The sequence below is a fragment of the Limnohabitans sp. genome (genome assembly GCF_038134685.1).
Lineage (GTDB): Bacteria > Pseudomonadota > Gammaproteobacteria > Burkholderiales > Burkholderiaceae_C > Limnohabitans_A.
This window is the reverse complement of the sequence record NZ_JAYPVP010000010.1, coordinates 10258-66422: the sequence shown is the minus strand read 5'-3', so window position 1 is coordinate 66422 and position 56165 is coordinate 10258. Positions and strand designations below refer to the sequence as shown.

The window sequence follows — 56165 nt, the reverse complement described above, 5'->3', positions numbered from 1 at the left end:
GCGGGCGCGCCCACCATGCCGGTACCGACGTCTTCGTCGCCCTTGTCGAAGGAGCCGACGTTGCGGGGGTTTTCGTAGTGGTCAACCACTTTTTCTGAATAAGCCATGATCTTCTCCTTAGCTGTCAGTGGGCAGCCCACTGGATGGTCGACAGGTCGATACCGTCCTTGTACATCTCCCACAGCGGGCTGAGTTCGCGCAGCTTGGCGACGTTCTCGCGGATGGTCTGGATGGCAAAGTCAATTTCTTCTTCGGTGGTCCAGCGGCCAATCGTCATGCGCAGGCTGCTGTGGGCCAGTTCGTCGCTGCGGCCCAAGGCGCGCAGCACATAGCTGGGCTCCAGGCTGGCCGAGGTGCAGGCCGAGCCTGACGACACCGCCAGACCCTTGATGCCCATGATCAGCGACTCGCCTTCGACAAAGTTGAAACTCATGTTGATGTTCTGTGCCACGCGCTGGGTGGCGTGGCCGTTCAGGAACACCTGCTCCAGATCGGACAGGCCGTCGATCAGCCGCTTGTGCAGCGCGGCGGCCTTGGCATTGTCCTGGTCCATCTCAAGACGGGCCAAACGGAAAGCCTCGCCCATGCCGACGACCTGGTGCGTGGGCAGCGTGCCCGAGCGCATGCCGCGCTCGTGGCCACCGCCGTGCATCTGCGCTTCCAGGCGCACACGCGGCTTACGACGCACGTACAGGGCGCCAATGCCTTTAGGGCCATAGGTTTTGTGCGAGGCCAGGCTCATCAGGTCCACTGGCAGGGAGTTCAGGTCGATCTTGACCTTGCCCGTGGCCTGCGCCGCGTCGACATGGAAAACGATGCCCTTCTCGCGACACAGGGCGCCGATGCCCGCAATGTCCTGCACCACGCCAATTTCGTTGTTCACGAACATGACGCTGATCAGGATGGTGTCGGGACGGATGGCAGCCTTGAGCGCGTCCATGCTCAGCAAGCCGTCTTCCTGGACATCCAAATAGGTCGCCTCAAAACCCTGACGCTCGAGTTCGCGCATGGTGTCGAGCACAGCTTTGTGCTCGGTCTTGACGGTAATCAGGTGCTTGCCGCGCGACTTGTAGAACTGCGCCGCACCCTTGAGGGCCAGGTTGTTGGACTCGGTCGCGCCGCTGGTCCAGACGATTTCGCGCGAGTCAGCGCCGATCAGGTCGGCCACGTCCTTGCGGGCTTTTTCAACCGCTTCTTCGGCTTCCCAGCCCCAAGCGTGGCTGCGCGACGCCGGATTGCCGAAATGCTCGCGCAACCAGGGAATCATGGCGTCGACCACGCGCGGGTCGCACGGCGTGGTCGCGCCGTAGTCCATGTAAACGGGAAAATGAGGTGTTGTGTCCATGGTAATGCTTGTAACTTCTTCAGGATTTGGACAAGACCTTGCCCAGGTCAAAAACGGAATTGGGGCCGGTCACGCGTATAGGCTTGACGACCGGAGTACTTGAGATGGCGCGCTTGATCATGGGTTTGTGCTCCACCACCACGCCTTTTGCAACTTGGTCATCCACCAGCTTTTTGAGCGAGACGGATTGCAAAAATTCAACCATCTTGGCATTCAGGGCTGCCCACAAATCGTGTGTCATGCAGGGGCCATCACCATCGCCTTGACAGTTTTCCTTGCCACCGCAGTGGGTGGCGTCCAGCGGCTCATCGACCGCCAAAATGATGTCAGCCACCGAAATGTCGACGGCTTTCTTGCCCAGCGTGTAGCCACCGCCAGGGCCTCGGGTGGACTCCACCAGCTCCTGACGACGCAGCTTTCCAAACAACTGTTCCAGATAAGACAGGGAAATGTGCTGGCGCTGGCTGATGGCGGCAAGCGTCACCGGGCCCGCCTGCTCGCGCAAAGCCAAATCGATCATGGCTGTGACGGCAAACCGTCCTTTCGTCGTTAATCGCATGGCAGGCTCCTTGGAAAGTTGATAACCCGACTAAACGACTCAAGTATACCTTAAACCCGAGTAACGCGCTGGGTTATCCAACAAGGCGGTCTGCACCAACAGCGCCAAAAGCCTGTTCTTTGAGGATGGCCAACTGGTCGCGTGCCTGGGCGGCTTTTTCGAACTCCAGGTTGCGGGCATGCTCCATCATCTGCTTTTCAAGCTGCTTGATGGCCTTGGCGATGTCTTTTTCGCTCATGTCCTCGACCTTGGCCCTTTGCAGTGCGGCCTGCTCCAGGCGTTCGGCCTCCTGGCCGGACTTCTCGCTGTAGACCCCGTCGATCAGGTCCTTGACCTGCTTGATGATGGTGCGCGGCGTGATGCCGTGCGCCTCGTTCCAGGCGATCTGCTTTTCACGGCGGCGCAAGGTCTCGTCCATGGCTTTCTTCATGGACTTGGTGATCACATCGGCGTACAAAATGGCCTTGCCCGAGGCATTGCGGGCGGCACGGCCAATGGTCTGGATCAGACTGCGCTCGGCACGCAAGAAGCCTTCCTTGTCCGCGTCCAGAATCGCCACCAGCGACACCTCGGGAATGTCCAGGCCCTCGCGCAGCAGGTTGATGCCCACCAGCACATCGAAGGCGCCCAGACGCAGGTCGCGGATGATCTCCACGCGTTCGACCGTGTCCACATCGCTGTGCAGGTAGCGCACCTTCACGCCGTTGTCACTCAGGTAGTCGGTCAGCTGCTCGGCCATGCGCTTGGTCAGCGTGGTGATCAAGACCCGCTCCTGTTTTTCAACACGGATGCGGATTTCCTGCAGCACATCGTCCACCTGGTGGGTGGCCGGGCGCACCTCCACCTCGGGGTCCACCAGGCCGGTGGGACGCACCACCTGTTCGGCCACCTGCCCGGCGTGCTGAATCTCGTAGTCGGCCGGGGTGGCCGAGACGAAGATGCACTGGCGCATGCGCTTTTCAAACTCTTCGAACTTCAGCGGGCGGTTGTCCAGGGCACTGGGCAGGCGAAAGCCGTATTCCACCAGCGTGGTCTTGCGCGAGCGATCGCCGTTGTACATGGCGCTCAGCTGGCCAATCATCTGGTGGCTCTCGTCCAGGAACATGATCGCGTCGGGCGGCATGTAGTCGGTCAGCGTGCTGGGCGGCTCGCCCGGCGCCGCGCCCGAGAGGTGCCGGGTGTAGTTCTCAATGCCCTTGCAGTGGCCCACTTCCTGCAGCATTTCCAGGTCAAAGCGGGTGCGTTGCTCCAGCCGCTGTGCCTCGACCAGCTTGCCCATGCCCACCAGTTCCTTGAGGCGCTGGTCCAGCTCGATCTTGATGGTTTCGATGGCGGCCAGCACCTGGTCACGCGGCGTGACGTAGTGGCTCGACGGGTACACCGTGAAGCGCGGGATCTTCTGGCGGATGCGGCCAGTGAGTGGGTCGAACAACTGCAGGCTCTCGATCTCGTCGTCAAACAGTTCGATGCGGATGGCCAGCTCGGAGTGTTCCGCCGGAAAGACATCGATCGTATCGCCGCGTACCCGGAACTTGCCGCGGCTGAAGTCCTGGTCGTTGCGCTGGTACTGCATGCGGATCAGCTGCGCGATCACATCACGCTGGCCCATCTGGTCACCCACCCGCAGCGTCATGATCATGCGGTGGTAACTCTCGGGCTTACCGATGCCGTAAATGGCCGACACCGTGGCCACGATCACCACATCGCGCCGCTCCAGAATGCTCTTGGTGCACGACAGGCGCATCTGCTCGATGTGCTCGTTGATCGCGCTGTCTTTTTCGATGAACAGGTCGCGCTGCGGCACATAGGCCTCGGGCTGGTAGTAGTCGTAGTAGCTGACGAAGTACTCGACCGCGTTCTTCGGAAAGAACTCGCGGAATTCGCTGTACAGCTGCGCCGCCAGCGTCTTGTTGGGCGCAAACACGATGGCCGGGCGCCCCAGCTGGGCAATCACATTGGCCATGGTGAAGGTCTTGCCCGAGCCAGTCACACCCAGCAGCGTCTGGAACACCTCGCCGTCCTGAACGCCTTCGACCAGCTTGGCAATCGCCGTGGGCTGGTCGCCCGCGGGTGGATAGGGCTGGAACAGCTCGAAGGGCGAATTCGGGTATTGGACGAATTGCCCCTCAGGGGTGGGGGTAGCAACAGCAACGAGCTCGGTCATGGACGGAAATCAGTTCAGGGGCCGCTAAAATTGCGACCAACGGGCAAGCGTAACCCAGCTTGACCTGCTCTGCCACCCACCCACTCTTGATTCAAGGACTTTTTCATGTCTCTGTTTTCCGCCGTCGAAATGGCCCCCCGCGACCCGATCCTGGGTCTGAACGAGCAATTTGCTGCCGACACCAACCCCAACAAGGTCAACCTGGGCGTGGGCGTGTACTTCGACGATAACGGTAAGCTGCCTTTGTTGCAGTGCGTACAGGCCGCTGAAAAAGCCATGATGGATAAGCCTGCGCCCCGTGGCTATCTGCCCATCGACGGCATCGTGGCCTATGACAATGCGGTCAAGGGCCTGGTCTTTGGCGCCGACTCCGATGTGGTCAAGTCCGGCCGCGTGTCCACCGTGCAGGCCATTGGCGGCACAGGCGGCCTGAAAATCGGCGCTGACTTCCTGAAAAAGGTCACGCCCAACGCCAAAGTGCTGATTTCCGACCCCAGCTGGGAAAACCACCGCGCCATCTTCGTGAACGCCGGTTTTGAAGTCGGCACCTACGCCTACTACGACGCGGCCAAGCGCGGTGTCAATTTCGAAGGCATGCTGGCCGACCTGAACGCCGCTGCCGCTGGCACCATCGTCGTGTTGCATGCCTGCTGCCATAACCCGACCGGCTACGACATCACCGCCGCCCAGTGGGACCAGGTGATTGCAGTGGTCAAGGCCAAGGGCCTGACCGCTTTCCTGGACATGGCCTACCAGGGCTTTGGCCATGGCATTGCCGAAGACGGCGCTGTGATCGGCAAGTTTGTGGCCGCCGGCCTGAACATCTTCGTGTCCACCTCGTTCTCCAAGAGCTTCAGCCTGTATGGCGAGCGCGTGGGCGCCCTGTCGGTGGTCGCTTCCGACAAGGAAGAAGCCAGCCGCGTGCTCAGCCAGCTCAAGATCGCCATCCGCACCAACTATTCCAACCCGCCCATCCACGGCGGCGCGGTGGTGGCTGCCGTGCTGGGCAACCCCGAGCTGCGCGCCCAGTGGGAAGAAGAACTGGCCGAAATGCGCGTGCGCATCAAGGCCATGCGCCAGAAGCTGGTCGACGGCCTCAAAGCAGCTGGCGTGCAGCAGGACATGTCCTTCATCACCAGCCAGATCGGCATGTTCAGCTACTCGGGCTTGACCAAGGACCAGATGGTGCGCCTGCGCTCCGAATTCGGCGTGTACGGCACCGACACCGGGCGCATGTGCGTAGCCGCTCTGAACAGCAAGAACATCGATTACGTCTGCCAGGCGATTGCCAAAGTCTGCTGATTCATAGCTGCCCTAGACAAAACGCTCCCTTGGGAGCGTTTTTTAATGCCTCCGTCCACTGTGCGACACTTAATTAGGGTCAACTCTCAATAAAAAACTGGTGATGTCTTGTAATATTGTTGCAGCGCAATATTTTCGGGAAGAGGTTTTCAGATGCTGTACCAGATCTATGAAACGCAACGCTCCATCATGGAGCCCTTTGCTGAGTTGGCTCAGGCCGCGTCCAAGCTTTACAGCAACCCCCTGAACCCGCTGGCTCAAGTCCCGATGGCACAGCGCATGTCCGCTGGCTACGCACTCATGCACCGCTTGGGCAAGGACTACGTCAAGCCTGAATTCGGCATCCGCACTGTCAGCGTCAAAGGCGTCGATGTTGCGATCTACGAACGTGTCGAAATCGACAAGCCGTTTTGCGAACTGCGTCGCTTCAAGCGCTTTTCGGATGACCCAGACACCCTCACCACACTGAAGAAACAGCCTGTTGTCCTGATCGTGGCGCCACTGTCTGGGCACTACGCCACCTTGCTGCGCGATACCGTTCGCACCATGCTGCAAGACCACAAGGTCTACATCACCGATTGGAAAAACGCCCGCTTGGTGCCCATGGAAGAAGGCGAGTTCCACTTGGACGACTATGTCAACTACGTGCAGGAATTCATTCGTCACCTGCAAGCGCAATACGGCAACTGCCATGTGATGAGCGTGTGCCAGCCCACGGTGCCAGTGCTCGCAGCTGTGTCGCTGATGGCCAGCCGCGGCGAGAAAAGCCCGCTGTCCATGACCATGATGGGTGGCCCGATTGATGCCCGTAAATCGCCCACCGCCGTGAACAACCTGGCTGTGCAAAAGAGCCACGAATGGTTTGAGAACAACGTCATCTACCGCGTCCCGCCCAACTTCCCCGGCGCGGGTCGTCGCGTGTACCCCGGTTTCTTGCAACACACCGGCTTTGTGGCCATGAACCCCGATCGCCACGCGACCAGCCACTATGACTACTTCAAGGACCTGATCAAGGGTGACGACGCCAGTGCCGAGGCACACCGCAAGTTCTACGACGAGTACAACGCCGTACTGGATATGGACGCCGATTACTATCTGGAAACGATCAACACCGTTTTCCAGGAGTTCAAACTGGTTCACGGCACCTGGGACGTCAAGGGCGTGGATGGACGCATTGAGCGCGTCAAACCCCAGGACATCAAGAACACGGCTTTGCTCACCGTTGAGGGTGAGCTCGACGATATTTCGGGCTCCGGCCAAACCCAAGCCGCGCACGATCTGTGCACGGGTATTGCCCAAAACCAGCGCCAACACCTTGAAGTCGAAGGCGCCGGTCACTATGGCATTTTCAGCGGCAGACGCTGGCGCGAGCGGGTGTATCCGCAGGTGGTCCAGTTCATCCTGAGTCATCAGCCTGCACAAGCAAGCAAAGCGGCCGCTCCTGCCACCTCAAAGCCCACAGCCGCAAAAAAAGCAGCGACCAAGAGCAAGTCTGTGGTGACCAAGAAAGCGTCTGGTGTCAAGGCACCTGCCCGTAAAGGGGTCACAGCCAAAGCCAAGCCCGCAGTGAAAACCCAATGGGTATCCAAAAAGTCTGCCTGAGGCGCGCACACCATGAACCCGAAAACAGCGCCTGAGACCCAGGCGCTTTTTCTTCGCCTGAACGATGCGTTACCCCAGACGCAATGCACCCGTTGCGGCTACCCGGATTGCGCTGCTTATGCATTGGCCATGGCGCAAGGACAAGCTGCCATCAACCAATGCCCACCCGGCGGCCAAGCGGGCGTGCAGCGGCTGGCAACCATCACCGGTCAGACCGAACTGCCCCTGAACCCGGAAAATGGCATAGAAGGTCCGCGCCATGTGGCCATCATCGACGAGGGCTGGTGCATTGGCTGCACCTTGTGCATCAAGGCTTGTCCTACTGACGCGATTGTGGGCAGCAACAAACGCATGCATACCGTGATTGAGCCCTGGTGCACGGGTTGCGAGCTGTGCATTCCGGTCTGTCCGGTCGACTGCATTGCTTTGGAAAACGTGACTGGCTCGAAAACAGGCTGGTCGGCCTGGTCACCGCAGCAAGCCAGCATGGCACTGCACCGCTACGAGCAGCACAAGGTACGCATGGAACGCGAAGTCGTTGAGCACGACGCGGCTCTGGCGCTCAAAGCCCAACACAAGCTTGAGCACCTGCAGGATCTGACCAAGGTTCCCGACCAGCCCGACGCTGCCCGTGCCGAGCTGGATCGCAAACGCGCGGTGATTGAAGCCGTGTTGGCCAAAGTCAAAGCGCGCCAAACAGACCACTGAAACCGGTCATTGCGAGCGAAGTGCGGCAGTCCATCGACTGCCGCGGCGCTACACACCTCGCAGTAACGAAACGCCTTTTTAGGCGCCCGCCAGCTTTTCGAAAGCGTTGACCACTTCAGCCGGCGCCTGCACCAACTCGATCAACACGCCTTCTCCACCGATAGGGAACTCATCGTTGCCCTTGGGGTGCAGGAAACAAATGTCAAAGCCAGCAGCGCCCTTACGAATACCGCCCGGCGCAAAGCGCACGCCATTGGCCGTGAGCCAATCTACAGCCTCGGGCAGCTTGTCGATCCACAGGCCCACATGGTTCAGCGGTGTCGTGTGAACGGCTGGCTTTTTCTCGGGATCCAGCGGCTGCATCAAATCGACTTCAACCTTGAAAGGGCCAGTACCCATGGCGCAGATGTCCTCGTCCACGTTCTCGCGTTCGCTTTTGAACGTGCCGGTGACCTCCAGGCCGAACATGTCGACCCAGAGTTTCTGCAAACGGGTCTTGTCAGGCCCGCCAATGGCGATCTGCTGGATGCCCAGCACCTTGAAAGGTCGCTGCATGGCCATCACTCAAACTCCACAATCATCTGGTCGACCGTCAAGGACTCGCCCTTGTTGGCCACAACCTTTTTGACCACGCCGTCTTGCGCCGCAAAGAGGATGTTTTCCATCTTCATGGCTTCGATCACAGCTACGCGTTCGCCAGCCTGAACCTTCTGGCCAGGCTGCACAGCCACATCCACCAGCAAACCAGGCATCGGCGAGAGGACGTATTTGCTCATGTCCGGCGGCGCTTTGTAAGGCATGCGCTTGTGCAGCTCAGCCATGCGTGGGGACATGATGAGCGCCTCAATACGGGTGCCGTTGTGCTGCACTTGCAAGGCCAGCGGGTTCTTGACCGTGCCGCGCTCGACCTGTGCCACAAAGGGTTGGCCATTGACGGTACCCGCAATCTTCACATCATTCAGGCGCGAATGGCTCACGATGTCATAGAACTTGCCATTGACGCGGATCGTGGCAGCACCCGTACGTCCACGCGCCTCGTCCACATGCGCTTGTACATGGACGTTTTTGCCTTCGGCCCCCAGAATGACCACGGTGTAGTCCGAACCGATCTTGACATCGTAGCCAGGCAGCTGGCCGCTCAGGCCCGCTGCACGCTCACGCGATTTGCGGCGCACAAAGGCCGCCAGCGCAGCCAGGAAGTCCTGGTCATCGTGCGGCACATCTTCGGCCTTGAAGCCCTTGGCGTAATGCTCGGCGATGAAACCGGTGTTGAACTCGCCAGTGACAAACTTGGGGTGCGCCAGCAATGCCGCCTGGAACGGAATGTTGGAGCTGATGCCACGGATCACGAAACCATTGAGGGCTTCGCGCATCTTGGCAATGGCATCGTTGCGGTCCTTGCCGTGCACGATGAGCTTGGCGATCATCGAGTCGTAGAACATCGGGATCTCGCCGCCCTCTTGCACCCCCGTGTCCACACGCACGCCAAACAGCGCATCGGTATTGCCCTGCTCCATGCTGGTTTCGGGCGTTGAAAAACGCACCAGGCGCCCCGTGGAAGGCAGGAAGTTGCGGAAGGGGTCTTCGGCGTTGATACGGCACTCGATGGCCCAGCCATCACGCTTGACGTCAGCCTGGGTGATGGCGAGTTTTTCGCCAGCGGCTACGCGAATCATCTGCTCGACCAGGTCCAGACCGGTGATGCATTCGGTCACCGGGTGCTCCACCTGCAGGCGGGTGTTCATTTCGAGGAAGTAAAAGTCCTGGTCCTTGCCGACCACGAATTCCACGGTACCGGCGCTCTGGTACTTCACAGCCTTGGCGAGAGCCACAGCCTGCTCACCCATGGCCTTGCGGGTCGCATCAGAAATGAAGGGGGAAGGCGCCTCTTCAATCACTTTCTGGTGGCGACGCTGAATGGAGCACTCGCGCTCATTCAGGTAGACCACATTGCCATGAGAGTCGCCCAGAATCTGGATCTCGATGTGACGGGGTTCCTGCACGTATTTTTCGATGAACACGCGGTCGTCGCCAAAGCTGTTACGCGCTTCGTTGCGACAAGAGCTGAAGCCTTCAAAGGCTTCCTTGTCGTTGAAAGCCACGCGCAGGCCCTTGCCACCACCGCCAGCAGAGGCTTTGATCATGACGGGGTAGCCAATGCCTTTGGCAATCTCGACGGCTTTTTCGGGCGTCTCGATGGCGTCGTTGTAGCCGGGGATCGTGTTGACCTTGGCTTCATTGGCCAGCTTCTTGGAAGCGATCTTGTCGCCCATGGCCGCGATCGAGTGGGCCTTGGGACCAATAAAGGCGATGCCTTCTTTTTCGCAGCGGGCTGCAAACTCTTCGTTCTCGGACAGGAAGCCGTAGCCGGGGTGAATGGCTTGTGCGCCGGTTTGCTTGGCCGCGGCGATGATCTTGTCAGCGACCAGGTAGGACTCACGGCTTGGTGCCGGGCCCAACAGGACGGACTCGTCAGCCAGCAGCACATGGCGTGCGTCCTTATCGGCTTCGGAATACACGGCCACGGTGGCAATGCCCATTTTGCGGGCGGTGGCAATGACGCGGCAGGCGATTTCGCCACGGTTGGCGATCAGGATTTTCTTGAACATGTTCTTTTTCTCCTAGGCGATCACAGAGGAATATTCCCGTGCTTGCGCCACGGATTCTCGATTTGCTTGTCCTTGAGCATGACCAGGGAGCGGCCAATGCGCTTGCGGGTGTTGTGGGGCATGATCACATCGTCGATATAGCCACGGTTAGCTGCCACAAAGGGGTTCGCAAAACGGGCCTTGTACTCGGCTTCGCGAGCAGCGAGTTTTTCGGGGTCGTTCTTGTCTTCACGGAAGATGATCTCGACAGCGCCCTTGGCACCCATCACTGCAATTTCTGCATTGGGCCAGGCAAAGTTCACGTCACCGCGCAGATGCTTGGAAGCCATCACGTCGTAGGCACCACCATAGGCCTTGCGGGTGATGACGGTAATCTTGGGCACGGTGCACTCGGCATAGGCATACAGAAGCTTCGCCCCATGCTTGATGATGCCGCCATATTCCTGGCTGGTACCGGGCATGAAGCCGGGCACGTCTACGAAAGTGATGACAGGAATGTTGAAGGCATCACAGAAACGCACAAAGCGCGCGGCCTTGATGGAACTCTTGATGTCCAGGCAGCCAGCCAGCACCAGCGGCTGGTTGGCCACGATGCCTACAGTCTGGCCATCCATGCGTGCAAAACCGATGATGATGTTTTTGGCGTAGTCTGGCTGCAGTTCGAAGAAGTCGCCATCGTCCACGGTTTTGACGATCAGCTCCTTCATGTCGTAGGGCTTGTTCGGGTTGTCGGGCACCAGGGTGTCCAGGCTCATGTCCACACGGTCAATCGGGTCACCGCTTTGACGGACAGGCGCCTTTTCCTTGTTGTTGAGCGGCAGGTAGTTGAACAGGCGGCGCAGCATCAGCAGCGCTTCCACATCGTTCTCGAAAGCCATATCGGCTACACCGCTCTTGGTGGTGTGCGTCAATGCACCGCCCAGCTCTTCAGATGTCACTTCTTCGTGGGTCACGGTCTTGACCACATCGGGGCCGGTCACGAACATGTAGGAGGTGTCCTTGACCATGAAGATGAAGTCAGTCAGGGCCGGCGAATACACCGCGACACCGGCTGAAGGCCCCATGATCAGGCTGATCTGCTGCACCACACCTGAAGACATCACATTGCGCTGGAACACCTCGGCATAACCGCCAAGAGCAGCAACGCCTTCCTGAATACGTGCACCACCCGAATCGTTCAGACCGATCACGGGAGCACCGACCTTCATGGCCTGGTCCATCACCTTGCAAATTTTCTCGGCATGCGTCTCGGACAGCGAGCCCCCCAGAACCGTGAAATCCTGACTGAACACGAACACCAGACGGCCGTTGATCATGCCGTAGCCAGTGACCACGCCGTCGCCGGGGATCTTGTCGCCTTCCATACCGAAGTCAGTGCAACGGTGCTCAACAAACATGTCCCACTCTTCGAAAGTACCTTCATCGAGCAGAACTTCGATGCGCTCACGCGCGGTGAGCTTGCCTTTGCTGTGCTGGGCGTCGATGCGCTTTTGCCCACCGCCCAAGCGTGCCGCAACACGCTTTTTTTCCAGTTGTTCAATGATGTCATGCATGGTGGTTCTCTCTTTTCTCCATGGAAAATATTGCAGCCCAGCGCCTTAGAGGTCTCTATAGGCGCCAAGCAACTGGCGGGCAGCGGTGGACGCAGCCACATACCCTTGACTGACTTGCTCGCTGAGTTTTGGCAACAACTCTTTGACTTGAGCCTGAGCCCGAAAGCTCTGGCGCAGCCCGGCTTCGATGCGTTCCCACATCCAGGCCAGGGCCTGTTTTTCTCGACGCAGCGCAAACTTGCCATTTGCGGTCTGCAGTGTCCTGAATTCGGTGACAGCTTCCCAGAAGGCATCTACGCCCTGACCCAGCAAGGCGCTGATCTTGACGACTTTGGGATGCCAAAGCTTTTCATCAAAGTGCGCGTGATCCGGGTTGCCGTGCAGTCCCAGCAGGCGCAAGGCACTGGTGATCTGGGCTTCGGCGCGTGTCGCGGCATTGGCATCGATGTCGGCCTTGTTGATCACAACCAAGTCGGCGATTTCCATCACACCCTTCTTGATGGCCTGCAGGTCGTCGCCCGCGTTGGGCAGTTGCAGCAGGCAGAACATGTCAGTCATGTTGGCCACAGCCGTTTCACTCTGGCCCACGCCCACGGTCTCGACGATCACCACGTCGTAGCCTGCGGCTTCGCAGACCAGCATGGCTTCGCGGGTTTTCTCGGCCACACCGCCCAGCGTGCCGCTCGATGGGCTGGGGCGAATGTAGGCGTCAGCGTGTACCGACAGGTGCTCCATGCGGGTCTTGTCGCCCAGGATCGAGCCGCCCGAGACGGTGCTTGACGGATCAACCGCCAGCACCGCCACCCGGTGCCCCTGCCCGATCAGGTACAGGCCCAAGGCTTCGATGAAGGTGGACTTGCCCACGCCCGGCACACCGCTGATACCTAGTCGGAATGACTTGCCCGTGTGCGGCAATAGGGCTGTGAGCAATTCATCGGCCAGGGCGCGGTGGTCCAGCCGGGTCGATTCGAGCAGCGTGATCGCTTTGGCCATGGCGCGGCGCTGCAACGGCGCGGTGCCGTGCAGCAAGCCTTGCAACAATTGGTCAGGGGTCACGCCTTCGTCCCGAGCGCTGGCAAAAATCAGCCCTGCGCCTTCTTGATCTGCTCCAGCACGTCCTTGGCGCTGGCCGGGATCGGGGTACCGGGGCCGTAGATGCCCTTCACGCCCGACTCGTAAAGCATCTCGTAGTCCTGGCGCGGGATCACGCCGCCCACGAACACGATGATGTCGTCGGCACCCTGCTTTTTCAGCTCGGCAATGATGGCGGGCACCAGGGTCTTGTGACCCGCAGCCAGCGTGGACACGCCCACGGCATGAACGTCGTTTTCAATCGCCTGGCGGGCGCACTCTTCGGGGGTTTGGAACAGCGGCCCCATGTCCACGTCAAAGCCCAGGTCGGCGTAGGCCGTGGCCACCACCTTGGCGCCACGGTCGTGGCCGTCCTGGCCCAGCTTGGCGATCATCACGCGGGGGCGACGGCCATGCTGGTCGGCGAACTCGGCGATTTCCTTTTGCAGTTGGGCCCAGCCTTCGGCGGAGTCGTAAGCGGCAGCGTACACACCAGTCACCTTTTGCGTGTCGGCGCGGTGGCGCCCGTAAACCTTTTCCAGCGCGTCGGACACTTCACCCACTGTGGCGCGCAGACGGATCGCCTGGATCGAGAGATCGAGCAGGTTGCCTTGGCCCGATTCGGCAGCAGCGGTCAGCGCGTCCAGAGCGACCTGCACGGCGGCGTTGTCGCGTTTGGCCTTGATGTCTTGCAGGCGGGCGATCTGACCGTCGCGCACCTTGACGTTGTCCACGTCCAGGATCTCGATCGGGTCTTCCTTGGCCAGCTTGTACTTGTTGACGCCGACGATCACGTCCTTGCCGGAGTCGATGCGGGCCTGCTTTTCAGCCGCCGCCGCTTCGATCTTGAGCTTGGCCCAGCCACTGTCCACGGCCTTGGTCATGCCGCCCATGGCGTCGACTTCTTCGATGATCGCCCAGGCCTTGTCGGCCATTTCTTGCGTCAGGCTCTCCATCATGTAGGAGCCAGCCCAGGGGTCGATCACGTTGGTGATGTGGGTCTCTTCCTGGATGATCAGCTGCGTGTTGCGCGCGATGCGGGCACTGAATTCGGTGGGCAGCGCAATCGCTTCGTCCAGCGAGTTGGTGTGCAGCGACTGGGTGCCGCCAAACACGGCCGCCATGGCTTCAATCGTCGTGCGCACCACGTTGTTGTAGGGGTCCTGCTCGGTGAGCGACCAGCCCGACGTTTGCGAGTGCGTGCGCAGCATCAGACTCTTGGGATTCTTGGCATTGAAGCCCTTCATGATGCGGCACCACAACAGGCGGGCGGCGCGCATCTTGGCAATTTCCAGGTAGAAGTTCATGCCCACGGCCCAGAAGAAGGACAGGCGACCGGCAAAGTCGTCCACATCCATGCCTTTGGCGATGGCGGTCTTCACATATTCCTTGCCGTCGGCGAGCGTGAAGGCCATTTCCAGCGCCTGGTTGGCGCCGGCTTCCTGCATGTGGTAGCCCGAGATCGAGATCGAGTTGAACTTGGGCATGTTCTTGCTCGTGTACTCGATGATGTCGCCGATGATCTTCATCGACGGCTCGGGCGGGTAGATGTAGGTGTTGCGCACCATGAACTCTTTCAGAATGTCGTTCTGAATCGTTCCGGAGAGCTGGTCCTGCGACACGCCCTGCTCTTCGGCGGCCACCACATAGCCCGCCAGCACCGGCAGCACCGCGCCGTTCATCGTCATCGACACACTGACCTTGTCCAGCGGGATCTCGTTGAACAGGATCTTCATGTCCTCGACCGAGTCGATCGCCACACCGGCCTTGCCCACGTCGCCCGTCACGCGCGGGTGGTCGGAATCGTAACCGCGGTGGGTGGCCAGGTCAAAAGCCACCGACACACCCTGGCCGCCTGCAGCCAGCGCTTTGCGGTAGAACGCGTTGGACTCTTCGGCGGTGGAGAAACCCGCGTATTGGCGGATCGTCCAGGGGCGCACCGCGTACATGGTGGCCTGCGGGCCGCGCAAGAAAGGCTCGAAGCCCGGCAGCGTGTTGGCGTAGGGCAAGTTGGCCGTGTCTTCAGCGGTGTAAAGCGGCTTGACCGAAATGCCATCGGGCGTGAGCCAGTTCAGACTCTCCAGCGGCTTGTCCTTGAGGGACTTGGCGGCTGCTTTTTGCCAAGCCTCGATGTTGGAAGCGTTGAATTCAAAGGACTTGTTAGACATGGTCTGACCTTTTGTTTTGATCGGGCACGGGGCCCCATTTTGACAGTATTAACCCTGAACCATGACACATGGACACGTCATGATTCATAATTATTGATGCAAAATATTCTAACCTGCTTACAATCACGCCATGTCAGCCTTGTCCCTCGCTCCTCGCGCCCTGTATGAAGAAGTTGCCGAATTGCTGCGGCAAAAGATCTTTACCCGTGAGCTTGAGCCCGGCAGCTGGATTGATGAGCTCAAGATTGCAGAGCAGCTGGGCATCAGCCGTACGCCCATGCGCGAAGCCCTGAAGGTTCTGGCCGCGGAAGGCCTGGTCACCATGAAAGTACGCCGCGGTGCCTACGTCACCGAAGTCAGTGACAAGGACCTGCGTGACGTTTACCACCTGCTCGCTCTGCTGGAATCGGACGGTGCCGGCACGGTGGCCAAACATGCCAGCGATGAACAGCTTGAGGCCTTACAAGACTTGCACCAGCAGCTGTGCGCCGCTGTTAACGACCGTGAGCGGTTTTTTGACATCAATGAGCAGTTTCATGTCCAACTGCTTTCGGCAGCAGACAACCGCTGGCGCCAGCAAATGGTGACAGACCTGCGCAAGGTCATGAAACTCAACCGCCACCACTCCTTGTTCAAAACGGGACGGGTACAGGAGTCATTGCATGAACACCAGGCCCTGATGGACGCCCTGCTCGCTCATGATGGACAACTGAGTGCTCAGCGCATGCGGGAACATTTTGCCAACGGCCTCGAGGCCGCAAGCTGAAAATCAGTCTGTTCGAGTCTTGCTGATCATCACCAAGGCCACCCCCGACAAAATCAGCAGACCGCCCACCAGGTGGAAGCCGCCCAAAGGCTCGTTGAGTACACCCCACGCCACCACCGCCGTATACAGCGGCCCCAAATACAAAGTCACAGCCACACGACTTGCACCCAGCACTTTTTGGGCCCAGCCATAAATCCAATAGGCCATCACGCCAGGCAGCAGAGCTGTTAGCACCATCAAACCAAGAGCGTTTGCGCCGATGCTGGGGGTGTGCGCAGAAGCCAACTCCCACAAGGCAAACGGAAGAATCACGAGCACGCCCCCTAAGCAAATAGCCGCCAGCTGTGCTGTAGAACTCATGACACTGGGCCATCGGCGCTGTAGCAAGGCATATGCCGCCCATGCGACGGCCGCCCCCACAATCCACAAGTCGCCAGGCACCAAGTTCACAGCCGACAGATTGGCCCACTGCCCTTGCACGATCACGTGAACGACGCCCGACATCGCCAACACCACGCCCCAAAGCTGACGCATGGAGAAATGTTCCTTGAGCCACAAAACCGAACCCATCGCGATCAGCACGGGCGATGATGCATAGATGAGCGAGATGTTCATGCTCACGGTGCTCTCACCTGCCAGATACACCCAGGCTCCGCAAATCCACATCCCGCAGCCGCCGAGCAAAAGGTAACGCCAACGCTGCTGCCACAAAACGCAACGGTGCTGCCAAAGCTCTCGGGCACTGAACACGGTCAGAATACTGCCCGCCAACGCCCACCGCCCCAAGGCCAGAACATTGGGCGACACCACACCCGGCGCTTGGCGTGAAGCCACAATGTTGACAGTCCATAAAAAGGGCACCAGCCAAATCAAGACCATGGCCCAACGCTGGGCACGAACGCTGTACACCTTATGCGGCATGAGAGTCCTGATCTGCAGGCTTTTCGGCCCCTCGCGCCAATGCCTCGCGCGCCAGCTGCCATACCTGGCGCGGCGGTAAAGGCTTGAGCTTGTGGTTGCTCCAGACCTGGCGCCACAAACGCCCGCCACGTTGACCGTGGTACAGCCCCAGCATATGCCGTGCGATAGCGTACCAAGGGCACCCATCTTCGGCGTGGGCGCGCTCCATGTAAGCCACCATCGCTTCTTCTATGGCCTCGCGGGTGGGGGTTTCGTGTGCGTCGTCGAAAAACTGCGCATCCCAAGTGGTCAGCAACCAGGGGTTGTAATACGCTTCGCGCCCAATCATCACGCCATCAAGGTGTTGCAGGTGCTGCGAGATTTCGTCATTGGTTTTGATACCCCCGTTGACGGCAAACGTCAGCTGCGGAAAGTCTTTTTTCAGCTGATACGCCAATTCGTAGCGCAACGGTGGAATCTCCCGGTTTTCCTTGGGCGAGAGTCCGTCGAGCCAGGCATTTCGGGCATGGACGATGAACACCTCGCACCCAGCCTCACTGACGGCGCCCACAAAATCGCGCACAAAGCCATAGCTCTCGATGCGGTCGATACCAATGCGGTGCTTCACCGTTACCGGAATGTCGACCACATCACGCATGGCCATGACACCATCGGCCACGGTTTGTGGCACATTCATCAGGCAAGCGCCAAACGCCCCGCGCTGCACCCGGTCTGAAGGACAGCCACAGTTGAGGTTGATCTCGTCATACCCCCACTGTTGGCCCAACTTTGCGGCCTTTGCCAAGTCAGCAGGATCACTTCCTCCTAGCTGCAAGGCTACAGGATGCTCCTCGGCATTGAAGCGCAAGTGGCGCTCCACAAAGCCGTGCGTCAACGCACCCGTGGTCACCATCTCGGTGTACATACGGGTATGGCGCGTCAGCAAGCGGTGAAAGTATCGACAATGGCGGTCAGTCCAGTCGAGCATCGGTGCCACCGACAGGCGCCAAGGATTGAACACGGAAGAATTTTCAGACATGGCTGGATTATCCCTGTCTGAAAAACAAAAACCCCGCCGAGGCGGGGTTCAAGACGAGCACGCAGGATCAACCCATGTGCAGACCGCCGTTGACGGAGAAGTCGGCACCGGTGGCGTAACCGCCCTCTTCGCTGGCCAGCCAGGCGATGATGGAGGCGATTTCGCTGGGCTTGCCCAGGCGTTTGACCGGCACGGTAGCAACGATCTTTTCGAGCACATCGGGGCGAATGGCGTTGACCATGTCAGTACCGATGTAACCTGGGCTCACAGTGTTGACGGTCACGCCTTTGGTGGCCAGCTCCTGGGCCAGGGCCATCGAGAAACCGTGCATGCCCGCTTTGGCAGCGGAGTAGTTGGTCTGGCCGGCCTGGCCTTTTTCACCGTTGACCGAGCTGATGTTGATGATGCGACCCCAGCCACGCTCGACCATGTCGGGCACGACCTGCTTGGTCACATTGAACATGGAGTCCAGGTTGGTGCTCATCACCGCATCCCAGTCTTCCTTGCTCATCTTCAGGAACATGCGGTCCTTGGTGATGCCGGCGTTGTTGACCAGCACATCGATGGGGCCGTGCTCAGCCTTGGCTTTGGAGAAGGCCTCCACCGTCGAATCCCATTCGGCCACGTTGCCCACCGAGGCGTAGAAGGTGTAGCCCAGGGCTTTTTGTTCGTCCAGCCACTTGTTGTAGTCGCGGGTCGGGCCGCAACCAGCGATCACCTTGAAACCTTCCTGGTGAAGGCGCTGGCAAATGGCAGTACCGATACCGCCCATGCCACCGGTGACGTAAGCAACTTTTTGACTCATGTTTGTCTCCTTGTAATGAGTTTTGTGAAATGGAAAATGATCAAACGCGCTCGATGGCCAGGGATACACCCATGCCACCACCGATACACAAAGCAGCAACGCCCTTCTTGGCTTGGCTGCGCTGCATTTCGTGCAGCAGCGTCACCAAAATACGGCAACCCGAAGCACCAATGGGGTGACCGATGGCAATGGCACCACCGTTGAGGTTGACTTTGGCGGGATCAATATCGAGCACCTTGTTGACGGCGCAGGCCTGCGCTGCAAAAGCTTCGTTGAGTTCGAACACATCCACGTCCTGCACATTCCAGCCAGCACGGGCCAGAGCTTTTTGGGTTGCAGGCACCGGGCCCATGCCCATGGTGGCAGGATCCAGACCGGAGGTACCGAAAGCGGCAATGCGGGCCATGGGCTTGAGGCCCAAGGCAGCGGCCTTCTTGGCCGTCATGACGACCACCGCAGCAGCACCATCGTTGATGCCCGAGGCATTGCCTGCCGTCACGGAACCGGCCTTGTCGAAGGCGGGGCGCAGGCCAGCCAAAGCTTCAGCATTGGTTTCCTTGTTGATGAATTCGTCGGTATTGAACACCAGCGGATCGCCTTTGCGCTGAGGGATCAGCACATCGACAATTTCATCCTTGAACTTGCCAGCATCCTGAGCCGCAGCGGCTTTACGCTGGCTGTTCAGTGCCAGCTCATCTTGCATGTCGCGGGTGATGCCGTGCAACTTGGCCACATTCTCGGCGGTGATGCCCATGTGGTACTGGTTGTACACATCCCACAGGCCATCGACAATCATGGAGTCCACCATGTTCCAGTTGCCCATGCGCTGGCCGTCGCGGCTGCCCATCAATACGTGCGGCGAGGCGCTCATGTTTTCCTGACCACCGGCAACCACAATTTCGCTGTCGCCCCAAGCCACGGCCTGAGCAGCCAACATGACCGACTTCAAACCCGAACCACACACGGCGTTGATGGTCAGCGCCGGAGTTTCCTTGGCGATACCGGCTTTGAGCAGGGATTGACGCGCGGGATTCTGACCGCTGCCAGCGGCCAGCACCTGACCCATGATGACTTCCCCAATCTGGTCAGGCTGCAGGCCTGCTCGGGCCATGGCCTCGCGAATGACGATGCTGCCCAGCTCGGGGGCGGCCACCTTGGCCAGCGAACCACCAAACTTGCCGACTGCCGTGCGAGCGGCCGAAACGATGACGATGTCTTCCATCTTGAGAGTCTCCTGCTAAATAAAGAATCAGGCTTTCGCCTTCACATAACGGCCAGGTGCCGGCTCGATGGCCTTGTATTTGGCACCTTTGCCATAAGTTTTGGGGGCTGCAATTTGCTTGCCCGCGTGTGTCTTGAGCCAACCCGACCAATCGTCCCACCAGCTGCCGGGAAGCTCGGTCGAGCCGGCGATCCAGTCATTGACGTCGGCCGGAAACTTGCCATCCTCACGCACCCAGTGGCTGCGTTTTTTCGACGCGGGCGGATTGATCACCCCTGCAATGTGCCCCGAGGCGCCCATCACAAAACGCTTTTTGCCTGGCAGCACCTGCGTGCTGGCGTAAGCGCCGCCGATCGGCACGATATGGTCTTCACGCGAGCCATACAGATACACAGGCAAATCCACCTTGCGCAGATCAATGCCCTCGCCACACACTTGCACCTTGCAAGGCTTGACAAGGTTGTTTTCAAGATAGGTGTTGCGCAAGTACCAGGCATAGAAAGGCCCTGGCAGGTTGGTCGAATCGCTGTTCCAGTACAGCAGATCAAACGGAGGTGGTGTTTCGCCCTTGAGGTAGTTGCCCACCACATAGTTCCACACCAGGTCATTGGGCCGCAGGAAGCTGAAGGTAGAGGCCAAGTCCTGACCCTTGAGCAGTCCGCCCTTGCCCATTTGCATTTCACGGAACTTGACAAAGTTCTCATCAATGAACACGTCAAGCACACCGGTATCGGTGAAATCGATCAATGTGGTCAGGAAGGTCGCGCTGGCCACCGAGTCGTCGTCGCGCGCTGCCAAGACCGCCAACGCATTGGACAAGATGGTGCCGCCCACGCAAAAACCCAAGGCATTGATCTTCGGGGCCCCAGTAATGGCTTTGACTGTATGAATAGCCTCGATTGCAGCATTGCCGATGTAGTCATCCCAGGTCTTACCGGACATGGAATCGTCGGGGTTACGCCAACTCACCACAAAAGTGCGATGGCCTTTGCTGACGGCATAGCGGATGAAGGAGTTTTCGGGCTGCAGGTCCAGGATATAGAACTTATTGATGCACGGTGGAATCAACAGAAAGGGGCGCTCGTACACCTTGGCCGTCAAGGGCTTGTATTCGATCAGCTGGAAGAATTCGTTTTCAAACACCACCGCGCCTTCGGTGGTGGCCACGTTCTTGCCGACTTCAAAAAGGCTTTCATCCGTCATGGACACATGGCCCTGCTCCATGTCGTGCACCAGATTCTGAATACCTTTGGCAATGCTCTCGCCTTTGGTCTCCACTGCTTTTTGCTGTGCCTCGGCGTTCATGGCCAGGTAGTTGCTGGGCGCTGATGCTGCCACCCATTGCTCCACCGCAAAACGAACCCTCGCGCGGGTTTTGGCATCGGCATCTACCGCATCGGCCAGCGACATCAAGGTGCGGGCGTTGAGCAAATAGGCAGCGGCATTGAAGCTCGCCAAAGGATTGGCAGACCAGGCCTGCGAAGAAAAACGACGGTCCTTGACCTGAAGACTGTTGTGCAGACTCTGGTTCCAGAGCTCAGCTGCATCCTTGAAGTAGTCCGTCTGGATTTTCTGGATTTTTTGGGGATCAAGTTTCAACTGAGGAGCCGGGTGTTTAGGCAATGCCCCTGCTCCGCCAAGATCCATGCTCTGAAAATTCTGCATGGCCTGGCCCCAGCCCTTTGTCAGATTTTGTTGAAATTGTTCAGTCATCTGAGACCAGAACTCGGGCATATTCGTATTCATTACATCGTCTCCGAACAATCTTGACCCTTATGAATAAATTCAGGTCAGAATCAGTATCAATCCCAAAGTTGTCACCGAAATTACAAATTTCACAAATGATCTATCTTGTTGTTATCGCATGGTTATATGTCGCTTTGATGATGAGCTTGGCTGAAGCATTCAGCACACAAGGCAGCATCCTTGGAGCCATTGTGACCTTGTTTTTGTATGGAATCGCTCCCATCACTCTAGTGGTTTACCTCATGGGTACCCCCGCCAGACGCAAAGCGAGGCGCGCCAAGGAGGAACTCGAAACCGCATCAAGCTCAGCCCAGCCAGATGCTGGCAGCCATTCGCCCGGAGTTTCCGAACAAGCGAGCGTCCCTTCGGTGGGAGAAAAAAACCGATGACTGCGTAAAGGTACACCAACCCTGCCCGCCGTCATTGCCATCAATGGACAGCACACCCGATTGATGCAGTCGTAGACGGGCCAAGCCCGCCAGATCGGCCAACCATTTGCCCGAATGGGCGGCCTCTACAAAGCAGGCTCTGGCGTCCTGACTCTGCGCCACAAAAAGCAACCGAACCTCATCTCCCACTTCGAAGACAGAAGGTCCGATGCAAGGGCCCAGCCAGACACGCAGATCCTGGGCTGCAATCCCTCGGGCGATGGCTGCACGCACCATGACCTCAAGCACACCTTGTCCGTCATGGCCTGCAAGCCCCCGCCATCCGGCATGACCTGCAGCCACCCACTGCCCTTGAGCATCACTCATGAGCACGGGCATACAGTCCGCGATCATGATGGTGGCCGCTACTGAGGCGTCCGTACACTCACACGCATCAGCCTGCAAACCATCAGGACTGTCTTGAGACAACACCACACTCTGGGTACCATGGACTTGTGTCAAATACACGGGCCTGCGTCCCAGCGTATGCTGCCAACGCACTCTGTTTTCTCGTACGTGCTCGGGAGCATCACCCACATGATCACCCAGATTCAAGCTGTCCCATGGGGCTCTGGAAACACCTCCGACTCGTGTGGACATGCAAGCTTTCACATGGGCAGGCACCGCCCAGCGTGGCACGAGGATACGAGTACCGCCGGGCAGGGTTTCGAAATCAGGCCCGCTGGAAATATCTGTGTTCATCGTAAGAGCATAACCCCTGGCTAGCGTGACTTGTCGCGACTTGCGTTCTAATCACCTTATGTCGACATCCGAGTCCCCTCTGCCATGGATTGAAGCTGGTCAAGCCTTGCCTGCGGCAGATCTCGCCTGGTCCCAGGAGACTTCCGCGCCTGGCCTGTTGGCAGTCAGCCCAGACTTGACAGCTGTGCAAGTGGCACAAGCTTATGCACAAGGAACCTTCCCTTGGTACAGCCGTGGCCAACCCGTTTTGTGGTGGTCACCCGACCCACGTATGGTGCTCGAGCCCAAAGCCTTTCGCTTTCATCGCTCGCTCCAGCAAAGCCTGAAAAAGCAGCTGCAGATGCCTGGCGTTCGCCTGTGCTTTGACCAAGCGTTCGTGCAAGTCATGCAACGCTGTGCCGACAGCCCGCGACAGAGACAAAACGGGACATGGATTGTTCCGAGGATGATCGAGGTCTATACCGAACTCCACCAGATGGGCCTGGCCCATAGCGCAGAGCTTTGGCAAGATGACAGACTGATGGCGGGGCTGTATTTTGTGAGTCTGGGACATGCCGTGTTTGGCGAATCCATGTTCACTTCCGTGCGTGATGGATCCAAAATGGCTCTGAGTTTGCTGGTCAGCACCTGTTTGCGCCATAAGATTCCTGTGATTGACTGTCAGCAAAACACGTCCCACCTTGCGAGCCTGGGTGCCCATGAAATCAGCCGCTGTCAATTCCTTCATATCATCTCGCAAGCTCAGCGTGAAAGCACCATCCCTTGGCCTGAGCAACACCTATACTGGGATGAACTCTTGAACCTTTGACCGTGAGCAGCATTCAGGAACTCCCCTTCAAGGCCCTGCAGTTTTATGCGACAGCGCCCTATCCATGCAGTTACCTGCCTGACAGGATGGCACGCTCGCAAGTGGCCAGCCCCAGCCACCTGATCGACAACGAGGTTTACTCGGATCTGGTGACACAGGGATTTCGCCGCAGCGGTTTATTCACTTATCGCCCTTATTGCGACGGCTGCCAGCAATGCATAGCGCTACGGATTCCGGTTGATCGCTTCAAGCCCAGCCGTAGCCAGCGTCGCTGCTGGCAAGCCCATCAGCATTTACAGGTGCGGATCATGAGGCTGCACTTCAATCCAGAACATTACGAGCTGTACCTGAACTACCAACGTTCACGTCACCCTGGCGGCGGCATGGACGATGACAATGTGGAGCAATACCAGCAGTTTCTGCTCCAGAGCCGGGTCAACTCACGGCTGGTCGAATTCAGGACACCCGAATCCGGTCAGCTTCTGATGATCAGCCTGATCGATGTGCTCAATGATGGCTTGTCAGCGGTCTATACTTTTTTCGATCCCGGTCAAAAGCAGGGCCTGGGCACTTTCAATGTACTGTGGCAAATTGAGCAGGCACGCCAACTGCAGGCAGCTCATGTCTATCTGGGTTACTGGATCAGCGAGAGCCCGAAAATGGCTTACAAAAGCAAATTTCAACCCTGTCAGATTTTGAAACACGGCCTGTGGCAAGACAATCCAATCTGAATTTCGCAGTATAAAATTCAAGCTTGCTTTGTGAGAGGTTGACCATGAAAAAAGCAGACGCTGCAGCTGCGGCCACACCCACGATCCAGGTCCTGGAACGCATGTTCACCCTGATAGATGTGCTGTCCTCGCGCGAAGAGGCCATCACCCTCAAGGAAATAAGTGAAAAGACCGGTTTGCACCCCTCCACGGCTCACCGCATCCTCAACGACCTGACACTGGGCCGCTTTGTGGATCGTCCCGAAGCGGGCAGTTACCGGCTTGGCATGCGACTGCTGGAGTTGGGCAACATGGTCAAAGGTCGCCTGAATGTGCGCGACGCTGCCATGGAACCCATGAAGGCCTTGCACAAACTCATTCAGCAACCCGTCAACCTCAGCGTGCGTCAGGGTGACGAGATTGTGTATGTCGAGCGTGCCTACAGCGAGCGCTCGGGCATGCAAGTGGTTCGAGCCATAGGCGGTCGCGCACCCTTGCACCTGACATCGGTGGGCAAGCTTTTTCTGGCGCAGGACGACCCTCTGCGCGTGCGTGGCTATGCGACACGCACGGGATTGACGGGTCACACCCGAAACAGCATCACACAACTACCCGTTCTGGAACGCGAGCTCTCCAGGGTCAAGCAAAGCGGCGTAGCGCGTGACAACGAAGAGCTGGAACTGGGGGTCCGCTGCATTGCTGCGGGCATCTACGATGACCAGGGCAAACTGCTGGCGGGGTTGTCTATTTCAGCCCCTGCCGATCGGATGGACGATGAATGGCTAGCCAAACTGCAAAGCACAGCAGACACGATCTCGCAAGAGCTGGGTTATCACCCGCACTCGCAAGGCTAGGCTTTCAAATCAGCTGCTGCGCTCGTTGACAAAAGTCTTCAAGGCTGCCGAGCGGCCGCCTTGTGATTCGATCCAGCGACGCACACGCTCGGCATCTGCAATGCGGCTGAGCTTGCCTGCCGAATCGAGGAATACCATGATCAGGTTACGGCCCGATACTTCCGCCCTCATGACCAGGCAACGTCCTGCCTCACGGATATAACCCGTTTTTTGCAGACTGATGTCCCAGTTAGGGCTCTTGACCAAGGGGTTGGTGTTGTGGAACTGCAAGGTACGCCTACCGACAGCCACCTCATACCCGTGGGACGTGGACAACTCGCGCATCAGAGGCTGTCGCGACGAGGCCGCCACCAAGCGGGTCAAATCATGAGCGCTGGACTGGTTCTGGCTTGACAGGCCTGTGGGTTCCACATAACGGCTGTCGCTCATTCCCAACTCTCGGGCTTTGGCATTCATTTTCTGGACAAACACATCCAGGCCACCGGGGTAAGTACGTCCCAAAGCGTGCGCAGCCCTGTTCTCGCTGGACATCAAGGCCAGATGCAGCAAGTCCCCACGACTCAGGCGTGCACCCACGACCAGTCGCGAAGAGCTGCCTTTTTCCGTGTCCACATCATCCTGGGTGATGGTGATCATCTCGTCCATCGGCAATTGAGCCTCGGACACGAGCAAGCCCGTCATGAGCTTGGTCAAAGACGCAATCGGCAGCACGGCATGGTCGTTTTTACTGAGCAGGACTTCACGGGTATCCTGGTCGATCACCAAAGCCACGCTGGAGCGCAGTGACAAAGGATCTCGAGCCGAATGCAAACCTGCCTGTTGTCCAAAAGAGGCGGGGTCTACAGGCGCCGCCTTCAGGGAGCGCTTGGCTGCATGGTTTTTCTGACTGACCTTGCGGGCGACTGATTTGGCAACGCGCTTCTTCTTGATTTGAGTGGTTTTTTCTGCAGCATGCACAGAAGGCGTCATGCCGACCATACCCACAGACAGAGCGAAAGCCAGCAATACTCCATTCCAGCGGCTCATCCGCGGGGTATTGGCCAAAACTGCTGCCAAAGATGGAGTTTTTGTGAATTTCATCAAAAAATACTGAAAACAGGAATACAACAGACTCTAGTTTATCTGAATAAAAAAAGCCATGCAAGATCAAACACTTGCATGGCTTTGTTGAAGCGCATCTTTTTTTGTAAAGTTCAGCCTTGTGCAGCGACTCTTTCAGCTTTGCTACTCAATTTGTTCAAAGCGCTCAAGTAGGCTTTGGCGGAAGCGACCACGATATCTGGATCTGCACCCACACCGTTGACCACACGACCACTGTTTTGCAGACGTACCGTTACCTCGCCTTGGCTTTCGGTCGAGCCACTGATGGCGTTGACCGAGTAGAGCACCATTTCAGCACCGCTCTTGACATGGGCTTCAATGGCTTTCATGGACGCATCGACCGGGCCGTTCCCAGTGGACTCGCTCCTGACTTCCTTGCCCTGCACCGTGAACACGATGGTGGCTTGCGGTTGCTCGCCGGTTTCACTGCGCTGGGACAAGGACACAAAACCGTATTGGTCCTGCTCGGCTGCGGCACCTTCGCTGTTGACCAAGGCCAGAATGTCTTCGTCAAAAATCTCGCTCTTGCGATCGGCCAATTCCTTGAACTTGGTGAAAGCGTTGTTGATTTCGGTTTCGCTATCCAGCTCCACGCCCAATTCCTGCAAACGCTGCTTGAAGGCGTTGCGACCCGACAGCTTGCCCAGCACAATTTTGTTGGCGCTCCAGCCCACATCTTCGGCGCGCATGATCTCGTAGGTATCGCGGGCTTTGAGCACGCCATCCTGGTGAATCCCCGATGCGTGGGCAAACGCATTCGCGCCCACCACCGCTTTGTTGGGCTGCACCACAAAACCGGTGGTCTGACTGACCATGCGGCTGGCGGCCACGATGTGCTGGGTGTCGATGTTCACATCCAGACCAAAATAATCACGCCGCGTCTTGACTGCCATCACCACTTCTTCAAGCGAGCAGTTGCCGGCGCGCTCACCCAGACCGTTGATGGTGCACTCCACCTGGCGAGCACCGCCGATCTTCACACCGGCCAGCGAGTTGGCCACGGCCATACCCAGGTCGTTGTGGCAATGCACTGACCAGATGGCTTTGTCTGCATTGGGCACTTTCTCACGCAGGGTCTTGATGAAGTTGCCGTACAGCTCGGGGATGGCGTAGCCCACGGTATCGGGAATGTTGATGGTGGTGGCGCCTTCGGCAATCACGGCTTCGACCACGCGGGCCAGAAAGTCGATCTCGCTGCGGTAACCGTCCTCGGCGCTGAACTCGACATCGCCACACAGGTTGCGCGCAAAACGCACCGCCTGTTTGGCCTGCTCGAGCACTTGCTCTGGCGTCATGCGCAACTTTTTCTCCATGTGAAGAGGAGATGTGGCAATAAAGGTATGAATACGACCACTGTTGGCTCCTTTGAGCGCCTCAGCTGCACGAGAAATGTCACGATCATTGGCTCGGGACAAGGAACACACCGTCGAATCCTTGATCGCATTGGCAATCGTCTGCACCGCTTCGAAATCACCGTTGGAGCTGGCAGCGAAGCCGGCTTCGATCACATCTACACGCAGTCGCTCCAGCTGGCGCGCAATGCGCAGCTTTTCGTCACGCGTCATCGACGCACCAGGAGACTGCTCACCATCACGCAAGGTGGTGTCAAAAATGATCAACTTGTCTGCCATGTTCACTCCAGTATCGAAATCACCGCAGGGTTTGGAAACAAAGCAAAAGGCCCGCTGCGGGTTGCATGCGGGCCTTTTGGGTTTTGTTGGCTTGCGCTACATATCCCGCCCGCAGGGCGTTAGCAGTAGAGCAAGCAAAAACAAATTCATGTCAATGAATGTAGCACAGTTTAAAAAGCGCCGCTCAGTCGTCTACATGCAAGCCGCGTTCATCGGGCTCATCGGTAGAAGTACTGATCAAACTGACCGGTTCGCCCCTGAATTTGCGCAAAAGATACATCACATAGCCACTCACTCCGTAAGCCATGAAAAGACCAAACAACACCGAAGGCGGATGAATATTGATGACGGCAATCAACAACACCAACAGTACCAGCCCTACGAAAGGCACGCTCTTCTTGATCTGCAAGTCCTTGAAGCTGTAGAACGGCACATTGGTCACCATGGTCAGGCCAGCGTAGAGCGCCAGGGCAAACATGGGCCAGGCCAGATCGGACGGATTCATTTCCAGATCTGTCATGATCCAGATAAAGCCCACCACCAGGGCCGCTGCCGCCGGTGAAGGCAAGCCCTGGAAGTAGCGCTTGTCCACCACAGCCGTATTCACGTTAAAGCGCGCCAGCCGCAAAGCCGCGCAGGCGCAATACACAAACGCAGCAATCCAGCCCCAGCGACCCAGGCCTCGAAAGGCCCACTCGTAGGCAATCAAGGCGGGCGCTGCGCCAAAGGAAACCATGTCAGCCAAGGAGTCCATTTGTTCACCAAATGCGCTTTGGGTGTTGGTCATTCGCGCGACACGCCCATCAAGGCTATCGAGCACCATGGCACAAAACACACCGATGCACGACAGGTCGTAGCGTCCATTCATGGCCATCACAATGGCGTAGAAACCGCCAAAAAGCGCCGCCAATGTGAACAGGTTGGGCAACACATAAATGCCTTTGGAAGGCTTGCGACGAACCGGTTGCGAATCCATGAATATCCTTGTGTCAAAAGGCACGACTACTGGCCTGCCTTGGGGCTCCAAGTGTAAGCCAGAGTTCAGCCAAAGAAAAAGGCCACACAAGGTGGCCTTATCGTTCAGGCAGATCAGTCTGATCAGTTGCGGCTCTGGTCCACCAGTTTGTTTTTGGCGATCCAGGGCATCATGGCGCGCAGCTGGGCACCGACTTGCTCGATCGAGTGGTCAGCGTTCAGACGGCGGCGAGCGGTCATGCTTGGGTAGTTGGTACGGCCTTCCAGGATGAACATCTTGGCGTATTCACCGGTCTGGATGCGCTTGAGGGCGTTGCGCATGGCTTCGCGCGACTTCTCGTTGATGACTTCAGGGCCGGTCACATACTCACCATACTCGGCATTGTTCGAGATGGAGTAGTTCATGTTGGCGATACCGCCTTCATACATCAGGTCCACGATCAATTTCAGCTCGTGCAGGCACTCGAAGTAGGCCATTTCAGGAGCGTAGCCCGCTTCGGTCAGGGTTTCGAAGCCCATCTTCACCAGCTCAACAGCGCCGCCGCACAACACAGCTTGCTCGCCGAACAGGTCGGTTTCGGTCTCTTCCTTGAAGTTGGTTTCGATGATGCCGCCTTTGCCGCCGCCGTTGGCCATGGCATAAGACAGGGCCACGTCACGGGCCTTGCCAGACATGTCCTGGTACACAGCGATCAGGGAAGGCACGCCGCCGCCCTTGAGGTATTCGGAGCGCACGGTGTGACCCGGGCCCTTGGGGGCGACCATGATCACGTCCAGATCGGCGCGGGGCACCACCTGGTTGTAGTGGACATTGAAGCCGTGAGCAAAAGCCAGGGTCGCACCCTGCTTCATGTTGGGGGCCACGTTGTTGTTGTACACCTCGGGGATGTTTTCGTCGGGCAACAAAATCATGACCACGTCAGCAGCCTTGACAGCGTCATTGACTTCCATGACGGTGAGGCCAGCTTTGGCCACTTTGTCCCAGGAAGCGCCACCCTTGCGCAGGCCGACCACGACTTTCACGCCGCTGTCGTTCAGATTCTGGGCATGGGCGTGGCCCTGGCTGCCGTAGCCGATGATGGCCACGGTCTTGCCCTTGATCAGGCTCAGGTCACAGTCTTTGTCGTAAAAAACTTTCACGGGTTTCTCCTTTGGAATAAGTTCAATGTGAGGTCAAAAATCAGACACGCAGAATGCGCTCACCGCGGCCAATGCCGCAAGCGCCTGTGCGTACGGTTTCCAGGATGGCGCTGCGATCAATCGCCTCCAGGAAAGCATCGTTCTTGGATGCGTCACCGGTAAGCTCGATGGTGTAGCTCTTGTCGGTCACGTCGATCACACGGCCACGGAAAATGTCGGCCATGCGTTTCATTTCTTCACGCTCCTTGCCCACGGCGCGCACCTTTACGAGCATCAGCTCGCGCTCGGTGTAGGCGCCTTCGGTCAGGTCCACCACCTTGACCACTTCGATCAGGCGGTTGAGGTGTTTGGTGATCTGCTCGATCACCTCGTCAGAACCGGTGGTTTGAATGGTCATGCGCGACAGGCTCGGGTCTTCGGTGGGGGCCACCGTCAGGGACTCGATGTTATAGCCACGTGCAGAAAACAGCCCTACTACGCGCGACAGCGCGCCAGCTTCGTTTTCAATCAGAACAGCAATGATGTGTTTCATTTTTCAGCTTCCTCTTTTCGCTGCCCTCCCCTGTGCACGGTAATGCACAGGCTTGGCAGGCAATAGATTCAACAGTTGTTGGGTTTAGAGATCTTCAGACCCCAGCAGCATTTCGGTGATGCCTTTGCCGGCCTGCACCATCGGGAACACGTTCTCGGTGGGGTCAGTCTGGAAGTCAATGAAGACGGTGCGGTCCTTGAGCTTACGGGCTTCGATGAGCGCGCCTTCGACGTCTTGTGGACGTTCAATGCGCATACCCACATGGCCATAGGCCTCGGCCAACTTCACGAAGTCGGGCAACGCGTCCATGTAGCTGTGGCTGTAGCGGCCGGAATATTCAATTTCCTGCCATTGGCGCACCATACCCAGGTAACGGTTGTTGAGCGACAGGATCTTGATCGGGGTGTTGTACTGCAAGCAGGTAGAGAGCTCCTGAATGCACATCTGCACCGAGCCTTCGCCGGTGATACAGAACACCTCGCTCTCGGGCTTGGCCAGCTTGATCCCCATGGCGTAGGGAATGCCCACGCCCATGGTGCCCAGGCCACCAGAGTTGATCCAGCGGCGCGGCTCGTCAAACTTGTAGTACTGGGCGGCGAACATCTGGTGCTGGCCCACATCGGAGGTGATGTAGGCGTCAGCGTCCTTGGTCATGTTCCACAAGGTCTCGACCACCATCTGGGGCTTGATGACTGTCGTATTGGCGCGGTCGTACTTCATGCAATCGCGCGAGCGCCAGCCTTCAACGGTGTTCCACCAGCTCTTGAGCGCTTCCGCATCGAGCTTGAGGTTGGACTCGCGGATCATGGCGATCAGCTCGGTCAGCACATCCTTGACATCGCCCACGATCGGCACATCCACCTTGACGCGCTTGGAGATGCTCGACGGATCAATGTCGATGTGGATGATCTTGCGCTCGACCGAAGCAAAGTGCTTGGGGTTGCCAATCACGCGATCGTCAAAACGAGCACCCACAGCCAGCAGCACGTCGCAGTTTTGCATGGCATTGTTGGCTTCAAGCGTACCGTGCATGCCCAGCATGCCCAGGAAACGGCGGTCAGTCGCCGGGAAAGCGCCCAAGCCCATCAGGGTGTTGGTGACCGGCACATTGAGCATGTCTACCAGGGTACGCAGCTCGGCACTGGCATTGCTCAGCAGCACACCGCCACCGGTGTAGATGTAGGGGCGCTTGGCCGACATCAGCAGCTGCAAGGCCTTGCGAATCTGTCCACTGTGACCCTTGCGCACCGGGTTATACGAGCGCATTTCGACGGACTCTGGATAACCAGTGTAAAGAGCTTTGTTGAAGGACACATCCTTCGGAATGTCCACTACCACCGGGCCGGGGCGGCCGCTGCGTGCGATGTGGAAAGCTTTTTTCATCACGGTGGCCATGTCGCGCGCATCCTTGACCAGGAAGTTGTGCTTGACGATGGGACGGGTGATACCGACAGTGTCGCACTCCTGGAAGGCATCCAGACCGATGGCAGCCGTGGGCACCTGGCCGGACACGATCACCATGGGAATGCTGTCCATGTAGGCTGTGGCAATGCCGGTGACCGCATTGGTCAGGCCGGGGCCGGAGGTGACCAGGGCCACGCCCACATCGCCGGTGGCACGTGCGTAGCCGTCGGCGGCATGCACAGCGGCCTGCTCATGACGTACCAACACGTGCTGGATGGTGTCTTGTTTGTAGAAGGCATCGTAAATATGCAAGACGGCGCCGCCTGGGTAGCCCCAGATGTACTTGACGTTTTCGGCTTGCAGTGCCTTGACCAGAATTTCTGCGCCACGCAATTCCTGCCCTTGGGCGGCGTGTGCTGCGGAGGCCATTTCGGCTTTGGACATTTCCATTTTCAACCTTTGTGAATTTCTCTGACGAAAAACCTTGGGTGCCCCTTGGCATCGACCCTCGTGAGGTGGCTTCGGGACTTGAGACCAACACCATGGACCCACAATTCGTGACCGGGCCGGATGTTGATCCGTTTGCTCGTTTTCAGTTGCAATCGCGCATTATCGCACCAATTGGCCCGACGACGCCAACCCTCAAGCGGGGTGCGATAATGCCAGCCGATTGCCCCCTCTGCAGCAGCATGAACACCAGCCCCCCAACCTCTTTGCAAGCGCCCGGACTGCGCCGCCGCATGGCCTGCTGGCTTTACGAAGGCATGCTGTTGTTTGGTGTGGTTTTCATTGCTGGCTACCTGTTTGGAACCCTGAGCCAGACCCGCAACGCCATGGACAACCGCCACCCACTGCAGTTTTTCGTATTTCTCGTACTGGGCATTTACTTCACCTGGTTCTGGTCCAAGGGCCAGACCCTGGCCATGAAAACCTGGCACATCCGCATCACGGACACTCAAGGTCAACCCTTGAGCCAGCCTCATGCCCTGGCACGCTATCTGCTGAGCTGGGTTTGGTTCTTGCCCCCCTTGTCCATGCAATGGCTGTTTGAGCTGCCTGCCGTCCAGGTTCTGGTTCTCAGTACAGGCTGGGTTGCCGTTTGGGCTTTGCTCAGCCGTTTTCACCCCCAACAGCAGTTCTGGCACGACCAACTTGCGGGTACCCGCCTGATCTCGGTCAAGCCATTACCCAAGAACAAATCATGAATACCCCCCCAAGCCCCCATCACAATGTACAGAAAGAGCGCCGCGGCTTGAACCGACTGATCCATGCCGCGGGCTACTCCTGGGCGGGCTTGCAGGCGGGCTGGCATGAAGCGGCTTTTCGCCAGGAGGTGCTCGCATCCATCGTGATGTTGCCCCTGTCTTTCTGGCTTGGCCAGAGTTGGGTAGAGGTCGCCCTCCTGGCGGGCTCCGTCCTGCTGGTCATGATGGTGGAGCTGCTCAACACCGCCATCGAATCGGTGGTGGACCGGGTCGGCCCCGAGTGGCACGACCTGTCCAAACGCGCCAAGGACATGGGCAGTGCTGCGGTGCTGCTGGCCATGCTGTTTTGCGGCGGCATCTGGATCACGGCCATTTGGCAATTCGCTCACACCCACTGAATGCTCATGCCTTCGAAAAAACCTGCTTTTTCACTTTGTGTGTACTGCGGCTCGCGGCACGGTAACAACCCTGTGTTCACACAAGTGGCACGAGAAGTCGGCCATTGGATTGGCACTCACGGAGGCCAACTGGTCTATGGGGGCGGGCGAAATGGACTCATGGGAGAAGTTGCAGAAGCCTCGCTGGAGGCTGGTGGCACAGTGGTGGGCATCATTCCCAAAGCCTTGCAAGAGCGCGAGTGGGCGCACGATGGGTGCACCGAGCTTCACATCGTGGACACCATGCACGAGCGCAAGCGCATGATGATGGAGCGCGCCGATGCCTTTGTCGCCCTGCCCGGCGGCATTGGCACGTTTGAGGAATTTTTTGAAGTGTGGACCTGGCGCCAGCTGGGCTACCACGACAAGCCTGTGGGCTTGCTCAACACAAAGGGCTACTACGACAGCCTGCTGGACTTTACCCGCCAAAGCACGCAGGCGGGCTTCATGGGCGAATGGCAAAACGAACTCATTCGAAGCGCCCCCAAGGCAAGCGAACTATTGCCCTTGTTGATCAACGAGGCGGGATTGTCCACCGCCCCACGTGCCGATCAACTTTAAAACGATCAAATCGCGGTTTCGTCCTGTTCGCCAGTGCGGATGCGCACGACGCGTTCGACGGAGGTGACAAAAATCTTGCCATCGCCGATCTTTCCCGTGCGAGCGGCCTTGACGATGGCGTCCACACAGCGCTCCACATCGTCGTCCTTGACGACCACTTCCACCTTCACCTTGGGCAGGAAATCCACCACATACTCGGCGCCACGGTACAGCTCAGTGTGGCCCTTTTGACGACCAAAGCCCTTGACCTCGGTCACGGTCAACCCGGTCACGCCACACTCGGCCAGGCTCTCGCGGACTTCTTCGAGTTTGAAGGGCTTGATGACGGCAGTGATTTGTTTCATGTGCAATACCTCTGGGTAAATCAGGATCGAAAACGGTTGGTAATAGGATAACGCCAATCCTTGCCAAAACTGCGATGGGTCACCCGTATGCCCACTGGCGACTGTCGACGTTTGTACTCGTTGAGACGAATCAGGCGCACCACTTTTTCGACATCGGCGCGCTCAAAACCATCGGCCATCAGGGCTTGCAGGCCCTCATCGTTTTCCATGTAACGGCTGATGATGGCATCCAAGACTTCGTATTCGGGCAGGCTGTCCTGGTCTTTCTGGTCCGGTCGCAGTTCAGCACTGGGTGGACGGGTGATGATGCGCTCAGGGATCGGTGCAGTACCCGTACTATAGGGGTCATGCGCATTGCGCCAGCGTGCCAGGCGAAACACCCGTGTTTTGAGTACATCCTTGATGACTGCAAAGCCTCCAGCCATATCCCCGTAAAGCGTGCAATAGCCCGTGGCCATTTCGCTTTTGTTGCCGGTCGTCAGCACCAACGAGCCCGTTTTATTGGACAGCGCCATAAGCAAGGTGCCTCTAATACGCGCTTGCAGGTTTTCTTCGGTGGTGTCTTCGGCCAGACCCGCAAATTGCGCAGCCAGCGCGGTGCGAAACTGAGCAAACAATTCGGCAATCGGAATTTCGTCGTAGCGCACCTTCAGGCGAGCCACCATATCGCGCGAATCGATCCAGCTGATGTCTTGCGTGTAGGGCGAGGCCATCATCACTGCCCGCACTTTGTCAGCGCCCAGCGCATCGACGGCCAGCGCCAAGACCAGGGCAGAGTCGATGCCGCCCGACAAACCCAAAATGACGCCAGGAAAACCGTTTTTGCCAATGTAGTCGCGAATGCCCAGCACCAGGGCGTGCCACAGCTGCGCGTCTTCGTCATCATGCGGGCACACCTCACCTTGCAGCCGTTGGCCATCACTCTCCAATGTGACAGAAAGCGCCGCTTCGACAAAGCCGGGGGCGCGTGCAGCAACCTGACCTTGTGCATCCAAAGCAAACGAGCGCCCTTCAAACACAACTTCGTCCTGCCCACCTACCAGGTGAGCGTAAACCAGGGGCAGCCCCGTTTCCTGTACGCGTTCGCGCATCTGTGCTTCGCGTTCGTGCCCTTTGTCCACATGGAATGGTGAAGCATTGAGCACAGCCAACACCTGAGCACCCGCCTCGCAGGCTTGCCGTGCGGGATGAGCAAACCAGGCGTCCTCGCAAATCAGCAGGCCGACACGGGTGCCCTGCACCTCGAACACACAGGCCTTGTTTCCGGGTGTGAAATAGCGTCGTTCGTCAAACACCTGGTAATTGGGCAACTCCTGCTTGTCATAACTGACCACAACGCGTCCTTCGGACAGCACAGAAGCCCTGTTGTAGCGTTGCACCTGGCTCACGCTGCGACTGCGCAAGCCGCCTCCTACCGGGTGACCCACCACCACATGCAAGCCCGGCAAACCAGCCAGAGCCTGCGCGAGTACGGTCACAGCTTCGTCACAAGCCTGGATAAAAGCCGGGCGCAACAACAAATCCTCAGCGGCATAGCCACAAATGGACAGTTCAGGCGTGAGCACCAGTCGCGCGCCACTGGCGTAGGCTGCACGGGCTGCTTCAATGATTTTTTGGGCATTGCCCATCATGTCGCCCACCACCAAATTGAGCTGGGCCACACTGATTTTCAGAGTCATACGATGCAATCGAGTGGATGGATTCATTATCTCATCGCCTCTGTCCTGGCAAAAAAAAGCCTGCTGCAGCCAAGCTGCAACAGGCTTTGGTCAGGACCGAAAGAATCAGGCCTTGCTGTAGGCGGCGATGCCGTCAGTGATTTCTTTTTTGGCTTCGTCCACGCCTTCCCAACCCAGCACCTTGACCCACTTGCCTTTTTCCAGGTCCTTGTAGTGCTCGAAGAAATGAGCGATCTGCTTGAGCTGCAACTCATGCAGGTCAGCGGTCGTCTTGATGTTGGCGTAGATAGGCAGCAGCTTGTCCACCGGCACAGCCAGCACCTTGCCGTCCACACCGCCTTCGTCTTCCATTTTCAAAATGCCAATGGCACGGCAGGTGATCACGACACCAGCGGGCAGCGGGAAAGGCGTCATGACCAGCACGTCAACCGGGTCGCCATCACCAGCGATGGTCTGAGGCACGTAGCCATAGTTGGTGGGGTAGTGCATGGCGGTGCCCATGAAACGGTCCACAAAAATGGCACCACTTTCCTTATCCACCTCGTATTTGATGGGGTCGGAATTCATCGGGATTTCGATGATCACGTTGAAGGCTTCAGGGGCTTTGCTGCCAGGGGTCACTTTATCGAGGGCCATGTTCGCGTCTCTGCTATGAAATGAAAAGAAAGGGGTACAACATTGGGATTACCCCTGATTTTACTTTCACCGGGCTTGCGGACTTCCGATCAAGTGGCCCCGCTGGGGCAAAATAGACGCATGTCGGAAAGCGTTTACCCCCTGATAGACCTCAGAGCAGCTGCCCTGCCCTTGCCTCAGCCATCCGAAGCATCGCTGCTTGGCACTGCGCTGCATGATGTCCATGCCAGGCCACTGCATGACTTGCGCATCAGCGTCACAGACCGCTGCAACTTTCGCTGCAGCTACTGCATGCCCAAAGAGGTATTCAACAACGACTACGCCTATCTTCCGCACAAGGACTTGCTCAGCTTCGAAGAAATCACCCGGGTGGCCAAGAACTTTGTGGCACTGGGCGTGCGAAAAATTCGCCTGACCGGCGGCGAGCCACTGCTGCGTAAAAACATCGAAATCCTGGTCGAGCAACTGGCCAGCCTGAGCACACCTGACGGCACGCCACTTGACCTGACGCTGACCACCAACGGTTCTTTGCTGGAACGCAAGGCACAAAGCCTCAAGGACGCTGGGTTGCAGCGCGTCACCGTGAGCCTGGATGGCCTGGATGACGCCGTGTTTCGCCGCATGAACGATGTGGACTTCCCTGTGCGTGATGTGCTCCGAGGTATCGAGCGCGCCCAGCACGTGGGCCTGGGACCGGTCAAGGTCAATATGGTGGTCAAGAAAGGCACCAACGAGCAGGAAATCGTGCCCATGGCGCGCCATTTCCGTGGCAGTGGTGTGCGTTTGCGCTTCATTGAATACATGGATGTCGGCGCCACCAACGGCTGGCGCATGGACGAGGTGCTGCCCAGCGCCGAGGTGCTTGAACTGCTGCAACAGGAATGGCTCATGGTGGCGCTGGAACACAGTGCCTCGGGCGAGACCGCCCAGCGCTGGGGATATGCCAACGCAGCGGGCCTGCACGACAAAGAGGCCGGAGAAATTGGCCTGATCAGCAGCGTCACGCAAGCCTTTTGCGGCGACTGCAACCGTGCCCGCCTCTCCACCGAAGGCCGCTTGTACCTGTGCTTGTTCGCTGGACAAGGCTACGACCTGCGACAACTTTTGCGTGAACAATCCCTCAATGACGAACAGTTGCGCGCACAGGTGGACGCCATCTGGCGCCAACGCAGCGACCGCTACTCCCAAATGCGCAGCCAGGCCCCGGCGGGCAGCGCCCCTGCGCGCCGGGTTGAGATGAGCTACATCGGTGGGTGACGCACTGCCAGCTTACACCGCGATCGTCCTCGCGGGGGGTCAAGGCTCCCGGATGCAGGGCCAGGACAAAGGCCTGGTCCAAGCAGGCAAAAAACGGTTGATCGACCATGCGCTGGCACGACTACAAGCTCAAACACTGGCACCACAAACAATCTTGATCAGCGCTAATCGAAATGTATCGACCTATGCCAAGCTAGGGTTACCCGTGCTGACCGATAGCATGCAGGACTACCCTGGGCCACTGGCCGGTTTTCTGACGGGCATGCAGCATTGCCAAACCTCTTGGCTGCTGAGCGTGCCGTGCGACAGCCCCAATTTTCCACAAGACTTGGCCGAGCGTTTGCTGGCGCAAGCCATGCGCGATAGCACCGACATCGTGATTGCCGCAGACCGCAGCAGCCAAGGCGAACAACGCAAGCAGGCCGTGTTTTGCCTGATGCGCGCCAGGTTGGCGCAAGATCTGTCAGCTTTTATGCTGGCTGGCGAACGCAAGATTGGCGCCTGGGTTGCAGGCCACCCTCACAGCGTGGTGTGTTTCGACCAGTCGGGCGACAACCCCATGGCTTTTTTCAACGTCAATTCAGCTGACGAATTGAGCCAACTGGCTTCGCCTTGAGCATTTGCGCCGTTCAGCGCAAAACCTGCGCCACGCCCATATTGGCCAACTCGTCAGCACGCTCGTTTCCAGGATCGCCCGCGTGCCCCTTGACCCAATGCCACTCTATTTGATGCTGGGAACCATGCACCAGGGTGTCCAGGGTCTGCCAGAGTTCAGCATTCTTGACAGGTTGTTTGGCCGCCGTTTTCCAGCCTCTGGCCTTCCAGCCATGAATCCACTCCGTGATGCCTTTGCGCACGTACTCACTGTCCAGATAGAGGCTGACCCGACAAGGACGCTTGAGTGCTCGCAACGCCTCGATGACCGCCATCAACTCCATTCGGTTATTAGTGGTCTGAGCTTCGCCGCCATGCAACTCTTTGACATTGGTACCTGACTGCAGGCGAACCCCCCAACCGCCGGGACCAGGGTTACCCTTGCACGCTCCATCGGTATGAATCTGAACATGGTTAAGCATCTTGCGCGCTTTCCTTTTGGTAGTTTGAAGCAGGATCCGTGCTGACGGACACGCGAGCCATGGGCACTGCAGCCACCTGCCCGGCAGCTGCAGGCCTCCAGCTGGCACCCTTGATCAGCCTCATGCCCTGCACCTTCTTGATCGCCACCATGCAGTACACACTGCCCAACGGCTCGGCCAGGCTCGCCATTCGCCGATCCAGCCAGCGCGTCACCCGATGGGCTGACTGATGACCGGCGCCAGTCAACCACAAGCCATAGCTGCATCGCTCAATTTCAAAACCCAGCAAGCGCAACCAGTCCTTCAGTCGCCCAGCGCTCAACAACTGCACCGGCGTGCCATCTACACCCGCCGTGTACTGCCTGCGCCAATTTTTGTACTTCCCCCCCCAGACGCTCCAGGGGTTGATCGCCGTCAACACCAGCCGCCCTTCGGGCATCAAGACCCGGTGCGCCTCACGCAAGGTGGCATGCGGGTTGTGTGAACGCTCCAGGACATGAGGCATACACACCAAGTCCAGGCTGTCCTGAGCCCAAGGCCAAGCCATCGTATCTACACAGGCCTGCGCATCAGCAGACCCCGACGAAGTTTCGAACTCGGTAGACACTACCCAACGGTGAGGCATACGGTTGACGCGCAAAGCCTCCAAATCGAGACCGGCCAATTGCAGAGCATGGAAACCAAAAGCGTCCACCACTGCAGCATCCAGCTCGGACTGCTCCCATTGTTGCAAAACCTTACGTTGCGACACGGTCAGCCACGGCAACCAAGGCATCAATGGAGGCACATTTTCTATAATAGAAGTCTTCATGAAACTTGTTGCTTTACCCGCATTCACCGACAACTACATCTGGCTGCTGCACGACGATCAGCACGCTTTGGTGGTCGACCCAGGCAGCGCCCATGAGGTGCTCGAGTGGCTGGCGCAACACCCCGGCATCGCTCTTGACCATATTCTGGTGACCCATCACCATGGCGATCATACTGGCGGGATCAAACAACTGCTGAACGCCACAGCAGCAAAAGTCCATGCTCCGGCGTCCGAACCTGCAAATTACGCCCACCATGCTGTTCGTGACAATGACGAGCTGCTTTGGCAGGGCGTGCGTTTGCACGTGTTGCAAGTGCCTGGCCATACCGCTGGGCATATAGCGTGGATCGCCAACATCCCAGGCCAAGACCCGATCTTGTTTTGCGGCGACACCCTGTTCAGCGCGGGCTGTGGTCGACTGTTCGAAGGCACCGCAGCGCAAATGCACGCGTCTTTACAAAAACTGGCCCACTTGCCTTCACAAACACGGGTCTGTCCCGCTCACGAGTACACCCTATCGAATCTGCGCTTTGCGCAAACCGTGGAACCGGAAAACACAGATATTGCACGCCACACGATCCATTGCCAGTCCTTGCGTGCAAACGATCGACCGACTCTGCCCTCCACGATTGGGCTTGAGTTACAGATCAACCCCTTCTTGCGTGTTCAACAGCCAGCGGTACGGCAAAGTGCACTGCAGCGAACACCTCAACTGAACTCCGACACCGAAGTTTTTGCCACCTTGCGTGAGTGGAAAAACGAATTTTGAATCGTCCCATGCACTTCCCATTCATTCGAATATCCTTGCGCCGCATCCTCATGGTGCTGCCCCTGTTCGCACTGGTCATTTTGTCCGGCTGCGCCAGCGTCACTCCCATCACCAACACCTCAACCAAAGCGACAGCCGAGGCTTCCAGCAATGACGCCACATTGGTGCAAGTCGATTCTTCCGCGAAGCTGCGCCCAGCATCCCAACTGGGCCTGAAGGCTCCAGAAGAGCAGGATATCTGGGAGCGTATCCGCAAGGGCTTTGCCATGCCCGACCTCGTTAATGCACGTGTCAACAGTCGCGAATCCTGGTACGCCAGCCGCCCGGACTACATGTTGCGCATGATCGAACGTTCACGCCCATATCTTTTCCATATTGTTCAGGAGCTCGAACGACGCCAAATGCCCATGGAACTGGCTCTCCTGCCCTTTGTCGAATCTGCCTTCAACCCTCAGGCGGTCTCTACCGCCAAGGCTGCGGGCATGTGGCAATTCATGCCCGCCACAGGGCGACACTTTGATCTCAAACAAAACCTGTTCATGGATGAGCGCCGTGATGTGCTGGAATCCACACGCGCAGCACTGGACTACCTGCAAAAGCTCTACGGCATGTTTGGAGACTGGCATCTCGCATTGGCTGCCTACAACTGGGGAGAGGGGAATGTCGGACGAGCCATCAGCCGCAACAAGGCACGAGGAAAAGACACTGATTACGACAGCCTGAGCATGCCCGAAGAGACGCGTTACTACGTGCCTAAACTGCAGGCCCTGAAAAACATCATCTCCAACCCTGAGGCATTCAACGCAGAATTGCCGGAGATCAAAAACCACCCCTATTTCAAAACCGTCAGTATCGACCGCGATATTGATGTGGCCTTGGCCGTGCGCCTGGCTGAAATCAGCACAGACAACTTCAGGATGCTCAATCCATCCTTCAAGCACCCGGTCATTCTTGCAGCGGGCACCCCGCAAATTCTGCTGCCTTGGGACAATGCCGAGACCTTCGCTCGCAATTTGGAAAGGCACCCCGGCAAAAAATTGGCCAGTTGGACGGCCTGGGTTGCGCCGCGCAACATGAAGCTTGAGGAGGCCGCAAAAGAAGTCAGCATGCACATCAATGACCTGCGCACTGCAAACAACATACCGCCTCGTATGCTGGTGCGTGCGGGGTCAACCCTCATCGTTCAGCGCAAAGGCGAACTCGATAGCGATGTGTCAGAACACCTGGCCACCTCAGCACAGCTCTCGCTCATGCCCGAAGTTGTGTTGCGAAAAATTGCCGTCAGTGCGCGCAAAGGCGATACCCTGGCTCGATTGGCTGCCCGCCATGGCGTATCGGCCGGGAACCTGGCCAACTGGAATAACCTGAACCTGAATGCACGACTGCACGCTGGACAAAAGTTGACCCTGTACGCCCCCTACCGTGCAGCCAAGAAAGCACCCGCCCGTACCTCTACCCGAGTTGCCAGCAAACGGAAAAAACGTTGAGCCTGTCCGGCTCACATCACAAGCGCTTAACGCCTGTCCACCAGTGCATGCGCGATCGTGCCCAAGTCAACGTACTCAAGCTCGCTACCTGCGGGTACGCCACGCGCCAGACGCGACACGCGAATACCGAAGGCGCGCAACATTTCCGAAATAACGTGTGCGGTCGCCTCTCCTTCTGCGGTGAAGTTGGTCGCCAAAATCACCTCTCGAACCGTGCCCAGCTGCACTCGCTGTTTGAGTTTGAGCAGTCCGATATCCTTGGGGCCAACACCATCGAGCGGGCTGAGTTTCCCCATGAGCACAAAATAATGACCTTTGTAGGTCCCGGTGCGCTCAATGGCAGACTGATCTGCAGGCGTTTCGACCACACACAATTGCCCACCATCTCGCAACGCATCCGAGCAAGTTTCACACACCTCCAGCTCAGTAAAGGTATGGCACTGACTGCAATGCCGCACATCTCTTACGGCCTGAGTCAGAGCCGCTGCAAGCACGGTCGCCGCCTGCCTGTCGTGCTGCAGCAAGTGATAGGCCATGCGCGAGGCGGACTTACTGCCTACACCCGGCAAACCCTTGAGAGCTTCAACCAAGGCTTGAAGAGCGTGTGTTTGCGCCACTGCGTTTTTCCAGTGTCCTGAACGTTCAGAAAGGCAGCTTCATGCCAGCAGGCAAACCGGCAGTGAGCTTGCCCATTTTTTGCTGCGAGACTTCTTCTGCAGCGCGAACAGCGTCGTTGAAAGCTGCAGCCACAAGGTCTTCGAGCATGTCTTTGTCATCTGCCAGCAATGTTGGATCAATGGTGATACGACGGACCTGGTGTTTGCATGTCATCAACACCTGCACCAGCCCCCCCCCGGACTGACCCTGCACCTCCACATTAGCCAGCTCGTCTTGCGCACGCTTGAGGTTGTCCTGCATGGCTTGCGCCTGTTTCATCAAGCCAGCCAGTTGTCCTTTGTTGAACATCATCGTTCCTTTTTTATCAAATGGGTTGGAGAGAGCCCGGCACAATTTTTGCACCGTAGTTGTTGATCATGTTTTGCACCAGCGGGTCTTGGCCAATCAAGTCCTGAGCAGCTTGCATTTTTTCAGCGGCCAGCACGCCAAGCCGCTTGGCTGGTGTATCGACCACCGGACCGGCAATCCACTCCAGACGAACAGCATGACCTGCTGCCTGAACCACCATTTGCAGTTTTTCGCGCGCATTGGGCGTGTTCAAGGATTCTTTTTCCAGGCACAAACGCCAAAGCCCATCGGTTTGCTCCACCAGCTGCGACTGCAAAGCCAGTTCCCGTGGCAAAGCATTGATCTGTTCTTGCGCCATCAGCTGGCGAATCAGCTCAAACCAGAGCGTGCCCAATGCGGTTTCCTGCACTGCAGGCGCTTGCTCTGCGCTTGGACGATCAGTCCGCGAAGAGGGCGCATTTTGCTCGCGTACGGGAATCGACTGTATCCTGGCTGCAGTGTTGACAACCGCATCGGTACGCTGCACAGGCGATGGTGCATGCACTACGGGCACAGAAACAACAGCAACTGCAGGCGCGCTCAGGCGGTTCTCAGGACTTTTTTTTTGAGCCAGTTGCGCCACTGCTGCAGGCTTGAAAGCCAGCAAGCGCAAAAGCACCATGGTCAACCCTGCGTATTCGTCAGGCGCCAGCCCCAGCTCCTGGCGTCCATGCAAGCACAGGTTATAGAGCAGCTGTGTTTCCTGCGGATCCATACGTTCTGCCAGGTCCATCAAGCGATGCCCATCGGGATCATCATCCAACGAGGCAGGCTGTCCGGCCCACTGTGCCACAGCCATGCGCTGCAGCGCTAGGCTCATGTCTTCGAGCGTTGCAGCGGCAGAGACGCCCTGCACACGCAAAGCGTTCACCAAGGCAACCACTTGGGCGGCCTGCGCCTGAGTCAACGCCTCAATCAGGTCGTACACATGCCCTTGGTCTACGCTGCCCAGCATTTGACGGACTGCGGCTTCACGCAGAGCACCGCTGGCGTAGGCAATGGCCTGATCGGTCAAGCTTAGAGCATCACGCATGGAACCACGTGCTGCGCGCGCCAGCAAACGCAGCGCGCCGGTTTCGGCTTCGATGTTTTCCTGCGCCAGTACCCGGGTCAAGTGCTCAAGCACAGTCTCAGGTGCCATTGGCCGCAAATTGAACTGCAGGCAGCGTGACAACACGGTGACAGGCACTTTTTGCGGGTCGGTCGTGGCCAGTACAAACTTGAGGTATTCGGGCGGCTCTTCCAGTGTCTTGAGCATCGCGTTGAACGCGGTGTTCGTGAGCATGTGCACCTCGTCGATCATGAAGACCTTGAAGCGCCCCTGCACAGGCTTGTACACCGCTTGTTCCAGCAGGCTTTGCACCTCGTCCACACCCCGGTTCGAGGCCGCGTCGAGTTCGGTGTAATCCACAAAACGCCCGGCATCAATGTCGCGGCAAGCCTGGCACACGCCACACGGCTCGGCGGTGATGCCCCCCTGCCCGTCTGCGCCTTGGCAGTTGAGCGACTTGGCCAAAATGCGCGACACCGTGGTCTTGCCCACGCCTCGCGTACCAGTGAACAAATAGGCATGATGCAAACGCTGCTGCACCAAAGCGTTGGTCAAGGCTTGAACAACGTGCTCTTGCCCCACCATTTCGGTGAAGTTTTGAGGACGGTATTTGCGCGCCAGGACGAGATAAGACATCCGGGCATTCTATCGGCTGCTGACATCGCAGAAAGCAATATGCGCCGTTTGCCCTGAAAACAGTTTTACATGAGGGATAAGTGCTGCCGAGGGTCGATCCTGCCCTACAATAACTCTCGACGGGCCTTCCCGCATGGTGAAGCGGCCAACCGGGTCAGGCGGGGAACCGAGCAGCCCTAACCGTGAATCCAGTGCCGGGGTCAAGGCTCGTCACCCATCCCCCAAGAAGATTTCAGGCCGCGACGCGCGCCCTGCCCACGCCACGGACGGGCAAACGGGTGACTTTGGCTTTACGAACACCCTCATCACCCATCACACCACTGCGTTGCGCACGAGCATTGGGCTCAAAAGCCAGTTGCGTTTGGCTGCGCAGGGCTTCGATAAAGTTTTCCGGATAATCCCTGACGGCGTAGCCCTGCTGCCCCATGGCCACCATAAAGGCTTTTGAGGCTTGGGCCAAGGCTTGCTGATAAGCGTCAGTCTGAATGTGTTTCATGTCGTTTCCACAAGTCGGGATGGTTCGTAAGATACTGATTTCGCCCCGGTTTGTGGAGGGGATGGCGGCTTTGCTTGTGAGCATTTGTTACAGCCATTTGTTACACCATTTGTAACCTTTTCACTGTGATCAAGAAAATTGCCCCATGGCTCGCCAGACACTCTCGGTGGTTTCTGTCAAAATAAGCCATCAATTTTCATTTCACTCTCCCTTTTTCGACAAGGTATTAACGCCATGGCCAGCGATCTGATCAAACACGTTTCCGACAGCAGCTTCGAAGCCGACGTCCTGCAAGCCGCACAACCCGTGGTGGTGGACTTCTGGGCCGAATGGTGCGGTCCCTGCAAAATGATCGCTCCGATCCTGGACGAAGTGGCCACCGCCTACCAGGGGAAGGTGCAGATCGCCAAGATGAACGTGGACGAAAACCGTGACATTCCGGCCAAGTTCGGCATCCGTGGCATTCCTACGCTGATGGTGTTCAAAGCCGGTCAGCTGGCTGCGACCAAGGTGGGCGCCATGAGCAAGGCCCAGTTGACCGCCTTCATTGACCAGCAACTGGCCTGATTCGCCGGATCTGGACTCAAAAACGGGGCTTGAGCCCCGTTTTTTCTGCCTGTTTGGGCTCAAAAACCTGTCATAATTCCTCTTACCCGGTTATCACCGGGTCAGTTCCGCCGGACCCTAAACTGGCTTTCCGGACCTGAACATCGCTTTCCCCCTGGTTATTTATTCACGTGACTGCTCGCTGCAGCCACTTACCGCAGGTCAAATTCCATGCATTTGAATGAACTCAAGGCACAACACGTGTCAGAACTCCTCAAGCAAGCCGAAGAACTCGAAATCGAGAACACAGGCCGCATGCGCAAGCAGGAGCTGATGTTTGCCATCATCAAAAAACGCGCCAAAGCCGGTGAGCAAGTGTTCGCCGATGGCGTGCTGGAAATCCTGCCCGACGGTTTCGGCTTTTTGCGCAGCCCCGACACCAGCTACACCGCCAGCACCGACGACATCTACATCAGCCCCAGCCAGGTGCGCCGCTTCAACCTGCACACCGGCGACATGATCGAAGGCGAGGTGCGCATCCCCAAAGACGGCGAGCGCTACTTTGCCCTGACCAAGCTCGACAAGGTCAACGATGGCCTGCCCGAAAACAACAAACACAAAGTCATGTTCGAAAACCTGACGCCCCTGTTCCCCAAAGAGCAGATGCGTCTGGAGCGCGACATCAAAGGCGAGGAAAACATCACCAGCCGCGTGATCGACATCATCGCCCCCATCGGCCGTGGCCAGCGTGCCCTGATCGTGGCTCAGCCCAAGTCGGGCAAGACGGTGATGATGCAAAACATTGCCCACGCCATCACCGCCAACTACCCCGATGTGCATCTGATGGTGCTGCTGGTCGACGAGCGCCCTGAAGAAGTGACCGAGATGCAACGCAGCGTGCGCGGCGAAGTCATCTCCTCCACCTTTGACGAGCCCGCTGCCCGCCATGTGCACGTGGCCGAAATGGTGATCGAGCGCGCCAAGCGCCTGGTCGAACTGAAAAAAGACGTGGTGATCCTGTTGGACTCCATCACCCGACTGGCCCGCGCCTACAACAACGTGGTGCCCAGCTCCGGCAAGGTGCTGACTGGCGGTGTGGATGCCAACGCCCTGCAGCGTCCCAAGCGTTTCTTTGGCGCAGCACGCAATGTGGAAGAAGGCGGCAGCCTGACCATCATCGCCACCGCGCTGGTCGACACCGGAAGCCGCATGGACGAGGTGATCTTTGAAGAATTCAAGGGCACCGGCAACAGCGAAATCCACCTCGAGCGACGCCTCTACGAAAAGCGCGTGTTCCCGGCCATCAACCTCAACCGCAGCGGCACCCGCCGCGAAGAGCTGCTTCTGCAGCCCGAAGTACTGCAAAAGACGCGTATCCTGCGTCAGTTCATGTACAACATGGACGAAATCGAGGCGATGGAAATGGTGCTCAAGAGCATGAAGGCCACCAAGAACAACTCCGAGTTCTTCGACATGATGCGCCGCGGGGGTTAATCCCCTATAATCACAGGTTTTGCGGAAAGTGCGTCCGGGAATGGTCCGGGGCGTGGCTACCGTGGTTTAAAAGGAAAAACCATGAAAGAGGGCATTCACCCCAACTACCGTGAAGTGTGCTTCCAGGACATGTCCAACGGCTTCAAGTTCGTGACCCGTTCCTGCGTCAACACCAAGGAAACCATCGAATTTGAAGGCCGCGAACTGCCGCTGTTCAAGCTCGATACCACCAGCGAATCGCACCCCTTCTACACCGGCACCCAAAAGTCGGTGGACAACATGGGCGGCCGCGTGGAGCGCTTCCGCAACCGTTTCGGCAAGACCGCCCTGTCCAAATAAGGCGTTCTTCCTTTCGCAAAGGGCAGCCCGGGCAACCGGCCTGCCCTTTTGTTTTGAACCCGCCAAACTGCTATCGTTACGCCCGTGAACGCCCCTAGCCCCGCCATCGTTGCACAGCATGCTGTACGCAGGCTACCCCGCGCTGCCCTGTGGCTGCTGAGCCTGGCCTATGTGCTTTCAGGCTTTGTGGGACGTACTGCCTGGAAAACGGACGACCTGCAAGCCTTCGGTTTCATCTGGCAGCTGGCATCGCCCGCGGCAGGCGAAAATGCCTCCTGGTTACGCCCTACCCTTTTGGGACAAACAGATACCGATCTGGCTTTGCTGCCTTACTGGCTGGGCGCCATAGCCATCAAGGCCATGCCATGGCTTTCGCCTGAACTGGCAGCGCGCGTTCCCTTTGCTGGCTTGCTGTTGCTGACATTGGTGTGCACTTGGTACGCCATTTACGCGTTGGCACGTCACCCGCAAGCGCAGCCTGTGGCTTTTGCTTTTGGAGGTGAAGCAAGGCCAGCGGACTATGCCCGCGCCTTGGCCGATGGTGGCCTGCTTGCCCTGATCGCCTGTCTTGGCTTGGCTCGCCTGGGCCACGAAACCACCGCCGCCCTGAGTCAACTGGCCTGCGCCAGCCTGGTTTTTTTTGCACTCAGCAACCACACACGCCATAGACAGGCTGCATTATTGGCCATGGCAGCGGGCATGTTGGGTCTGACTCTGTCAGGTGGCCCCACCATGTCTTTGCTTCTTGGCTTGGGGGGCACCGCTGTGCTGGCGGCCAGTACACGCGCACGCGCTCTTGATCTGGGACTGATGCTCCTCATTACCCTGATGTGCGTCACCTTGGCAGGCAGTCTGGATCTTTGGCGTTGGCGCCTGCAAGCAGACCGCGGGGCCGAACTGGTCAGCTGGGCCAAACTGCTGCTGTGGTTCACTTGGCCGGCCTGGCCCCTGGTGCTTTGGTCTTTGTGGCGCTGGCGCCATGCTCTTCGCCAGCCTTGGCACACACCGCATTTGTCATTGCCGCTGTGGTTTGCCTTGGTCACCGTCGGCACCACCTGGCTGACCGGCCTGTCCGATCGCGCTTTGCTCCTGAGTCTGCCTGCCCTCGCTGCATTGGCCGCCTTTGCATTGCCCACGCTCAACCGGGGCCTGAGCGCCTTCATAGACTGGTTCACTTTGCTTTTTTTCACGGTCTGCGTATTGACCATCTGGGTGGTGTGGTTCGCCATGCAAACCGGCTTCCCGAAACAACCTGCGGCCAACGTCGCACGCCTGGCCCCTGGTTTTGAACCTGGTTTTTCGCTCATCCCCTTTGCCCTGGCTGTGATCGCCACTTTGTGCTGGATCGCTCTGGTACGCTGGCGCATTGGACGCCATCGCGCCGCTCTTTGGAAAAGCATGGCCCTGCCCGCAGGAGGCGCAGCATTGTGCTGGTTGCTGCTGATGACGCTATGGCTGCCCCTGTTGGACTACGCCCGCAGCTATGCGCCACTCAGTCGAAAGCTCGTGGCCCTGGTCGAACCCAATGGCTGTGTTCAGTACATTGGTATGACGCCAGCCCAGGTCACGGGTTTGAGGCTTCACGCCGGCTACGAGCTCAAACCCCACATCGCATCTCAAGCCACTTGCGCCTGGATGTTCATGAACTCCCGCGTGCAAGACCTGGCCGTCACCGATGATCTCTTGACACAATGGGAGCTGGTCAGCAACGTGCAGCGCCCCACCGATGGCAACGAATGGATTGCCGTATTCCGTCGCCGAGGCCCATGAACCGAACGGACCTGCGGGCGATTGCCCGCCACGCCGGCACGGTCCTGGTCGGCCAGTGGGCGGTCATGGGTTTCAGTGTGGCCGACACCATCATCGCCGGACAATATTCGGCCCAGGCACTGGCGGTCATGTCCTTGGCGACGTCTATCTACATCAGCGTGTACGTGGGCCTCAACGGCATGCTGCAGTCTCTGCTGCCCGTATGGGCCGAGTTGCGAGGTGCTGGCAAAGACCAAGAGATTGGCCCCTCGGTACGTCAAGCTCTATACATTGCCACGCTGGCTTTCGGCATAGGTTTTCCCTGTCTATTCTGGCCCCAGCTGTGGCTGCAATGGACTCAGGTACCCCTTGAGTTGTGGCTGCAGGTTGAGGGCTACCTGAACATTTTGTCTATCGCTCTGGCACCCTCTTTACTGTTTCGGCTCTACGGCACATTGAACCAGGCCCTGTGCCATGCCAGGCTGGTCACTTGGCTTCAGGCAGCAGGTCTGGCGCTCAAGGTGCCGCTGTCATGGGCCCTGACCTTTGGTGTGATGGGTTTGCCGGAATTGGGCGCACAGGGCTGCGCCTGGGCCACACTGTTTGTGAACCTGTTCATGCTCGCCTGTGGTGTCTGGTGGTTATGGCGACTGGACGTGTACAAACCCTATCGGCTGTTTCAACATTTATCCCCGCCCGACTGGACACAACTCAAACGTTTTTTACATTTGGGCGTGCCCGCAGGTTTGTCCATCATGGTTGAAGTCACGTCTTTCACCTTGATGGCCTTGTTCATCGCCCGCTTGGGCGCTCTGGCCTCCGCCAGTCACCAGATTGCCGCCACATTGGCAGCCGTCCTGTACATGGTGCCCTTGTCTTTGGGCATCGCAACCAGCGCCCGCACGGGCTGCTGGCTGGGCGCGGGCCAGGCCTCGCGCGCCAGGAAAAGTGCCTTGACCGGCCTGCACCTGGGCTTGGCGCTATCGTTGTTGTGTGCTCTGGCTTTGTGGTTGGGCCGCGAGCCCATCAGTCGCCTTTTCTCAGGACAGACTGAGGTGCAAACCCTGGCGGCTGTCTGGCTGGTCTGGGTGGCGCTCTACCATGTGAGCGATGCTTTACAGGCCATCAGCGCTTTCGTGCTGCGTTGCTATCGTCAAACGATTGCACCTTTGCTGGTCTATACCCTGTTGCTGTGGGGTGTGGGGGTTGGCCTGGCTTACCGCTGGGCATACCAGGGTCTGGGACCTTTGTCTGCGCGACCAAGAGTGGACACCTTCTGGATCAGCAGCACCCTGGCCTTGGCCGTGGTGTCAGTGTTGTTGGTAATACTGTTGATGCGAGTGAGCCATCAACGCACACGCGAAGCGGGCATCTGAAGACTGAAGGTTGAGCCCTTGCCCAGCTGGCTTTCGATGTGCAGACTACCGCCATGGCGTTGAATCACATGCTTGGTGATGGCCAGACCCAAACCCGTCCCACCCGTTTCTCGTGATCGGCTGCGGTCCACCCGATAGAACCGTTCAGACAATCGTGGAAGGTGCTCTGGCGCGATACCCGGGCCTGTGTCCTGCACACTGAAGACCATTCCACCCTCAGGTGTTCTGCGAACACGCACATGCACTTCCCCACCTGCAGGCGTGTAACGCACAGCGTTGCTCACCAGATTCGAGAATGCACTCAGCAACTCGTGACGTGAGCCCTCCACCTGAGTCACCTCAGGCGCCTCAAACACCAAGCGATGCACTGGTGACTCGCTGTGAGCCTGCAGAGCCGATAAAGCCTTGGCATCACTCTCGATCTGATCGAGCAAAGGCTGCATGTCCACCAGATCCAGCGCCCCGGGGGCCGGACTGCCTTCAAGTTGGGACAGCGTCAGCAAATCTGCCACCAAGGTTTGCATCCGCGAGGCCTGTACCGCCATCAAGTCCAGGTATCGTGCAGACTCCCTGGCATCCAGAGGCAAGGATTGCAGGGTTTCGACAAAACCAGCGAGGACCGTCAGTGGGGTACGAATTTCATGGGACACATTGGCCACAAAATCGCGCCGCATGGCGTCTGCCAACACCAGCGCCGTCACATCGCGCGTGAGCATCAGTTCCTTGCCCTGCCCGTAATGATGAAGGTGCAAACTCAGATGACGAGCTTTCCCCCAGACTGTTCCGGGGGCGTCAAACTGGATCTCCTTGTCGTGCCGCTCCTGCGCAAAGAATTTAGTGAAAGCGGGCGCACGCACCAGATGCACGATGTGTTGCTGTAGATCGCGTGGAATTTGCATGCCCAGGTGATCACACGCGGTTTGGTTCATCCATTCGATCTTGCCCTCCTCGTCGAGCAAGACCACGCCATTAGGCGAGGCTTGTATGGCTGACAAAAAATCCTGCAGGCGTTTTTCCTGGCTGCTCGCTTGCTGCTCGCGCAAACGCAGCTGCCTGTAGGCACGCTCACCGAGTTCACGCCACGGACCACGCAAACGACTGAGCGCATCAGGAGAAGGCGACTTCAGCCAACGCTCAAGCCGGCTGCCTTGGGCAAGGAACCACAACAGAGCCAGAGTCAGACCAGCAAATGCCCCCATTCCGGTACTGAGCAGAGGATGCGTAAAACGACCGATCAGGGCACCGATCAAGGCACCCAAACTCAAGGGAAACAGCGCAGACCACATGCCCTGGATATTACAGGCCTGTGGCCTTGAGTCGATAGCCGGCCCCGCGGACCGTTTCGATCAAACCGCTCGCATCACCCAGCGACTCGCGCAGACGCTTGACGTGGACGTCCACCGTGCGCTCTTCAATGAAGACATGGTCACCCCAGACTTTGTCAAGGAGCTGACCACGACTGTGGACACGTTCCGGGTGGCGCATCAGGTATTGCAACAGCTTGAACTCGGTCGGTCCCACCTTCAAGGCTTGTTGCTGCCAGCTGACACGGTAGGTGTCTGCATCCAGGGTCAAGTCGCCAATCGTGACCACGCCTGCTGACTGCTCAGGGGCACGTCGCCGCAGAACTGCACGAATACGCGCCAGCAACTCTCGCGGCGAGAAAGGCTTGACGATGTAGTCATCTGCACCAGTTTCCAGCCCAGCCACACGATCGGCCTCATCACCACGAGCGGTGATCATCAAGATCGGTACCGCCTGGCTACGGGCTGATGCACGCCATTTTTTGGCCAGACTCAAACCGCTTTCACCAGGCAGCATCCAGTCCAGCAAGATGACATCCGGCAAGATCTCGTCGAGCTCTTTCTGCGCGGTAACGGCATCCATGGCCCAAATCGGCTGAAATCCGTTGTGCCGAAGGTTGACCGCCATCAGCTCGGCAATGGCCGGCTCGTCTTCAACAATCAGAACACGAGGGAGATTTCTCATTGGACGGCAGATTCAATGTCCGACAAAGCAGTGTGACGAACGTCCGCACCCTTGACCACGTAAATGATGAACTCGGCAATGTTCTTGGCATGGTCACCAATACGCTCGATGGCCTTGGCCACAAACAGCAGATCCAGTGAGGCAGAGATCGTACGCGGGTCTTCCATCATGTAGGTCACCAGCTTGCGCAGGAAGCCGTCGAACTCGGCGTCGATCAGGTCATCTTCCTTCAGGATGCTCAGAGCCGCCGTGACGTCCAGGCGTGCAAACGCATCAAGCGCCTTGCGCAGCAGACCGGAGGCCAAATCAGAAGCAATGCGCAACTCGGATGCAGGCAAGGTACGGTTGCTGCCCTGCTCCACAATCAATTTGACCATGCGCGCAATGCGTTCGGATTCATCACCAGCGCGCTCAAGGTTACCTGTGATTTTGGAGGCAGCCATCAGCAAGCGCAAATCGCGCGCAGTGGGCTGACGGCGGGCAATGACGGATGAGAGCTCGCGGTCAATTTCAACCTCTAGTGCATTGACTTGACGCTCCGTCGTGATGACCTGGTCGGCCACTTCCACGCTGAATTGAGACAAGGCATACACCGCATGTCGAATTTGCGACTCCACCATGCCGCCCAGCTCCAGCACACGAGAAGAAATGCCAGCCAGCTCGGCATCAAATTGGCTTGAAATGTGTTTATCCATTTTCTTGTTCCTTGGACAGTCGCAGGATCAGCCGAAGCGGCCAGTGATGTAATCTTCTGTCTCCTGGCGTGCAGGCTTCATGAAGATCTGTTCGGTCTGGCCAAACTCCATCAGCTCACCCAGGTACATATAGGCTGTGTAATCCGAAACACGTGCAGCCTGCTGCATGTTGTGGGTCACAATGGCCACGGTGTAGTCGCTCTTGAGTTCATGCACCAGCTCTTCAACCTTGGCCGTGGAAATCGGATCGAGCGCAGAGGTGGGCTCATCGAGCAAGATGACTTTGGGCTTCACAGCCACAGTGCGCGCAATGCACAAACGCTGCTGCTGCCCTCCCGACAGGGACAAACCGCTTTGCCCCAGCTTGTCCTTGACTTCGTTCCAGATGGCGGCCTTGGAAAGTGCCCACTCGACACGATCATCCATTTCGGAGCGCGAAAGCTTCTCGTAGAGCTTCACGCCAAAAGCAATATTGTCGTAAATCGACATCGGGAACGGCGTAGGTTTCTGAAACACCATGCCAACCCGAGCGCGCAGCAGGTTCAGATCCTGCTTGGCATCCAGTACGTTGTCACCATAGAGGTTGATCTGCCCCTCAGCGCGCTGACCCGGGTAGAGGCTGTACATGCGGTTGAGCGTGCGCAGCAATGTGGACTTGCCGCAACCGGACGGACCAATGAAGGCCGTGACCTTATGCTCGGCAATGTCCAGATTGATGCCCTTGAGGCCTTTGAACGAACCGTAGAAAAAGTCCAGATTCCGGACTTCGATCGCGTTCTTCACGCCAGAGGGAGTCAGTGTGTTCGATGTCATGGTGTTGTCGTTGAAAGAGGCAGATCAGCGTGCCGTGGTGTCACGGAAGAACACGCGGGCAATGATGTTCAGAACCAGAACTGTCAGGGTGATGAGCAATGCCCCACCCCAGGCCAGACGAATCCAGTTGTCGTATGGACTCATGGCGAACTGGAAAATCACCACCGGCAAGTTGGCCATGGGTGCGTTCATGTTGGTCGAGAAAAACTGGTTGTTCAGCGCGGTGAAGAGCAAGGGTGCAGTCTCGCCACTGATACGGGCCAGCGCGAGCAACAGGCCTGTCATGACACCTGCTTTGGCTGCACGGAGGGTCACAAAAGTGGCTACTTTCCAACGTGGCGCGCCCAGACCGAAGGCCGCCTCACGCAGGCTGCCAGGTACGAGGCGCAGCATGTTCTCCGTCGTACGCACCACCACAGGAATGGCGATCAGCGACAGCGCCATCGTGCCCGCCCAACCCGAGAAGTGCTTCACCTGCGCCACCAAAATGGCGTAGACAAACAAACCCAGCACAATCGAGGGCGCAGAAAGCATGATGTCAGTGACGAAACGGGTCAAGCTGGCCGTCTTGCTCTGATCGCCATATTCAGCCAGGTACACCCCGGCAAAAATGCCGATGGGTGTCGCCACCAGCGCCGTCAGAACCACCATCAGCACACTGCCGACGATCGCATTGGCCAGCCCTCCACCTTCCGAGCCCGGTGCTGGCGTGGATTGGGTGAACATGGCCCAGTCGATGGCAGAAAAACCGTTTTTGAACAGCACCGCCAAAATCCAGAGCAGCACCACCAGCCCCAAAGCCATGGCGGCCATTGAAAGCGTCAAGCCAATGCGGTTGACCAGCTTGCGGCGGCGATAAATAGCGAGATCCATCACAACTTCTCTTTTCTTCAGGTCCGGGTACCCTTGGCTTTTTCGCCTCGGCTGATCATGAGCTTGGCCAGCGCCAGCACCACAAAAGTAATGACAAACAAAAGCAGGCCCAGCGCAAACAAGGCAGACATGTGCAAGTCGGCCGCCTCACCAAATTCGTTGGCAAGGGTCGAAGCAATCGATGAACCAGGCGAGAACAAGGATCCGGTGATGCGTTGCGAGTTACCGATCACAAAGGTCACGGCCATGGTTTCACCCAGCGCTCGCCCCAAGCCCAGCATGACGCCACCAATCACACCCTTTTGCGTGTAAGGCAACACGATGTTGCGCACAACTTCCCAAGTGGTGCACCCTAGCCCATAAGCCGACTCGCGCAACACTGGTGGCACGATTTCAAACACATCGCGCATCACGGCAGCAATGAACGGCAAGATCATGAAGGCCAGCACAATGCCTGCGGCCAAAATACCGATGCCATTCATGGCACCGCCAAACAGAGTGCCCACAATAGGCATCTGGCCCAACGTGGACTGCAAGGCCGGCTGACCGTACTGCGCAAACAGCGGCGCAAAAATGAACAAGCCGAACATGCCGTAAATGATGGAGGGCACCGCGGCAAGCAATTCAATGGCTGTACCCAGAGGGCGGCGCAACTTGACGGGACAGTTTTCGGTCAAAAACAGTGCAATACCGAACGACAACGGGACAGCTATGAGCAAAGCAATGGCGGCGCTGATGACAGTGCCAAAAATGGCTATGGCAGCACCGAACTCCTCATTGACAATGTCCCACTCCACACGCCATATGAAGTGCGCACCAAACTTGGACAATGCCGGCCAGGCGGTGATGAAAAGCGAGGCAATGATGCCCAGCAAAGCCACCAGCACCAGCATCGAAAACAGCCAGGTCAGTTTATGGAAGAAAAAATCCTGCAGACGTTGACGCCTCACCACCGCCATGACCTGCGCTTCGGCAGATACATCGGCAATATTGGTAG

At 58.0% G+C, this 56165-nt stretch carries 55 protein-coding genes and 1 other RNA gene (1 of these 56 running past the window's edge); 20 read left to right on the top strand and 36 right to left on the bottom strand.

The annotated features are described in order from the left end of the window. The 4 genes from iscU to uvrB all read right to left on the bottom strand — a co-directional run. On the bottom strand, positions 1-107 hold the 5' end (the start) of the coding sequence (gene iscU, locus AAFM15_RS06205; RefSeq protein WP_341685839.1) for a Fe-S cluster assembly scaffold IscU. The gene continues 280 nt to the left of window position 1, outside the view; only the first 107 of its 387 coding nucleotides appear in the window; its start codon is at positions 105-107; its stop codon lies beyond the left edge, outside the window. 17 nt (positions 108-124) lie between these two features. Beyond that, the gene (locus AAFM15_RS06200) at positions 125-1345 is read right to left on the bottom strand and encodes an IscS subfamily cysteine desulfurase (RefSeq protein ID WP_341685838.1); all 1221 of its coding nucleotides are present in this window, start codon (positions 1343-1345) and stop codon (positions 125-127) included. A gap of 19 nt (positions 1346-1364) precedes the next feature. After that, positions 1365-1904, bottom strand: a complete 540-nt coding sequence (locus AAFM15_RS06195) for a Fe-S cluster assembly transcription factor (protein ID WP_341685837.1) — start codon at positions 1902-1904, stop codon at positions 1365-1367. Positions 1905-1977: 73 nt separating this feature from the next. Next, positions 1978-4068 (bottom strand): excinuclease ABC subunit UvrB, encoded by a 2091-nt coding sequence (gene uvrB, locus AAFM15_RS06190; protein ID WP_341685836.1) that lies wholly within the window; start codon positions 4066-4068, stop codon positions 1978-1980. 105 nt (positions 4069-4173) lie between these two features. Between uvrB and AAFM15_RS06185 the strand changes: the two genes are divergently transcribed. From AAFM15_RS06185 to rsxB, 3 genes are all read left to right on the top strand, one after another. Next, a complete protein-coding gene (locus AAFM15_RS06185; RefSeq protein ID WP_341685835.1) occupies positions 4174-5370 on the top strand; it encodes an amino acid aminotransferase in 1197 nt (398 codons plus the stop codon). 153 nt (positions 5371-5523) lie between these two features. Further along, positions 5524-6972, top strand: coding sequence for a polyhydroxyalkanoate depolymerase (locus AAFM15_RS06180; RefSeq protein WP_341685834.1), 1449 nt, complete (start codon positions 5524-5526; stop codon positions 6970-6972). A 12-nt stretch (positions 6973-6984) separates the two neighbouring features. Then, positions 6985-7680: an electron transport complex subunit RsxB gene (gene rsxB / locus AAFM15_RS06175; RefSeq protein ID WP_341685833.1), complete on the top strand. Its 696-nt coding sequence runs from the start codon at positions 6985-6987 to the stop codon at positions 7678-7680. Between the two features lie 78 nt (positions 7681-7758). On the opposite strand, the gene AAFM15_RS06170 is transcribed toward rsxB, so the two are convergent. Genes AAFM15_RS06170 through scpA form a run of 5 tightly spaced genes read right to left on the bottom strand, consistent with a single transcriptional unit; the run spans position 7759 to position 15081 of the window. Further along, positions 7759-8235, bottom strand: coding sequence for a VOC family protein (locus tag AAFM15_RS06170; protein ID WP_341685832.1), 477 nt, complete (start codon positions 8233-8235; stop codon positions 7759-7761). Between the two features lie 5 nt (positions 8236-8240). Next, positions 8241-10289 carry an acetyl/propionyl/methylcrotonyl-CoA carboxylase subunit alpha gene (locus AAFM15_RS06165; RefSeq protein WP_341685831.1) on the bottom strand — a complete coding sequence of 683 codons (2049 nt, stop codon included), beginning with the start codon at positions 10287-10289 and terminating at the stop codon, positions 8241-8243. 20 nt (positions 10290-10309) lie between these two features. Further along, complete coding sequence (locus AAFM15_RS06160) at positions 10310-11842, bottom strand: acyl-CoA carboxylase subunit beta (RefSeq protein ID WP_341685830.1); 1533 nt, start codon at positions 11840-11842, stop codon at positions 10310-10312. A 45-nt stretch (positions 11843-11887) separates the two neighbouring features. Next, a complete protein-coding gene (gene meaB / locus AAFM15_RS06155; RefSeq protein WP_341685829.1) occupies positions 11888-12898 on the bottom strand; it encodes a methylmalonyl Co-A mutase-associated GTPase MeaB in 1011 nt (336 codons plus the stop codon). A gap of 26 nt (positions 12899-12924) precedes the next feature. After that, positions 12925-15081, bottom strand: a complete 2157-nt coding sequence (gene scpA / locus AAFM15_RS06150) for a methylmalonyl-CoA mutase (RefSeq protein ID WP_341685828.1) — start codon at positions 15079-15081, stop codon at positions 12925-12927. Between the two features lie 130 nt (positions 15082-15211). Here scpA and AAFM15_RS06145 point away from each other — a divergent pair, with 130 nt between their 5' ends. After that, complete coding sequence (locus tag AAFM15_RS06145) at positions 15212-15847, top strand: GntR family transcriptional regulator (protein WP_341685827.1); 636 nt, start codon at positions 15212-15214, stop codon at positions 15845-15847. Between the two features lie 3 nt (positions 15848-15850). Here the strand turns inward: AAFM15_RS06145 and AAFM15_RS06140 are convergent, their stop codons facing one another. From AAFM15_RS06140 to pgeF, 6 genes are all read right to left on the bottom strand, one after another. Then, positions 15851-16768, bottom strand: coding sequence for a DMT family transporter (locus tag AAFM15_RS06140; RefSeq protein ID WP_341685826.1), 918 nt, complete (start codon positions 16766-16768; stop codon positions 15851-15853). Then, the gene (gene dusA / locus AAFM15_RS06135) at positions 16758-17786 is read right to left on the bottom strand and encodes a tRNA dihydrouridine(20/20a) synthase DusA (RefSeq protein ID WP_341685825.1); all 1029 of its coding nucleotides are present in this window, start codon (positions 17784-17786) and stop codon (positions 16758-16760) included. Before dusA ends, AAFM15_RS06140 begins: the two co-directional genes overlap by 11 nt. Before the next feature lie 67 nt (positions 17787-17853). Beyond that, positions 17854-18591, bottom strand: coding sequence for an acetoacetyl-CoA reductase (gene phbB, locus AAFM15_RS06130; RefSeq protein ID WP_341685824.1), 738 nt, complete (start codon positions 18589-18591; stop codon positions 17854-17856). Between the two features lie 40 nt (positions 18592-18631). Continuing rightward, positions 18632-19813 (bottom strand): acetyl-CoA C-acetyltransferase, encoded by a 1182-nt coding sequence (locus AAFM15_RS06125; RefSeq protein ID WP_341685823.1) that lies wholly within the window; start codon positions 19811-19813, stop codon positions 18632-18634. A gap of 27 nt (positions 19814-19840) precedes the next feature. Next, on the bottom strand, positions 19841-21559 hold the full coding sequence (gene phaC, locus AAFM15_RS06120) for a class I poly(R)-hydroxyalkanoic acid synthase (RefSeq protein WP_341685822.1): 1719 nt from the start codon (positions 21557-21559) through the stop codon (positions 19841-19843). Between the two features lie 305 nt (positions 21560-21864). Further along, entirely contained in the window at positions 21865-22587 is a 723-nt protein-coding gene (pgeF, locus tag AAFM15_RS06115) for a peptidoglycan editing factor PgeF (RefSeq protein WP_341685821.1), read from the bottom strand. A gap of 160 nt (positions 22588-22747) precedes the next feature. On the opposite strand from pgeF, the gene aat reads away from it, so the two are divergent. Genes aat through AAFM15_RS06100 form a run of 3 tightly spaced genes read left to right on the top strand, consistent with a single transcriptional unit; the run spans position 22748 to position 25061 of the window. After that, a complete protein-coding gene (gene aat, locus AAFM15_RS06110; protein ID WP_371833089.1) occupies positions 22748-23497 on the top strand; it encodes a leucyl/phenylalanyl-tRNA--protein transferase in 750 nt (249 codons plus the stop codon). 2 nt (positions 23498-23499) lie between these two features. Then, complete coding sequence (locus tag AAFM15_RS06105) at positions 23500-24228, top strand: arginyltransferase (protein ID WP_341685819.1); 729 nt, start codon at positions 23500-23502, stop codon at positions 24226-24228. 44 nt (positions 24229-24272) lie between these two features. Further along, positions 24273-25061 carry an IclR family transcriptional regulator gene (locus AAFM15_RS06100; RefSeq protein ID WP_341685818.1) on the top strand — a complete coding sequence of 263 codons (789 nt, stop codon included), beginning with the start codon at positions 24273-24275 and terminating at the stop codon, positions 25059-25061. Between the two features lie 9 nt (positions 25062-25070). Here AAFM15_RS06100 and pbpG read toward each other — a convergent pair whose 3' ends face one another. The 6 genes from pbpG to AAFM15_RS06070 form a co-directional block, all read right to left on the bottom strand. Then, entirely contained in the window at positions 25071-26087 is a 1017-nt protein-coding gene (gene pbpG / locus AAFM15_RS06095; RefSeq protein WP_341685817.1) for a D-alanyl-D-alanine endopeptidase, read from the bottom strand. A gap of 167 nt (positions 26088-26254) precedes the next feature. Continuing rightward, positions 26255-27793: a 2-isopropylmalate synthase gene (locus tag AAFM15_RS06090; protein ID WP_341685816.1), complete on the bottom strand. Its 1539-nt coding sequence runs from the start codon at positions 27791-27793 to the stop codon at positions 26255-26257. A 184-nt stretch (positions 27794-27977) separates the two neighbouring features. After that, positions 27978-28769, bottom strand: coding sequence for a CDP-diacylglycerol--serine O-phosphatidyltransferase (pssA, locus tag AAFM15_RS06085; protein WP_341685815.1), 792 nt, complete (start codon positions 28767-28769; stop codon positions 27978-27980). Positions 28770-28891: 122 nt separating this feature from the next. Next, complete coding sequence (gene ilvC / locus AAFM15_RS06080; protein WP_341685814.1) at positions 28892-29908, bottom strand: ketol-acid reductoisomerase; 1017 nt, start codon at positions 29906-29908, stop codon at positions 28892-28894. Between the two features lie 40 nt (positions 29909-29948). Further along, the gene (ilvN, locus tag AAFM15_RS06075; protein ID WP_341685813.1) at positions 29949-30440 is read right to left on the bottom strand and encodes an acetolactate synthase small subunit; all 492 of its coding nucleotides are present in this window, start codon (positions 30438-30440) and stop codon (positions 29949-29951) included. 84 nt (positions 30441-30524) lie between these two features. Then, the gene (locus AAFM15_RS06070; protein ID WP_341685812.1) at positions 30525-32294 is read right to left on the bottom strand and encodes an acetolactate synthase 3 catalytic subunit; all 1770 of its coding nucleotides are present in this window, start codon (positions 32292-32294) and stop codon (positions 30525-30527) included. Between the two features lie 290 nt (positions 32295-32584). Here AAFM15_RS06070 and AAFM15_RS06065 point away from each other — a divergent pair, with 290 nt between their 5' ends. Genes AAFM15_RS06065 through AAFM15_RS06055 form a run of 3 tightly spaced genes read left to right on the top strand, consistent with a single transcriptional unit; the run spans position 32585 to position 34047 of the window. Then, the gene (locus AAFM15_RS06065; RefSeq protein ID WP_371833090.1) at positions 32585-33049 is read left to right on the top strand and encodes an RDD family protein; all 465 of its coding nucleotides are present in this window, start codon (positions 32585-32587) and stop codon (positions 33047-33049) included. Beyond that, on the top strand, positions 33046-33447 hold the full coding sequence (locus AAFM15_RS06060) for a diacylglycerol kinase (RefSeq protein ID WP_341685810.1): 402 nt from the start codon (positions 33046-33048) through the stop codon (positions 33445-33447). The genes AAFM15_RS06065 and AAFM15_RS06060 overlap by 4 nt, the downstream gene beginning before the upstream one ends. After that, the gene (locus AAFM15_RS06055; RefSeq protein ID WP_341685809.1) at positions 33448-34047 is read left to right on the top strand and encodes a TIGR00730 family Rossman fold protein; all 600 of its coding nucleotides are present in this window, start codon (positions 33448-33450) and stop codon (positions 34045-34047) included. A gap of 5 nt (positions 34048-34052) precedes the next feature. Here AAFM15_RS06055 and AAFM15_RS06050 read toward each other — a convergent pair whose 3' ends face one another. From AAFM15_RS06050 to ppa, 3 genes are all read right to left on the bottom strand, one after another. Next, positions 34053-34391 carry a P-II family nitrogen regulator gene (locus AAFM15_RS06050; RefSeq protein WP_341685808.1) on the bottom strand — a complete coding sequence of 113 codons (339 nt, stop codon included), beginning with the start codon at positions 34389-34391 and terminating at the stop codon, positions 34053-34055. 20 nt (positions 34392-34411) lie between these two features. After that, on the bottom strand, positions 34412-36070 hold the full coding sequence (locus AAFM15_RS06045) for an NAD+ synthase (protein WP_341685807.1): 1659 nt from the start codon (positions 36068-36070) through the stop codon (positions 34412-34414). Between the two features lie 105 nt (positions 36071-36175). Next, positions 36176-36706: an inorganic diphosphatase gene (gene ppa, locus AAFM15_RS06040; protein WP_341685806.1), complete on the bottom strand. Its 531-nt coding sequence runs from the start codon at positions 36704-36706 to the stop codon at positions 36176-36178. A 120-nt stretch (positions 36707-36826) separates the two neighbouring features. Between ppa and moaA the strand changes: the two genes are divergently transcribed. Both moaA and mobA read left to right on the top strand, forming a co-directional pair. After that, positions 36827-37963, top strand: coding sequence for a GTP 3',8-cyclase MoaA (gene moaA / locus AAFM15_RS06035; RefSeq protein WP_341685805.1), 1137 nt, complete (start codon positions 36827-36829; stop codon positions 37961-37963). Continuing rightward, positions 37956-38579 (top strand): molybdenum cofactor guanylyltransferase MobA, encoded by a 624-nt coding sequence (gene mobA, locus AAFM15_RS06030; RefSeq protein ID WP_341685804.1) that lies wholly within the window; start codon positions 37956-37958, stop codon positions 38577-38579. Before moaA ends, mobA begins: the two co-directional genes overlap by 8 nt. Before the next feature lie 13 nt (positions 38580-38592). Here the strand turns inward: mobA and rnhA are convergent, their stop codons facing one another. Continuing rightward, on the bottom strand, positions 38593-39039 hold the full coding sequence (rnhA, locus tag AAFM15_RS06025; protein ID WP_341685803.1) for a ribonuclease HI: 447 nt from the start codon (positions 39037-39039) through the stop codon (positions 38593-38595). Beyond that, positions 39032-39814 carry a methyltransferase domain-containing protein gene (locus AAFM15_RS06020; RefSeq protein WP_341685802.1) on the bottom strand — a complete coding sequence of 261 codons (783 nt, stop codon included), beginning with the start codon at positions 39812-39814 and terminating at the stop codon, positions 39032-39034. The genes rnhA and AAFM15_RS06020 overlap by 8 nt, the downstream gene beginning before the upstream one ends. A gap of 34 nt (positions 39815-39848) precedes the next feature. On the opposite strand from AAFM15_RS06020, the gene gloB reads away from it, so the two are divergent. Together gloB and AAFM15_RS06010 are read left to right on the top strand one after the other, a co-directional pair. Continuing rightward, positions 39849-40619, top strand: coding sequence for a hydroxyacylglutathione hydrolase (gloB, locus tag AAFM15_RS06015; protein WP_341685801.1), 771 nt, complete (start codon positions 39849-39851; stop codon positions 40617-40619). Between the two features lie 8 nt (positions 40620-40627). Then, a complete protein-coding gene (locus tag AAFM15_RS06010) occupies positions 40628-42106 on the top strand; it encodes a transglycosylase SLT domain-containing protein (RefSeq protein WP_341685800.1) in 1479 nt (492 codons plus the stop codon). A gap of 26 nt (positions 42107-42132) precedes the next feature. On the opposite strand, the gene recR is transcribed toward AAFM15_RS06010, so the two are convergent. From recR to dnaX, 3 genes are read right to left on the bottom strand one after another with little or no spacing between them, the layout of a single operon-like run. Continuing rightward, positions 42133-42723, bottom strand: coding sequence for a recombination mediator RecR (gene recR / locus AAFM15_RS06005; protein ID WP_341685799.1), 591 nt, complete (start codon positions 42721-42723; stop codon positions 42133-42135). A gap of 25 nt (positions 42724-42748) precedes the next feature. Next, positions 42749-43072: a YbaB/EbfC family nucleoid-associated protein gene (locus AAFM15_RS06000; protein WP_341685859.1), complete on the bottom strand. Its 324-nt coding sequence runs from the start codon at positions 43070-43072 to the stop codon at positions 42749-42751. Between the two features lie 16 nt (positions 43073-43088). Then, positions 43089-44798, bottom strand: a complete 1710-nt coding sequence (gene dnaX / locus AAFM15_RS05995) for a DNA polymerase III subunit gamma/tau (protein WP_341685798.1) — start codon at positions 44796-44798, stop codon at positions 43089-43091. 118 nt (positions 44799-44916) lie between these two features. On the opposite strand from dnaX, the gene ffs reads away from it, so the two are divergent. Then, positions 44917-45013: signal recognition particle sRNA small type (gene ffs, locus AAFM15_RS05990), an RNA gene on the top strand. A 17-nt stretch (positions 45014-45030) separates the two neighbouring features. On the opposite strand, the gene AAFM15_RS05985 is transcribed toward ffs, so the two are convergent. Next, positions 45031-45294, bottom strand: a complete 264-nt coding sequence (locus AAFM15_RS05985) for a hypothetical protein (RefSeq protein WP_341685797.1) — start codon at positions 45292-45294, stop codon at positions 45031-45033. Positions 45295-45528: 234 nt separating this feature from the next. Between AAFM15_RS05985 and trxA the strand changes: the two genes are divergently transcribed. From trxA to AAFM15_RS05960, 5 genes are all read left to right on the top strand, one after another. Then, positions 45529-45861: a thioredoxin TrxA gene (gene trxA, locus AAFM15_RS05980; protein WP_341685796.1), complete on the top strand. Its 333-nt coding sequence runs from the start codon at positions 45529-45531 to the stop codon at positions 45859-45861. 210 nt (positions 45862-46071) lie between these two features. Continuing rightward, entirely contained in the window at positions 46072-47334 is a 1263-nt protein-coding gene (rho, locus tag AAFM15_RS05975; protein WP_341685795.1) for a transcription termination factor Rho, read from the top strand. Between the two features lie 81 nt (positions 47335-47415). Then, positions 47416-47673 (top strand): type B 50S ribosomal protein L31, encoded by a 258-nt coding sequence (locus AAFM15_RS05970; RefSeq protein WP_341685794.1) that lies wholly within the window; start codon positions 47416-47418, stop codon positions 47671-47673. A gap of 84 nt (positions 47674-47757) precedes the next feature. After that, entirely contained in the window at positions 47758-49443 is a 1686-nt protein-coding gene (locus AAFM15_RS05965) for a hypothetical protein (RefSeq protein WP_341685793.1), read from the top strand. Beyond that, complete coding sequence (locus AAFM15_RS05960) at positions 49440-50798, top strand: MATE family efflux transporter (protein WP_341685792.1); 1359 nt, start codon at positions 49440-49442, stop codon at positions 50796-50798. Before AAFM15_RS05965 ends, AAFM15_RS05960 begins: the two co-directional genes overlap by 4 nt. Here the strand turns inward: AAFM15_RS05960 and phoR are convergent. Genes phoR through pstC form a run of 6 tightly spaced genes read right to left on the bottom strand, consistent with a single transcriptional unit; the run spans position 50771 to position 56127 of the window. Next, on the bottom strand, positions 50771-52084 hold the full coding sequence (gene phoR / locus AAFM15_RS05955) for a phosphate regulon sensor histidine kinase PhoR (protein ID WP_341685791.1): 1314 nt from the start codon (positions 52082-52084) through the stop codon (positions 50771-50773). The two genes, AAFM15_RS05960 and phoR, sit on opposite strands and share 28 nt — an antisense overlap. A gap of 10 nt (positions 52085-52094) precedes the next feature. Further along, on the bottom strand, positions 52095-52787 hold the full coding sequence (phoB, locus tag AAFM15_RS05950; RefSeq protein WP_341685790.1) for a phosphate regulon transcriptional regulator PhoB: 693 nt from the start codon (positions 52785-52787) through the stop codon (positions 52095-52097). Further along, positions 52784-53482: a phosphate signaling complex protein PhoU gene (phoU, locus tag AAFM15_RS05945; protein ID WP_341685789.1), complete on the bottom strand. Its 699-nt coding sequence runs from the start codon at positions 53480-53482 to the stop codon at positions 52784-52786. Before phoU ends, phoB begins: the two co-directional genes overlap by 4 nt. Before the next feature lie 27 nt (positions 53483-53509). Beyond that, positions 53510-54295 (bottom strand): phosphate ABC transporter ATP-binding protein PstB, encoded by a 786-nt coding sequence (gene pstB / locus AAFM15_RS05940; protein WP_341685788.1) that lies wholly within the window; start codon positions 54293-54295, stop codon positions 53510-53512. Positions 54296-54319: 24 nt separating this feature from the next. Beyond that, on the bottom strand, positions 54320-55168 hold the full coding sequence (pstA, locus tag AAFM15_RS05935) for a phosphate ABC transporter permease PstA (protein ID WP_341685787.1): 849 nt from the start codon (positions 55166-55168) through the stop codon (positions 54320-54322). 17 nt (positions 55169-55185) lie between these two features. Further along, a complete protein-coding gene (gene pstC / locus AAFM15_RS05930; protein WP_341685858.1) occupies positions 55186-56127 on the bottom strand; it encodes a phosphate ABC transporter permease subunit PstC in 942 nt (313 codons plus the stop codon). Between the last annotated feature and the right edge of the window lie 38 nt (positions 56128-56165).

Bases quoted from the DNA above. Each gene is read 5' to 3' on its own strand.
- pstB (WP_341685788.1), bottom strand. From the start codon at position 54,295: ATGACATCGAACACACTGACTCCCTCTGGCGTGAAGAACGCGATCGAA.
- dusA (WP_341685825.1), bottom strand. From the start codon at position 17,786: ATGTCTGAAAATTCTTCCGTGTTCAATCCTTGGCGCCTGTCGGTGGCA.
- rho (WP_341685795.1), top strand. From the start codon at position 46,072: ATGCATTTGAATGAACTCAAGGCACAACACGTGTCAGAACTCCTCAAG.
- pssA (WP_341685815.1), bottom strand. From the start codon at position 28,769: ATGGATTCGCAACCGGTTCGTCGCAAGCCTTCCAAAGGCATTTATGTG.
- pstC (WP_341685858.1), bottom strand. From the start codon at position 56,127: ATGGCGGTGGTGAGGCGTCAACGTCTGCAGGATTTTTTCTTCCATAAA.
- uvrB (WP_341685836.1), bottom strand. From the start codon at position 4,068: ATGACCGAGCTCGTTGCTGTTGCTACCCCCACCCCTGAGGGGCAATTC.
- phbB (WP_341685824.1), bottom strand. From the start codon at position 18,591: ATGAGTCAAAAAGTTGCTTACGTCACCGGTGGCATGGGCGGTATCGGT.
- AAFM15_RS06160 (WP_341685830.1), bottom strand. From the start codon at position 11,842: ATGCATGACATCATTGAACAACTGGAAAAAAAGCGTGTTGCGGCACGC.
- AAFM15_RS06100 (WP_341685818.1), top strand. From the start codon at position 24,273: ATGAAAAAAGCAGACGCTGCAGCTGCGGCCACACCCACGATCCAGGTC.
- pgeF (WP_341685821.1), bottom strand. From the start codon at position 22,587: ATGTCCACACGAGTCGGAGGTGTTTCCAGAGCCCCATGGGACAGCTTG.
- AAFM15_RS06000 (WP_341685859.1), bottom strand. From the start codon at position 43,072: ATGTTCAACAAAGGACAACTGGCTGGCTTGATGAAACAGGCGCAAGCC.
- pstA (WP_341685787.1), bottom strand. From the start codon at position 55,168: ATGGATCTCGCTATTTATCGCCGCCGCAAGCTGGTCAACCGCATTGGC.
- scpA (WP_341685828.1), bottom strand. From the start codon at position 15,081: ATGTCTAACAAGTCCTTTGAATTCAACGCTTCCAACATCGAGGCTTGG.
- gloB (WP_341685801.1), top strand. From the start codon at position 39,849: ATGAAACTTGTTGCTTTACCCGCATTCACCGACAACTACATCTGGCTG.
- AAFM15_RS06195 (WP_341685837.1), bottom strand. From the start codon at position 1,904: ATGCGATTAACGACGAAAGGACGGTTTGCCGTCACAGCCATGATCGAT.
- phoU (WP_341685789.1), bottom strand. From the start codon at position 53,482: ATGGATAAACACATTTCAAGCCAATTTGATGCCGAGCTGGCTGGCATT.
- AAFM15_RS06145 (WP_341685827.1), top strand. From the start codon at position 15,212: ATGTCAGCCTTGTCCCTCGCTCCTCGCGCCCTGTATGAAGAAGTTGCC.
- AAFM15_RS05960 (WP_341685792.1), top strand. From the start codon at position 49,440: ATGAACCGAACGGACCTGCGGGCGATTGCCCGCCACGCCGGCACGGTC.
- AAFM15_RS06165 (WP_341685831.1), bottom strand. From the start codon at position 10,289: ATGTTCAAGAAAATCCTGATCGCCAACCGTGGCGAAATCGCCTGCCGC.
- rsxB (WP_341685833.1), top strand. From the start codon at position 6,985: ATGAACCCGAAAACAGCGCCTGAGACCCAGGCGCTTTTTCTTCGCCTG.
- AAFM15_RS06050 (WP_341685808.1), bottom strand. From the start codon at position 34,391: ATGAAACAAATCACTGCCGTCATCAAGCCCTTCAAACTCGAAGAAGTC.
- AAFM15_RS06020 (WP_341685802.1), bottom strand. From the start codon at position 39,814: ATGCCTTGGTTGCCGTGGCTGACCGTGTCGCAACGTAAGGTTTTGCAA.
- phaC (WP_341685822.1), bottom strand. From the start codon at position 21,559: ATGAATACGAATATGCCCGAGTTCTGGTCTCAGATGACTGAACAATTT.
- AAFM15_RS06065 (WP_371833090.1), top strand. From the start codon at position 32,585: ATGGCCTGCTGGCTTTACGAAGGCATGCTGTTGTTTGGTGTGGTTTTC.
- AAFM15_RS06125 (WP_341685823.1), bottom strand. From the start codon at position 19,813: ATGGAAGACATCGTCATCGTTTCGGCCGCTCGCACGGCAGTCGGCAAG.
- AAFM15_RS05970 (WP_341685794.1), top strand. From the start codon at position 47,416: ATGAAAGAGGGCATTCACCCCAACTACCGTGAAGTGTGCTTCCAGGAC.
- phoB (WP_341685790.1), bottom strand. From the start codon at position 52,787: ATGAGAAATCTCCCTCGTGTTCTGATTGTTGAAGACGAGCCGGCCATT.
- ppa (WP_341685806.1), bottom strand. From the start codon at position 36,706: ATGGCCCTCGATAAAGTGACCCCTGGCAGCAAAGCCCCTGAAGCCTTC.
- phoR (WP_341685791.1), bottom strand. From the start codon at position 52,084: ATGTGGTCTGCGCTGTTTCCCTTGAGTTTGGGTGCCTTGATCGGTGCC.
- rnhA (WP_341685803.1), bottom strand. From the start codon at position 39,039: ATGCTTAACCATGTTCAGATTCATACCGATGGAGCGTGCAAGGGTAAC.
- ilvN (WP_341685813.1), bottom strand. From the start codon at position 30,440: ATGAAACACATCATTGCTGTTCTGATTGAAAACGAAGCTGGCGCGCTG.
- AAFM15_RS06185 (WP_341685835.1), top strand. From the start codon at position 4,174: ATGTCTCTGTTTTCCGCCGTCGAAATGGCCCCCCGCGACCCGATCCTG.
- AAFM15_RS06055 (WP_341685809.1), top strand. From the start codon at position 33,448: ATGCTCATGCCTTCGAAAAAACCTGCTTTTTCACTTTGTGTGTACTGC.
- AAFM15_RS06200 (WP_341685838.1), bottom strand. From the start codon at position 1,345: ATGGACACAACACCTCATTTTCCCGTTTACATGGACTACGGCGCGACC.
- aat (WP_371833089.1), top strand. From the start codon at position 22,748: ATGTCGACATCCGAGTCCCCTCTGCCATGGATTGAAGCTGGTCAAGCC.
- AAFM15_RS06070 (WP_341685812.1), bottom strand. From the start codon at position 32,294: ATGGAAATGTCCAAAGCCGAAATGGCCTCCGCAGCACACGCCGCCCAA.
- AAFM15_RS05985 (WP_341685797.1), bottom strand. From the start codon at position 45,294: ATGAAACACATTCAGACTGACGCTTATCAGCAAGCCTTGGCCCAAGCC.
- AAFM15_RS06140 (WP_341685826.1), bottom strand. From the start codon at position 16,768: ATGCCGCATAAGGTGTACAGCGTTCGTGCCCAGCGTTGGGCCATGGTC.
- moaA (WP_341685805.1), top strand. From the start codon at position 36,827: ATGTCGGAAAGCGTTTACCCCCTGATAGACCTCAGAGCAGCTGCCCTG.
- AAFM15_RS06010 (WP_341685800.1), top strand. From the start codon at position 40,628: ATGCACTTCCCATTCATTCGAATATCCTTGCGCCGCATCCTCATGGTG.
- dnaX (WP_341685798.1), bottom strand. From the start codon at position 44,798: ATGTCTTATCTCGTCCTGGCGCGCAAATACCGTCCTCAAAACTTCACC.
- AAFM15_RS06060 (WP_341685810.1), top strand. From the start codon at position 33,046: ATGAATACCCCCCCAAGCCCCCATCACAATGTACAGAAAGAGCGCCGC.
- AAFM15_RS06170 (WP_341685832.1), bottom strand. From the start codon at position 8,235: ATGCAGCGACCTTTCAAGGTGCTGGGCATCCAGCAGATCGCCATTGGC.
- AAFM15_RS06045 (WP_341685807.1), bottom strand. From the start codon at position 36,070: ATGACTCTGAAAATCAGTGTGGCCCAGCTCAATTTGGTGGTGGGCGAC.
- pbpG (WP_341685817.1), bottom strand. From the start codon at position 26,087: ATGAGCCGCTGGAATGGAGTATTGCTGGCTTTCGCTCTGTCTGTGGGT.
- trxA (WP_341685796.1), top strand. From the start codon at position 45,529: ATGGCCAGCGATCTGATCAAACACGTTTCCGACAGCAGCTTCGAAGCC.
- AAFM15_RS06180 (WP_341685834.1), top strand. From the start codon at position 5,524: ATGCTGTACCAGATCTATGAAACGCAACGCTCCATCATGGAGCCCTTT.
- AAFM15_RS06090 (WP_341685816.1), bottom strand. From the start codon at position 27,793: ATGGCAGACAAGTTGATCATTTTTGACACCACCTTGCGTGATGGTGAG.